The 41,871-nt window shown below is 61.6% G+C and carries 38 protein-coding genes and 1 pseudogene (1 of these 39 running past the window's edge); 19 read left to right on the top strand and 20 right to left on the bottom strand.

All coding sequences use genetic code 11. The annotated features are described in order from the left end of the window. The 5 genes from tli1a to selD all read right to left on the bottom strand — a co-directional run. On the bottom strand, positions 1-400 hold a 400-nt coding region (gene tli1a, locus ORL50_RS20175), incomplete at its 3' end, for a Tli1a family immunity protein (protein WP_266017551.1). A gap of 71 nt (positions 401-471) precedes the next feature. Further along, a complete protein-coding gene (tla1, locus tag ORL50_RS20170) occupies positions 472-1,242 on the bottom strand; it encodes a toxin Tle1 chaperone Tla1 (protein WP_266017547.1) in 771 nt (256 codons plus the stop codon). Further along, positions 1,239-3,635 carry a type VI secretion system Vgr family protein gene (locus tag ORL50_RS20165; protein ID WP_266017546.1) on the bottom strand — a complete coding sequence of 799 codons (2,397 nt, stop codon included), beginning with the start codon at positions 3,633-3,635 and terminating at the stop codon, positions 1,239-1,241. The genes tla1 and ORL50_RS20165 overlap by 4 nt, the downstream gene beginning before the upstream one ends. A gap of 308 nt (positions 3,636-3,943) precedes the next feature. Further along, the gene (gene mnmH / locus ORL50_RS20160) at positions 3,944-5,050 is read right to left on the bottom strand and encodes a tRNA 2-selenouridine(34) synthase MnmH (protein ID WP_266017545.1); all 1,107 of its coding nucleotides are present in this window, start codon (positions 5,048-5,050) and stop codon (positions 3,944-3,946) included. After that, positions 5,050-6,084, bottom strand: a complete 1,035-nt coding sequence (gene selD / locus ORL50_RS20155; RefSeq protein WP_266017543.1) for a selenide, water dikinase SelD — start codon at positions 6,082-6,084, stop codon at positions 5,050-5,052. Before selD ends, mnmH begins: the two co-directional genes overlap by 1 nt. Positions 6,085-6,404: 320 nt before the next feature. Between selD and ORL50_RS20150 the strand changes: the two genes are divergently transcribed. Both ORL50_RS20150 and ORL50_RS20145 read left to right on the top strand, forming a co-directional pair. After that, a complete protein-coding gene (locus ORL50_RS20150) occupies positions 6,405-7,361 on the top strand; it encodes a nucleoside-specific channel-forming protein Tsx (RefSeq protein ID WP_266017542.1) in 957 nt (318 codons plus the stop codon). 74 nt (positions 7,362-7,435) lie between these two features. Then, complete coding sequence (locus tag ORL50_RS20145) at positions 7,436-7,663, top strand: DUF6555 family protein (protein ID WP_045060943.1); 228 nt, start codon at positions 7,436-7,438, stop codon at positions 7,661-7,663. Positions 7,664-7,730: 67 nt separating this feature from the next. Here the strand turns inward: ORL50_RS20145 and ORL50_RS20140 are convergent, their stop codons facing one another. The 3 genes from ORL50_RS20140 to ORL50_RS20130 all read right to left on the bottom strand — a co-directional run bounded on the left by ORL50_RS20140 (position 7,731) and on the right by ORL50_RS20130 (position 8,941). Further along, positions 7,731-7,898, bottom strand: a complete 168-nt coding sequence (locus ORL50_RS20140) for a metallothionein (RefSeq protein ID WP_266017541.1) — start codon at positions 7,896-7,898, stop codon at positions 7,731-7,733. A 96-nt stretch (positions 7,899-7,994) separates the two neighbouring features. Then, a complete protein-coding gene (locus ORL50_RS20135; protein WP_266017540.1) occupies positions 7,995-8,447 on the bottom strand; it encodes a DMT family transporter in 453 nt (150 codons plus the stop codon). A gap of 2 nt (positions 8,448-8,449) precedes the next feature. Continuing rightward, positions 8,450-8,941, bottom strand: coding sequence for a DMT family transporter (locus ORL50_RS20130; protein WP_266017539.1), 492 nt, complete (start codon positions 8,939-8,941; stop codon positions 8,450-8,452). 176 nt (positions 8,942-9,117) lie between these two features. Between ORL50_RS20130 and ORL50_RS20125 the strand changes: the two genes are divergently transcribed. Beyond that, the gene (locus ORL50_RS20125; protein ID WP_266017538.1) at positions 9,118-10,053 is read left to right on the top strand and encodes a LysR family transcriptional regulator; all 936 of its coding nucleotides are present in this window, start codon (positions 9,118-9,120) and stop codon (positions 10,051-10,053) included. A 242-nt stretch (positions 10,054-10,295) separates the two neighbouring features. Here the strand turns inward: ORL50_RS20125 and ORL50_RS20120 are convergent, their stop codons facing one another. Together ORL50_RS20120 and ORL50_RS20115 are read right to left on the bottom strand one after the other, a co-directional pair. Continuing rightward, positions 10,296-11,978, bottom strand: coding sequence for a methyl-accepting chemotaxis protein CtpM (locus ORL50_RS20120; protein WP_266017534.1), 1,683 nt, complete (start codon positions 11,976-11,978; stop codon positions 10,296-10,298). A 177-nt stretch (positions 11,979-12,155) separates the two neighbouring features. Further along, the gene (locus ORL50_RS20115; protein WP_266017550.1) at positions 12,156-13,472 is read right to left on the bottom strand and encodes a Na+/H+ antiporter family protein; all 1,317 of its coding nucleotides are present in this window, start codon (positions 13,470-13,472) and stop codon (positions 12,156-12,158) included. Between the two features lie 70 nt (positions 13,473-13,542). On the opposite strand from ORL50_RS20115, the pseudogene ORL50_RS29160 reads away from it, so the two are divergent. Beyond that, a pseudogene (locus ORL50_RS29160) lies at positions 13,543-15,042 on the top strand (methyl-accepting chemotaxis protein); the annotation flags it as partial. A gap of 102 nt (positions 15,043-15,144) precedes the next feature. Beyond that, positions 15,145-15,900 (top strand): methyl-accepting chemotaxis protein, encoded by a 756-nt coding sequence (locus ORL50_RS29155; protein ID WP_416236038.1) that lies wholly within the window; start codon positions 15,145-15,147, stop codon positions 15,898-15,900. A 111-nt stretch (positions 15,901-16,011) separates the two neighbouring features. Here ORL50_RS29155 and ORL50_RS20105 read toward each other — a convergent pair whose 3' ends face one another. From ORL50_RS20105 to ORL50_RS20090, 4 genes are read right to left on the bottom strand one after another with little or no spacing between them, the layout of a single operon-like run. Beyond that, positions 16,012-17,325: a sensor histidine kinase gene (locus ORL50_RS20105; protein WP_266017532.1), complete on the bottom strand. Its 1,314-nt coding sequence runs from the start codon at positions 17,323-17,325 to the stop codon at positions 16,012-16,014. Further along, complete coding sequence (locus ORL50_RS20100) at positions 17,322-17,990, bottom strand: response regulator transcription factor (protein ID WP_266017531.1); 669 nt, start codon at positions 17,988-17,990, stop codon at positions 17,322-17,324. The genes ORL50_RS20105 and ORL50_RS20100 overlap by 4 nt, the downstream gene beginning before the upstream one ends. A 3-nt stretch (positions 17,991-17,993) precedes the next feature. Then, complete coding sequence (locus ORL50_RS20095) at positions 17,994-18,317, bottom strand: PepSY domain-containing protein (RefSeq protein WP_266017530.1); 324 nt, start codon at positions 18,315-18,317, stop codon at positions 17,994-17,996. Further along, on the bottom strand, positions 18,317-18,625 hold the full coding sequence (locus tag ORL50_RS20090) for a PepSY domain-containing protein (protein WP_266017529.1): 309 nt from the start codon (positions 18,623-18,625) through the stop codon (positions 18,317-18,319). Before ORL50_RS20090 ends, ORL50_RS20095 begins: the two co-directional genes overlap by 1 nt. Before the next feature lie 227 nt (positions 18,626-18,852). Here ORL50_RS20090 and ORL50_RS20085 point away from each other — a divergent pair, with 227 nt between their 5' ends. The 6 genes from ORL50_RS20085 (at position 18,853) to ORL50_RS20060 (ending at position 25,348) form a co-directional block, all read left to right on the top strand. Then, the gene (locus ORL50_RS20085; RefSeq protein ID WP_266017527.1) at positions 18,853-19,932 is read left to right on the top strand and encodes a patatin-like phospholipase family protein; all 1,080 of its coding nucleotides are present in this window, start codon (positions 18,853-18,855) and stop codon (positions 19,930-19,932) included. Positions 19,933-20,006: 74 nt separating this feature from the next. Continuing rightward, a complete protein-coding gene (gene queD / locus ORL50_RS20080) occupies positions 20,007-20,363 on the top strand; it encodes a 6-carboxytetrahydropterin synthase QueD (protein ID WP_003179697.1) in 357 nt (118 codons plus the stop codon). 210 nt (positions 20,364-20,573) lie between these two features. Then, positions 20,574-21,386 (top strand): alpha/beta fold hydrolase, encoded by an 813-nt coding sequence (locus ORL50_RS20075; RefSeq protein ID WP_266017523.1) that lies wholly within the window; start codon positions 20,574-20,576, stop codon positions 21,384-21,386. Between the two features lie 72 nt (positions 21,387-21,458). Next, positions 21,459-22,730 (top strand): cytosine permease, encoded by a 1,272-nt coding sequence (codB, locus tag ORL50_RS20070; RefSeq protein ID WP_266017521.1) that lies wholly within the window; start codon positions 21,459-21,461, stop codon positions 22,728-22,730. Positions 22,731-22,743: 13 nt separating this feature from the next. Next, positions 22,744-23,988: a cytosine deaminase gene (codA, locus tag ORL50_RS20065; RefSeq protein ID WP_266017519.1), complete on the top strand. Its 1,245-nt coding sequence runs from the start codon at positions 22,744-22,746 to the stop codon at positions 23,986-23,988. Between the two features lie 208 nt (positions 23,989-24,196). After that, positions 24,197-25,348 (top strand): MFS transporter, encoded by a 1,152-nt coding sequence (locus ORL50_RS20060; RefSeq protein WP_266017517.1) that lies wholly within the window; start codon positions 24,197-24,199, stop codon positions 25,346-25,348. 543 nt (positions 25,349-25,891) lie between these two features. On the opposite strand, the gene ORL50_RS20055 is transcribed toward ORL50_RS20060, so the two are convergent. The 3 genes from ORL50_RS20055 to ORL50_RS20045 form a co-directional block, all read right to left on the bottom strand. Continuing rightward, entirely contained in the window at positions 25,892-28,318 is a 2,427-nt protein-coding gene (locus tag ORL50_RS20055) for a TonB-dependent siderophore receptor (protein ID WP_266017516.1), read from the bottom strand. 97 nt (positions 28,319-28,415) lie between these two features. After that, positions 28,416-29,399, bottom strand: a complete 984-nt coding sequence (locus ORL50_RS20050) for a FecR family protein (RefSeq protein WP_266017515.1) — start codon at positions 29,397-29,399, stop codon at positions 28,416-28,418. 40 nt (positions 29,400-29,439) lie between these two features. Further along, positions 29,440-29,940, bottom strand: coding sequence for a sigma-70 family RNA polymerase sigma factor (locus ORL50_RS20045; protein WP_266017513.1), 501 nt, complete (start codon positions 29,938-29,940; stop codon positions 29,440-29,442). 290 nt (positions 29,941-30,230) lie between these two features. Here ORL50_RS20045 and ORL50_RS20040 point away from each other — a divergent pair, with 290 nt between their 5' ends. Further along, a complete protein-coding gene (locus ORL50_RS20040; protein ID WP_266017512.1) occupies positions 30,231-31,151 on the top strand; it encodes an Abi family protein in 921 nt (306 codons plus the stop codon). A 298-nt stretch (positions 31,152-31,449) separates the two neighbouring features. Next, a complete protein-coding gene (gene tynA, locus ORL50_RS20035) occupies positions 31,450-33,735 on the top strand; it encodes a primary-amine oxidase (RefSeq protein WP_266017510.1) in 2,286 nt (761 codons plus the stop codon). A 108-nt stretch (positions 33,736-33,843) separates the two neighbouring features. On the opposite strand, the gene feaR is transcribed toward tynA, so the two are convergent. From feaR to paaY, 3 genes are all read right to left on the bottom strand, one after another. Further along, entirely contained in the window at positions 33,844-34,758 is a 915-nt protein-coding gene (gene feaR / locus ORL50_RS20030) for a transcriptional regulator FeaR (RefSeq protein ID WP_266017508.1), read from the bottom strand. An 84-nt stretch (positions 34,759-34,842) separates the two neighbouring features. Beyond that, positions 34,843-35,766, bottom strand: coding sequence for a phenylacetic acid degradation operon negative regulatory protein PaaX (gene paaX / locus ORL50_RS20025; RefSeq protein WP_266017506.1), 924 nt, complete (start codon positions 35,764-35,766; stop codon positions 34,843-34,845). Positions 35,767-35,887: 121 nt separating this feature from the next. Then, the gene (gene paaY / locus ORL50_RS20020; protein WP_266017504.1) at positions 35,888-36,484 is read right to left on the bottom strand and encodes a phenylacetic acid degradation protein PaaY; all 597 of its coding nucleotides are present in this window, start codon (positions 36,482-36,484) and stop codon (positions 35,888-35,890) included. Between the two features lie 370 nt (positions 36,485-36,854). Between paaY and paaF the strand changes: the two genes are divergently transcribed. From paaF to paaK, 6 genes are all read left to right on the top strand, one after another. Further along, entirely contained in the window at positions 36,855-37,628 is a 774-nt protein-coding gene (gene paaF / locus ORL50_RS20015; RefSeq protein WP_266017503.1) for a 2,3-dehydroadipyl-CoA hydratase PaaF, read from the top strand. 45 nt (positions 37,629-37,673) lie between these two features. Then, the gene (gene paaG / locus ORL50_RS20010) at positions 37,674-38,465 is read left to right on the top strand and encodes a 2-(1,2-epoxy-1,2-dihydrophenyl)acetyl-CoA isomerase PaaG (RefSeq protein WP_266017501.1); all 792 of its coding nucleotides are present in this window, start codon (positions 37,674-37,676) and stop codon (positions 38,463-38,465) included. A 3-nt stretch (positions 38,466-38,468) separates the two neighbouring features. Next, positions 38,469-39,986, top strand: coding sequence for a 3-hydroxyacyl-CoA dehydrogenase PaaH (gene paaH, locus ORL50_RS20005; RefSeq protein WP_266017499.1), 1,518 nt, complete (start codon positions 38,469-38,471; stop codon positions 39,984-39,986). Then, positions 39,979-40,428, top strand: coding sequence for a hydroxyphenylacetyl-CoA thioesterase PaaI (gene paaI, locus ORL50_RS20000; protein WP_266017497.1), 450 nt, complete (start codon positions 39,979-39,981; stop codon positions 40,426-40,428). The genes paaH and paaI overlap by 8 nt, the downstream gene beginning before the upstream one ends. After that, complete coding sequence (pcaF, locus tag ORL50_RS19995; RefSeq protein ID WP_266017495.1) at positions 40,421-41,632, top strand: 3-oxoadipyl-CoA thiolase; 1,212 nt, start codon at positions 40,421-40,423, stop codon at positions 41,630-41,632. The genes paaI and pcaF overlap by 8 nt, the downstream gene beginning before the upstream one ends. Before the next feature lie 99 nt (positions 41,633-41,731). After that, positions 41,732-41,871: the beginning of a phenylacetate--CoA ligase PaaK gene (gene paaK, locus ORL50_RS19990; RefSeq protein WP_266017493.1), read on the top strand. It continues 1,186 nt past the right edge of the window; only the first 140 of its 1,326 coding nucleotides appear in the window; it begins with the start codon at positions 41,732-41,734; its stop codon lies beyond the right edge, outside the window.

Here is a 41,871-nt window from a genome sequence, read left to right as displayed (position 1 = left end):
GGTCGCAGGGCAGGAAGTGCACGGTGATGCCGCAGATTTTTTGGCCGGTGTAGTCGGGAACGGGTACGACAAGGCTGTGTTGACGTTTCTGCTTCTCGACTTTGCTGACCCAGGCCAAATACCTGGAGCGGTCGGCGAACCCGGGAAACTCGTCAGCGAGCGCACTCATGCCGCTGGCCCCAGTCTCCCAATCAACGCGCACGGTCATCCCAGGTTTCCACCGAGAAGGCGCGATATAACAGCAGCCTCCCCCGCCACCCTGGTAGGGACCGATGATGTCCAGGCCAGAGCGGCCATCAACCTTGAAATGGTTGATGGCCCAATGCGTGTGGTTGATGCCTTCGATGGTGCCTGCCTGCGCGCCCTGCCCGAACACGGCCGCCACCAGGGCGCAGACCATGACAGCGATAATCTTCGGCGTTGAGCAACCGGGCACGCCCGAAAACTGTCGTCTTTTTGTATTCAGCATGTTCATGCGCCCCGTAGCCGCTTCCAAGTGAAGGCCTCACGCTCAGGCCTGGACAGCAAACCCGTACGGGTGGCCTCGATCATGGCGGTGTAGTGCGCTATGAAACCCTGCTCGGCACTCCATCCGGATGGCAGAGCTTCGCTGAGGTTACTCATGGCCAAGGTGGCGTCGCTGGCGCAGCCCAAGGTGTCCAGCTGGCTGTCGCTCAGTTCGATAGGGACGAAGCTCTCGGGGCTGTCAGGCGCACCCGCTGCCCCAAGCAGGCGTTGAGGCAGGCCATCCAGATCAAGCCAGCTCCAGAAAACAGCCGGTCGCAACAACAGCTGCTGTTGATGGGGCTCTAGAACATGGCTGAGCAACAGTGGGAACAACCGCGGATCGTAATAGCGCAGCAATCCCAGGCACCCGCCATTACCCGCTTCCAGACACCGACCAAAATGCTCGGCCAGGATTTCGAACGGCCAGTGGGAGGCCAATACCAACAATTGCGAGTTCCCTCCCAGCGTTTGTATCAGGCCTGCAAGCCACTGCCGTTGCAGGGGCTGCGCCAGGTCTATGCGTACCAGCAATGGCGCCAGCTCCTGCGCACCAGCCTCCGGTAACCCGGCGAATAAGGAATACCAGGGCATTGCAGGTTCGACACTGAGAACACTGGGCAGCAACGGAGCTTTGCTGCCGGCCTGGTCGATAATGATGTCCAGACGGGTCACAGACGCCTGCAGGCATGAGCCTTCCAGCAAATCCATCCAAGCTTTGAAGTGCACAGAAATCATGCGCGTGCCTCCCTAAGTAAAAATCCGACAGCCTCGGCCTGAGCCTTTTTCAGGCACTCCTTGCATACCGATCCGGGTAATTCTGGAAGCGGAAAATCCTGTTCTGCCGGTGGACTTTGCTTGTACTGACCCTTGACGCAGATCACATTCGGGCTATGAATCTGGATCTCACCCCCAGCTGTAATCCGGATGTAGCCGCCCCCGCAGCCCAGCGTGATGCCATTCTTGGCCGTCAACTGCAGGTGGCCCTGCACCGACTGCATGGTGATGTCCTGCTGGGCAATCAGGTTCATCAGGTCGCCATGGGATTCGATTTCCAACGGCCCTTTACCGGACACCAGGCGCATCCCCTCCTGTTGCGCCAGCAATGAAATGCTCTGATTGGCATGGGCGGACAGTCGATGGGCGGCGGCCAGGTTGATCTCATCGTTGCTTTGCAGGTACAGCGCATTTCCGCTTCTCAGCAGCAGACTGGCGGGCGTCAGCACACCGATGCCTTTGGGGGCGCTGAGCAGGATGGCCGGGGCCTTGAGGTCGTCGGCGTCACGCTGGAATTGCTGCAAACCCTGAATGCTCGGCGGGCGGCTGTGGTGTGCTTCGGCAGTCACCCGGCATTCAGCCAGTTGCTGTTTGGCGCCTTCGATCCCCAGAGTGATCGGCTGCATGGCAAGCACATTGCCCATGGCCTTGGTTTGCTCATCGGCACTGATGAACACACCCTTCCCACCTCGAACGGTTCCCCAACCATCCGTGCGCAGCTCAAACCCTTCACCGCGCTTCTGCTTCTTGGCATCCACCAGATGCCCAAGATTCAGCTGGCTTTTGCCACTGTGCTCAGTACTGAGCTTGACGTGCTCCTGCCCCCGGTCGTCCTCCATCCGCAGCTTGTTGTTCGCCGGCGTGCGCAGCACGTTGCGCCGGTAATTGCGGTGCTCCAGCGTCACGTGGTCGGGGTTCTGGTCGTCGTGCAGCGCATGGGCGATGTAGGGCCGGTCCGGGTCGCCCTGCTCAAATGCGACGGCGACTTCCGTGCCTGGGATCAACGGGAAATGCAGGCCATAGGTGTCGCCGGCATACGGCCGGGCGAGGCGCAGCCACATGCTCTCCGCGCCGGCTTTCCAGGTGTCGCGGTCGAACATGAAGCTGACCCGGTAGCGGCCTGTGAAGTCGATTTCGGAGTACGGGTAGTTGGCGGTCGGGCTGGTCAGGCGCGCCGGGATGGTGCCGGCCATTTTGGGTTTGGGCGGTACCGGTGGGCGAAAGCACACGTCGGCGGACCAGGGGATGGCCTGGAAGCGCGCCTCGAAGTTGCTGCCGCGCCCGGCGCGGGTGCTCAGGTGGGTGATTACGGCGCCGGGGGCGAAGGCCGTGAGGGGTTTGCCGTCTACGTTTAATACGCCGCCCGGCAGCAGGCCGGCACTGCTGCTGACGCCGCTCAGACGGACGCGGTCGTTGAGGTAACGTTCGTGGCGCAGGCGCGCGAAGTAGACGCCGGTTTCAGGGGGCAGGTTCTTGTAAAACTCAAAGCGGTCGCCGAGGACTGTGTAGGGTTCGGCGTAGTGATAGGCCTCGCCGTAGGTGGTCGGCACGCCGCGTGTCTGATCGATTTCGCCGTTCAGATAGGCACGGATATTCCGAGGATTATAGGCGCGGACATTGACGTGTTTTTCCACCACCTGATGGGCCGTTTGCAAGTCCCACACGCTGTCCTGGAAATGGCTGTTGAAGCCACCGGATGGGTGGTTGGGCAGATCGATGATTGGCTGGCAGTGGAACTGACTGTCGTAGAACTCCACCACGCCCACCGAGTACTTTTCGCTGCTGATGCAGCGATAAAAGATCCCGACTTCGGCCAGCAACCGGTCGATAAAGGCCAAATCGCTTTCCCCAAACTGCATGACCTGCTCGCGCCTGGGGTACTCACGCAAGCGATCGAAGTTGTACTCGTTGTTCAAGAATCGATGGCGATCGCGCAAGATGCTTTTGACGATCTCCGGAACCGATTGATGCTGGTAGATGCGAAACTGCTGGCCGCGGCCGAGCAGCGCCAGGCGTGGCTGCAGGGTGGCTTCGTAGCGCGCTTCGTCGAGGGACGCGGACAGGCGTTTGAAGTGCGTGATGTAGCCATGCACGGTGCGCAGCGGGTTGAAGTCGGGAACGGCGAAGCCGCGGGGGATTTTTGGTTTACCGGCCGGGTAGAGGCTGAAACTGGCCGGGCGTTTGAGCATGGCCTCGGCCGTGATGTCGAGGTCGCTGGCGGTGAATTCGATGCAGTAGGTGAAGGGCTGGCTGAGTTGTTCTTCGCCGTGGAAGCAGAGGACGTCGAGGGGGCTGTCGACGCCGTGGACCTTGAGGGTGTAGAGGTTGTGGTTGTAGGTGAATTGCTCGGACATGCTCAGGCCTTCCTGGTCTGGGGGGGACGGTCAGGAAGGGTGTTGCTTCCACCCTGGTCCTAGGGTTTGGAAGCTTTGATGAAGGCGGTTTGAATGTGAATAGGACGTTTCTGATGGGTGCGTAGGACGTTTCGGTATTTGCTCAAAACTGAAAGTTCCGACCCGTTATGCAGCCATTTCTTAAATGCTCGAAACTGAAATTTCCTACCCGCTACGAAGCTATTTCTTACCTCTTTTTCTTGGGATAAACCGCACGTTTTCCTGCGCCGTTGTTAAATGGCGCAGATTGTCAGTTTGCCAAGTCGGTCCTACGGAATCGGCTGAACAGCCCGCTCCAGCAGATACTCGCGAACCGCATCCCGCTCCCCGGCAAACTCGATTCGCCCGCCCTTCTTCTCCCGCTGAAACGCATACATCGGGTCGTAATACTCGCTCAACAGTCCCTCGATCCAACGCCGATGCAGTTCCACCGAGCCGCTGCGCGCCTGTTCTTCCAGGGCATCCTCCATCAACAGCAGCATGCGCCTGTGCCGCTCACCACCCAGGCGCTTGTGGACATTGTTAAGGCTTTCCAGCAAGCGCTCGGAGAACAGCGCGAACCCGACATCGCCATGGACCGTGATGAATTCGGCACACAGGTCCACCACGTAATCGCGCAGGATCCGCTCAACCCGCCCTTCGAGGCTGTCTTCCAGCCAGACCATCGGATACTGCTGCATTCCCAGGTACAACGGCAGCGGCAAGGCGCAGCTGCCAACGGTGCGACTCTCGTCTTCGAGTACAAACCGCTCGATGCCACGAGCGCGCTTTTTCAGGATGTCCACCGCCAGGCGGTTCTCAAAATCGATGTTGGAGGGCTGGTCCGTGGCGCGCTTGCCGAAACTGGAACCGCGGTGGTTGGCATGGCCTTCCAGATCCAGGCCATTGCTCAACTGCGTCAGCACCTCGGTCTTGCCGGTGCCCGTCATGCCGCCCAGCAAAACGAAATCACACTGGGCCACTGCCTGGTCCAGCGTATCCAGCAGGAACGAACGCATGGCTTTGTAGCCACCCCCGACTCGTGGATAGTCGATGCCCGCCTCGTCCTTGAGCCATTGCTGGACAAGCTGCGAGCGCAAGCCGCCCCGAAAGCAGTACAGAATCCCTTGGGGATGGGTCCGCGCAAAATCGGCCCAGGCCTGGATGCGTTCGGCCTTGATCGCCCCGGACACCAGTTGGTGCCCGAGGGTAATCGCCGCCTGCTGCCCATGCTGCTTGTAGCAGGTGCCGATGCGCTGGCGTTCGTGATCATTCATTAGCGGCAGATTGACCGCACCGGGGAACGAGCCCTTGGCGAACTCGACCGGCGCGCGGGCGTCCAGCATGGGCCGGTCGTTGAGGAACATGTCGCGGTAGTCGGTGCAGTCGATCGTCATCAGATCACCTCGACCGCGTGGGTCTGTCGCTCGACCAGCGCACCGATGGGTGACAGCATCAGCCCCAGTTCGGCGGCGACGCTGAGGAAGTGCGAGTTGCCTTCTGGAGTCACCGCGATCAGCAGACCGCCGCTGGTCTGCGGGTCGCACAGCACACGCTTGTGCAGTTCCTGCAGACGTCCCAGCTTGCTGGCATAGCTGTCGAAATTGCGCAGGGTGCCGCCAGGTACGCAACCTTGTTCGAGGTAGTATTCGACCCCGGCCAGGCGCGGTACGCGGTCGTATTCAATGCGCGCGGTGAGGTGGCTGCCGTCGGCCATTTCCACCAGGTGCCCGAGCAGGCCGAACCCGGTGACGTCGGTCATCGCGGTCACGCCTTCAAGCTTGCCGAAACGGCTGCCAGGCTTGTTCAGGGTGCACATCCAGTCCCGGGCCAGACCGATATCGGCGTGGCGCAACTTGCCCTTTTTCTCGGCGGTGGTGAGGATGCCGATGCCCAGGGGTTTAGTCAGATACAACAGGCATCCGGCTGTCGCGGTGTCGTTGCGCTTCATGTGGCGCTTTTCCACCAGCCCGGTCACGGCCAGGCCGAAAATCGGTTCAGGCGCGTCGATGGAGTGCCCGCCCGCCAAGGGAATGCCCGCTTCATCACATATCGAGCGACCGCCACGAATCACTTCCCGGGCAACCTCCGGAGCCAGCACATTGACCGGCCAGCCGAGGATCGCGATCGCCATCAGCGGATCGCCGCCCATGGCGTAGATGTCGCTGATGGCGTTGGTAGCGGCGATGCGGCCGAAGTCGAAGGGATCATCGACGATCGGCATGAAGAAGTCGGTGGTCGAGACCACGCCACGTTCTTCGTCGATGGCGTAGACCGCTGCATCATCGCGCGAGGCGTTACCGACCCAGAGCTTCGGGTCCAGATTCTGCGCCCCGCTGCCAGCCAGGATCACCTCCAGGACCTGAGGGGAAATCTTGCAGCCGCATCCTGCGCCGTGGCTGTATTGGGTCAGACGAATCGGCTCGCTCATGGGTGGCACCTTGTAGAGTCAGGTCAACAATCCTACAGCAAACACCAGGATCCACGCCGCCCGCTTGCCGGCGATCGCTACACCGCCATCGCCGGCAGCCAGCTGCGGAAAATTCAAAAAAAAACCGCCCTTGCGCGCGGCTAAGGTGCTTCGACCCTGCGGGTTAATTGCATTAATGCTTTTGTGCGCGCAGTGCGGTCTTCACCGATTCTGGTATGGCTTGTGCAAACGTTTGCGAGCTGCTGATAGCAGCGTGTTCGGCCCATAACAACGACAGCCCGGAACACCGGGCACTTGATGGATTTCGAAAGGGACTTTCAATGAACGCGACACTCAGCCGTGCAACAGGCGCGCGCAAACTCTCTGTTTCCTTACTGCTCGCCGGCGTTACAGGACTACTCAGCGGCAACCTCGCCGCGCAACCCGTCACCACAGAAGAGTCTGCCCAGGGCGAGGCGCTCAGCCCTGAAGCCAGCCCGCCAAAAAAAGGCGCTTACCTGTCGGACTGGTTCAACCAGGACCTGACGCTGATCGGCAGCAAGGACATCAGCTTCGGCCCGCAGCCCGCCGACGACATCTACCTGGAATACGAATACTTCGGCCGCAAGGGGCCGTTCGAGTTGTACGGCTACATCGACATCCCGAAGATTTTCAACATCGGCAACAGCCACGACAAAGGCGTCTGGGACCATGGCTCGCCGGTGTTCATGGAACACGAGCCGCGAATTTCCATCGACTACCTGGCGGGCCGCAGCCTGGCCATCGGGCCATTCAAGGAATGGTACGTGGCGTTCGACTGGATCTATGACCACGGCAGCAACAGCGCCAACCGCGCCAATACGCTGTACAGCGGGCTGGGCACGGATATCGACACGCATTCGCGGGTCAATCTGTCGGCGAACTTCTACGGGCGGTATCAGTGGGAAAACTATGGCGCCAGCAATGAGTATTCGTGGGACGGTTATCGTGCGCAGCTCAAATACATTGTGCCAATCAACAGTTTCAGCAATGGTGCATCGCTGACCTATATCGGTTTCACCAACTTCGATTTCGGCTCGGACTTGCACAAGGACAACCCGGCCCGCACGGCCAATGCGACGGTGGCAACCAATGTGTTGCTCTACTCGTTCACTCATCTGCGGTTTACGTTGGTCGGGCGCTACTTCCATAACGGTGGGAATTGGGAGGATGGCAGCGTGTTGAATTTTGGCGATGGGGATTTCAGGGCGCGCTCTGATGGGTGGGGATACTACGCGGGGGTTGGGTATCAGTTCTAGCCGTCTGACAATCCGACTGAATTTTCCGCCCCGCCCATGATCCTTCTATTACCACAGGGAGAATCACGGGCTTTATGAACAACGCAAAATTATTCGTCATTGAATACACCCTTCATGGCGCCCCCAAGTCTTTCATTATCCGTCTGGACAAGATGGACAACGCAGAGGCCTGGCATTGGGCAAGCTGTGACGCCGGCGTGGGTCGGATCCCGCGCTTTGGCAGGGAGAAGGTGCAGAAAACCAGCAAACCGATGGCGGAGAAGTTCGGCGTCGAGAATGTGACCTGGCGACCGGCCGGCTGACGCGCGACGAGCGTTTAAGCAAACCACAGTGGAGCCTGAAAAGGCTCCACTTTGTTTGCGTGGCCACTTAACTGTGAGCGCACTTGCAGCCTTTGGATGAGCATTCTTCGCCATGCTCATGATGCTTGGCGCAGGCTTCGCAGCAGTAATGTTTGCCGTGTCGGGCGATCGGGTGCTCACCCAGCTCGCACTTGCATTTGGGGCAGTCGCAGATATCGGTCTTGGTTACTGTCATGATCTGACTCCATTGGTATGGTCGTCAGGATGCGCGGATGCGCACCCGCCTTCATATTGTAGGAGCTGCACACAATCCTGTAGCAACACAGTCCGATCAGGCGTCGCGGGTATTACTGCGATACATGAACACCAGCGCCAGTGCCAGGCACACCATCGCCAGGATGCGGCTGCCGGACAGCTCGATTGCCGGATTACCCAGCCAGCCGAAATTGTCGATCAGCATGCCCATCCCCAATTGCCCGACGATCACCGCGACAGTCGCGACAGCCGCCCCTACTCGTGGCACGGCACCGACCATTACCATCATGTAGACCACACCGAACAACGCGCCGCCAAGCTGCCATTTCGGCACGTCCAGCAGACTCACCGCGTGGGCCGGTTCGAAGAACAGAATCAGCAAACCCGTGACCACCGCGCCGACCACGAAGGTCAGCAGACTGCTGCGCAATACGCCGACCGTTTCACCCAGACGGCCGTTGATCGCCGCCTGCACACTCAACACTGCACCGGCCGCCACGACCACTGCCAACAAAATAAACAGACTCATCATCAACCCCTGGCAATCAGAACAAGTGCGGCAACAATCAGCACCAACGCCAGCCAACGTTCACCGTTGACCTTCTTGCGCGCCGCGCCGAACCAGCCGAAATGGTCGATCAGCACGCTCTTGCCGACCTGCCCGGAGAGGATCGCGATCATTGTCATGGCAACGCCGATATGCGGCGTGGCCAACGTCAGCACGATCACGTACACGGGCCCCAGAAAACCGCCGATCAACTGCCAGCGCGGCAAGGTGTTGAACGCCGGCCCCTGTTGCCGACCGCTCATGAGCAGCAGCAGAAACAGAATCGCCGAGCCAACCCCGAAGATGCTCAGGGTCGCCCACAGATGCCCGACCTGAACCCCTAGCGGCCCTAGCAACCCGGCCTCCACGGAAAGCCCCATGCCGGCCAGAATCACCAGCGGCAACAGCAGCAGCCGCAGCCCTGGTTTGGTGGCAGGCGTCGCAACGACGTCTGCCTGTTCGATTGAAGATTGCATAGAAATAACCCGTGATCAGTTAACACAAACCCATGTAGGAACAAGCCTGCTCGCGAATGCGCTGGCTTGGGCGCGTCCACAGGGTGAAGAGGCGTGCATTATCGGCTGGCTTCCCTTTGCGATAAATGGGAGCATCCGGACAACACTTTTGCGCATTACGCACAGCAGGATTGAACATGCAGGGTCTCAACGAATTCGGCTTCAAGGCACTCAGGCTGTTCGTCGCGGTGCTCGACCACGGCAGCTTCTCCGAGGTCGCCCGCCGCGAAGGCCTGGCGCCCTCTTCCATCTCCCGGCAGATCCAGCTGATGGAGCAGGCCTTGAACCAACAGCTGCTATACCGGCACACCCGCGCCGTCACCCCCACCGAAGCCGGGCGCATGCTGGGCCATCACGCACGGTTGGTGCTGGTGCAGCTCGAGGAAGCCGAGCAGGCGCTGCAGGAGCAGCAAAGCGAGCCGAGTGGATTGGTGCGAATCAACGCTCCGGTGGTCTTCGGGCAACGGCACCTCACGCCCTGGCTGGGCAAGTTGTGCGCGCGCTACCCGAAGCTGCAACTGGACATCCAACAGACTGACAGCTACGTCGACCCGCTGCAGGAAGGTGCCGACCTGCTGTTTCGCATCGGCCCCCTGCACGATTCGAGCATGCAGGCGCGGATTCTCGCGCCGCATCGGTTCCAGGTGGCCGCCAGCCCGGCGTATCTGCAGCGTTGCGGTACGCCCCGCCATCCCGACGATCTGGTCGAGCATCAGTGCCTGGCTTATAAAGGTGTAGCGGGTCAGCAGCGCTGGTTTTTCCGCAAAGGGCAGCAGGAGTGGGTGCCGTACTCGGTCAAGGGGCCGATCACTGGTAACCATGCCGACACCCTCACCCAGGCTGCGGAACAGGGCCTGGGGCTGGTGATGTTTCCGTCATGGCTGATTGGCGAAGCGGTGCGCAACGGCACGCTGGTGCCGGTGCTGCAGGAGTATCAGGTCTCCAACAGCCTCGAACCGCAACAGATCGCCGTCCTCTGGCCCGGCAGCCGCCGGTTGTCGGTGAAGGTGCGGACGGTGATCGATTTTTATGTCGAGTGCTTTGGTGCGGTGCCGTATTGGGACAGACCGTAGCTGGCTAGCGTCTCATCGAACCATAACCCAAAACTCAAAACTACGTAGCAGCTGTCGAGCTTGCGAGGCTGCGTTCGGCTGCGCAGCAGTCGTGAAATCAGGTTCTGCGGTGCATCAGGAAAACCTCGCGCGCCGGTTCTACGACTGCTGCGCAGCCGAACGCAGCCTCGCAGGCTCGACAGCTGCTACAGGGACGGGGTGCGCAGGTCCGCAGGTTAGACAGCTGGCGCGGATAGCGCCGGTCAGATCCGAAATTGCCCGACCAACTTGCCCAATCGCTGCCCCAGGTCCGCCAGGCTGCGAGTGGTTTGCGCGCCGAGCTGGGTCTCGTCGGCGACGCTGTCCACGGCGGCCGCGATCTGATGCACGCTGCGATTGATCTCTTCAGCTACCGCAGTCTGCTCTTCGGCGGCGCTGGCGATCTGCGCGTTCATCGAATTGATCGTGCCGATAAGTTGCGCCATGGCGTCCAGCGAAGCGCCCGCTTCGTTGGCCTGGGCGCTGGTGCCGTCGCCGGCCTCGCTGGAGCGGCGCATGGCCTCCACGGCTGACTGCGTGCCCGCCTGCAAGCGGTCGATCATGCTCTGGATTTCCTGAGTGCTGATCTGCGTACGACTGGCCAACGCCCGAACTTCGTCCGCCACCACCGCAAAACCTCGGCCCGCCTCGCCGGCACGCGCCGCTTCGATGGCAGCGTTGAGGGCCAGCAGGTTGGTCTGGTCGGCGATAGAACGAATCACCCCGAGCACACTGACAATCGATGACACGTCCTTCTGCAAGCTGTCCAGAGACACGCCGCTGCTGCGAATATCGTCCACCAGGGCATGAATCTTCACAATGCTGCCCGCCACTACCCGCTTGGCCGCCTGGCCTTCTTCATCGGTTTGCTGGGCCGCAACTGCTGCGTTCTGCGCGCTTTTGGCAACCTCCTGGGCCGCCGCCGACATTTCATTGATGGCCGTGGCCACCTGATCGGTCTCGTGGCGTTGGCGTTCCATCGCCTGGTCCGATCGCTGCGCCTGATCGGATACCTGGGTCACCAGGCCGGTCAACTGCGCCGTCATTTCCGTGATCTGCCGCACCAGCCCATGGATCTTGTCGACAAACCGATTAAATGACCCCGCCAGTTCACCCAGTTCATCCTGGCTGGTGATGGTCAGGCGCCGGGTCAGGTCACCTTCGCCTGCGGCGATGTCATCGAGGTTGTTTTTCATCAGGTGCAATGGGCGCAAGATCGTGTTGGACAGCACCACGCCGGCAGCGCCAATCACCAGCAACACCACTGCGGCGATCCCGACGATGCTCCACACCACCCCTTCCATGCGCTCATGCACCTTGGCCTCGACCAGCGCCACCTGCGCCTCGATGCCATCGAGGTTCACCGAAGTACCGACCGCCATGTCCCACTTCGCCAGGTAGTCGGTGTAGCCAAGTTTGGGTACGAGCACCTGGGTGTTGCCCGGCAACGGCGAGCTGTATTGCAGGTAATGGCTGCCGTCTTTGGCGACTTTCACCAGGTCGCGGTTAACGTACACGCCGTTCGGGTCGCGGTTGTCCTTGAAGCTCTGGCCCACGCCGTCCGGACTGTTGGCCTTGAACAGGCGCACAGTGTTGGAGTCGTAGCCGAAGAAGTAGCCATCCTTGCCGTAGCTGATGCTCGACAGCAATTTGATCGCTTGAGCCCGCGCACCATCGTCGCCGGGAGTGGCCGCATCATAGAGCGGTTTGATCGTGGTCATGGCCACGGCCACGTAGCTTTGCAGGGTGGCCTTGGCATCAGTGAGCAGGCGTTGCCGGGTTTCCTCGACTTCCTTGCGCGCCTGTTCCTGCAGGATGAACAGCGTGGTGAGGCTGATGACCAGCGCAAAGAGCAGCACCGGGAGGACGGCAAGGGACAGGACTTTAGCCTTAAGGCTCATGCGCATGACGTTCACTCTTTTGATTTTATTGGCGTGCCTGAAGCTTTAACGGCACGCCGCAGCAAAAGTTGAATGTCACCCACCTTGTATGGGCCTGGCTTGCCAGCGATGACGCCCGCAAGATCGCCATCGCCGGCAAGCCGGGCTCCTACGAATTTGCGCCAAACCCAGTCCCGTGGGCAGTTACAACACCATCGCCGCCACCCAGCCAAACGCCAGCAACGGCAGGTTGTAGTGCAGGAAAGTCGGCACCACCGTGTCCCAGATATGGTGATGCTGGCCATCGATGTTCAGGCCGGAGGTAGGGCCGAGGGTCGAATCCGAGGCCGGGGAGCCTGCATCACCCAGTGCACCTGCGGTGCCGACAATGCTCACGATCGCCAGCGGGCTGAAACCCAATTGCACACACAGCGGCACAAAAATCACCGCGAGGATTGGCACCGTCGAGAACGACGAGCCAATGCCCATGGTCACCAGCAAGCCCACCAGCAACATCAACAAGGCACCGATGGCCTTGCTATGGCCGATCCACGCAGCGGAGGCTTCCACCAGCGACTGCACGTCTCCCGTGGCCTTGATCACTTCGCCAAAACCGGAGGCGGCGATCATGATGAAGCCGATCATGGCCATCATCTTCATGCCTTCGGTGAACAGATCGTCGGTGTCGCGCCACTTCACAATCCCCGACACCGAGAAAATCAGAAAGCCTGCCAGGGCGCCGATGATCATCGAGTCCAGCAGCAACTGAATGACAAACGCGGCGGCGATGGCCAGGCCTGCGACCATCAGGCTCAGCGGGTTGTACTGCACTGCGACCTGCTCGACCTGCTCGATTCTGGACAGGTCGTAGACGCGCTTCCTGCGGTAGCTGACAAACGCCATCGCGAGGCCAAACACCATGCCCAGCGCCGGGATGCCCATGGCGTGGGTGACGTTGATGCCGCTGATATCCACGCCGCTGCGGGCAACGTTGGCCAGCAGGATCTCGTTGAGGAAGATGTTGCCAAAGCCCACCGGCAGGAACATGTAGGGGGTGATCAGGCCGAAGGTCATGACGCAGGCAATCAGCCGCCGATCCAGTTGCAGCTTGGTCAGCACGTATAAAAGCGGCGGCACCAGCAACGGGATGAAGGCGATATGTATCGGCAAGATGTTCTGGGAAGCGATGGCCACGACCCACAGCAGGCCGATCAGCAGCCATTTGACCTGGCCGCCACCGCTGGCGTGCTGGCGATCAACCATTGCCAGCGCCTTGTCCGCCAGGGCATGGGCCATCCCCGACTTGGCGATCGCCACGGCGAACGCCCCCAGCAAGGCATAGGACAGTGCCACGGTAGCCCCGCCGCCGAGTCCACTATTGAAGGCTTTGAGCGTGGCGTCGATGCCCAGGCCGCCGGTCAGGCCACCCACCAGCGCGCCCACGATCAGCGCGATCACTACGTGCACGCGGGACAGGCTGAGTATCAGCATGACGCCGACCGCAGCAATTACTGCATTAATCATCGTTACCTCAAGGCAAGCGGAATGAGCTCAGCCGGCAGTCTGCGAAGAGCCGCCAGCGGATTGAAGAATGGGTTTTATTAGAGGGCGCGCACTGTGCCGCAGCGCTGCCGCCTTGTCAAAGCCAGAGATTAACGCCGCAACTTGTGGGAGCAAGCCTTGCTCCCACAAGTCGCACCCACACATCCGCGCAATATCTCTCGATCAGCGACTTCAAGAATCCCGATTAACGGCCGCTACAGTGCCAAGCCGCAGATATTTATCGAATAAGGACGTCTCCATGTCGCTCAGACAACTTTCCATTCAATGGAAAATCACCCTGCTGGCCGGGCTCTGCCTGGCAGGTATCGTGACCCTGCTGGTGGGTCTTTCGCTGTATCGCATGGAAAGTAGTTCCGCGCTGGTGAAGGCCTCGAGCATGGAGATGCTCAACGAAGCCGCCCAGGCACGGATCGAATCCCAGGGTGAAAACCAGGCGCTGGTCATTCGCCAGCAGTTCATGGACGCCTACCAATACGGCCATGGCTTCTCGCGCCAGGTGCTGTTCCTGCGCGAACAGGCGGAAAAACGCTTTCTGGACGCCTTCGACCTGCGCGAAGACCTCACCCGCCAGGTCAAGTCGGCGCTGCAGGCCAACCCGGAACTGCTCGGCCTGTCGCTGGTGTTCGAGGCCAATGCGCTGGACGGCAAGGACGAGCTGTTCGCCGGCCAGGCCGAGTTGGGCAGCAACGACAAGGGGCGCTTCGCGCTGTACTGGTCGCAACCGACTCCGGGCAAGGTAACGTCCATGGCGCTGCCGGAAAGTGACATGGCCGATACCAGCGCCGGGCCCAGCGGCGAGCCGGCCAATGCCTGGTTCACCTGCCCGCGCACCTCGCTCAAGCCGTGCGTGATCGAACCGTACTTCTACAAGATCGACGGCCAGGACGTGCTGATGACCAGCATCGTCTTTCCGCTGATGGTCAACGGCAAGGTCATCGCCTCGCTGTCGGTGGACATCAACCTGAACAGCTTGCAATCGATCAGCCAGGTCGCGAGCAAGAAGCTCTACGACGGCCAGACTCACGTCAGCATCATCAGCCCCGCCGGCCTGCTGGCCGGTTACAGTCCGGACTCGAGCAAACTCAGCAAGCGCCTGGACAGCGTCGACCCGAGCAGCGGTGCCGAACTGATTCGCTTGCTGGCAACCAGCAACAAGATCGCCAGCCTGCACAACGGCCAGCAGCTCAAAGTGCTCGCGCCGTTCGAACCGATTCCCGGTGGCAAATCCTGGGGTGTGCTGCTGCAAGTGCCGGAAAAAGTCCTGGTGGGCCCTGCCGAGGCACTGGAAAATCAACTTGATGCAAGCAACACCACCGGCACCCTGGTCGAGTTGGGCCTGGGCGTGCTGGCCGCGTTGATCGGCCTGCTGCTTGTGTGGCTGATGGCGCGCAGCGTGACCAGGCCGATCCTCGGCGTGGCACAGATGCTCGAAGACATCGCCAGCGGTGAAGGCGACCTGACGCGGCGCCTGGCCTACGACAAGCAGGATGAACTGGGGCAGTTGGCCGGCTGGTTCAACCGTTTCCTCGACAAGCTGCAGCCGATCATCGCCGAAGTGAAACGCTCGGTGCAGGATGCGCGCAGCACGGCAGACCAGTCCTCCGCGATCGCCACCCAGACCAGCGCCGGCATGGAGCAGCAATATCGCCAGGTGGACCAGGTGGCCACCGCGTCCCACGAAATGAGCGCTACCGCCCAGGACGTGGCCCGCAGCGCAGCGCAAGCCGCCCAGGCTGCGCGAGACGCTGACCACGCGACTCGCCGTGGCCTGACCGTGATCGACCAGACCACCACCAGCATCGACAACCTTGCCGCCGACATGAGCGCGGCGATGGTGCAGGTTGAAGGCCTGGCGGCCAACAGCGAGAAGATCGGCTCGGTACTGGAAGTGATTCGTGCCATCGCCGAACAGACCAACCTGCTGGCCCTCAACGCCGCCATCGAAGCCGCTCGCGCCGGTGAAGCCGGACGCGGTTTTGCCGTGGTGGCCGACGAGGTGCGCAACCTGGCTCGACGTACCCAGGAGTCGGTCGAGGAAACCCGCCTGGTCATCGAACAGCTGCAAAACGGCACCCAGGAGGTGGTCGGCTCGATGAGCAACAGCCATCGCCAGGCCCAGGGCAGCGTCGAGCAGGTTGGCCAAGCCGTGACCGCCTTGCGCCAGATCGGCGACGCAGTGACGGTGATCAGCGACATGAACCTGCAGATTGCCAGTGCGGCGGAAGAACAGAGCGCGGTGGCAGAGGAAATCAACAACAACGTGGCGACAATACGCGACGTCACGGAGTCGCTGTCCGGGCAGGCTAATGAGTCGGCGCGGGTCAGCCAGTCGCTTAACAGCCTGGCGAACCAGCAGCAGAGTTTGATGGATCAGTTTCGCGTCTAGCCCGAAGCCAAACTAACCTGTAGGAGCCTGCTTGCTGGCGATGGCGTCTTTGAAATCGCCATCGCCGGCAAGCCGGGCTCCTACCGTCATACGTCGCCAGCCAGATCGGTGTCAGCGCCGGGGCAACTCGATTACCACCCGCAACCCGCCCCACTCACTCGCCTCCAGCCGCAACACCCCACCCCACGTGTCGACAATATCGCGCACAATCCCCAGCCCCAGGCCATGGCCAGCGGTCTGCTCATCCAGCCGGGTGCCGCGGCTGAAGACCTCGGCGCGTTGATCCTCGGGGATGCCCGGCCCATCATCCTCCACGCTCAACTCAAACCCTGGCGCAGTCTCGACCACGCTCAGGCGCACCTCGGCATCCGCCCATTTGCAGGCGTTGTCCAGCAAGTTGCCGAGCAGTTCCAGCAGGTCTTCCCGATCCCAGGGCAGTTGCAAACCCTGGGGCGCACGGTAACTCAGGTGCAGATGTTCACCGTGGATCATGTTCAGCGTCGCCAGCAACCCCGGCAATTCGCCGTCGCAGTCGAACAACGCGCCGGGCAGCGCGTCGCCAGACAGGCGTGCGCGATTGAGTTCACGGTTGAGCCGTTGCCGGACTTGTTCCAGCTGCTCCTTGAGGACCCTGCGCAGTTCGGGGTGGGCATCGAGTTTGTCGCTGGACGCCAGGCTCAACAACACTGCCAGCGGGGTTTTCAAGGCGTGACCAAGGTTGCCCAGGGCGTTGCGTGAGCGTTTGAGACTGTCCTCGGTGTGCGCGAGCAAATGGTTGATCTGCGCCACCAGCGGCTCCAGCTCCACCGGCACCTGGTCATCCAGCTGCGAGCGCTGCCCCTGCTGCAACTGGGCAATTTGCTCGCGGGCTTTCTCCAGCGGACGCAACGCCCTGCGCACGGTGACCCGCTGCAGCACCAGGATCAACAGCAGCCCCGCCAGCCCCAGCCCCAGGCCGACCTGCTGCATGCGCAGGAAACTGTCGCGCACCGGGGTGTAGTCCTGCGCCACGCTGATGGAAATCGACTGCCCGAGTCGCCGGTAGTCCGATCGCAACACCAGCAACTGCTGGCCCTCGGGGCCCAATTGCAGATTACTGTGCAAGCCCGGCTCGGTGAGTTGCGGGAATTCCTGGTCCCACAGGGATCGCGAGCGCCAGTGCTTGTCGGCGAAATCAATGCGAAAGTAATGCCCGGAAAACGGCCGCTGGTAGGCCGGCGACAGGTGCCGCTCCTCCAGCTGCAGCCCTTGCGGGCCGCGCACCAGTGCCACCAGCAGGTTTTCGCTGTCGTTGCGCAGGCCCGCCTCGAGGTAGCGCTGCAGGCCCATTTCGAACAGCCACAGGCTGGTCTGCGCCAACACCAGGCCGACAATCACCATCACGCTGATCAGGCCCAGGCTCAAGCGGCGCTGGATCGACCTCACTTGGCTTGCCCGCCGAACAGGTAACCCTGGCCGCGGCGGGTTTCGATCACACTGCGGCCCAGCTTGCGGCGCAGGTGATTGACGTGCACTTCGAGCACGTTGGAATCACGCTCGGTTTCGCCATCGTAAAGGTGCTCGGCGAGGTGACTCTTCGACAGGATCTGTTCGGGGTGCAGCATGAAATAGCGCAGCAGGCGAAATTCCGCAGCGGTGAGCTGGATGTCGGCGCCATCGCGCGTCACGCACTGCCGGCCTTCGTCCAGGTGCAGGCCCGCCGCCTTGAGCGTCGGCTGGTTGGCCTGGCCGTGGGAGCGCCGCAGCAGCGCCTGGATGCGCAGATGCAGTTCCTCGGGGTGAAACGGTTTGGTCAGGTAATCGTCGGCGCCGGCCTTGAGGCCTTCAATGCGTTCGGACCAGGAGCCACGCGCCGTCAGGATCAGCACGGGAGTGGCCAAACCACCGGCGCGCCACTGCGCCAGCACCTCAAGTCCCGGCAGCCCGGGCAGGCCCAGATCGAGGATGATCAGGTCATACGGCTCGCTGCTGCCCTGATACACCGCATCGCGCCCGTCGGCCAGCCAGTCCACGGCATAACCCTGGCGATTCAGGCCGGCCATCAATTCGTCGGCCAGGGGCACGTGGTCTTCCACGAGAAGCAAACGCATCGGTCAATCTTCCTTGTCTTTCAATAACTGGCCAGTGGTGGCGTCGAGGTCCAGTTCGCGAACCACACCTTCAGTGGTCAGCAGTTCGACTTCATAAATGTAGACGTCGTGTTTCTCTTCAAGCTCGGCTTCCAGCAGTTTGGCGCCGGGGTAGCGGTCCAGGGCCTGCTGCAACAACTGCTCCAGCGGCAGGATCACCCCTTGCTGGCGCAGGCGCAGCGCTTCGTCCTGATCCAGGTCGCGGGCCGTCACCACCGAGCAGAAAACCAGCAGCGCCAGCCCCACTCGGAGGCTGGCGCGTGTGCCGGAGAAAAAATGCACCTTCATTACGTATCCTGATGATCCTTGAGAACCTGCCCGCTGACAGCGTCCAATTCCAGGTCCCACTCGACACCCTGTGGGTCACGCATCTCAACCTGGTAGATGTACTTGCCGTACTCTTCTTCCAGCTCGGTTTCGGTGATGGTGGAGCCCGGGTGTTTGGTCAGTGCGGTGGCATTGAGCTTCTCGAAAGACACAATGGTACCAGCGTCGCGCAACCGCAGGGCTTCATCAGGGCCCAGGTCTCGGGCCTGGGCAATGCTGGCGGTGATGGCGATGAGGGAAGCGGTGAACAGGGCAGTCAAGGTTTTCATGGGTGTCTCCGAATTCTTGTGTGTTGCGTACGGAAGGCACCTTAGCGATTCGAACTTAATTGAAACTGAATTGCCATCATTGGACACAAACCCGTAGGAGCTCGGCTTGCCGGCGATGGCGTGCTTGAAATCGCCATCGCCGGCAAGCCGGGCTCCTACAGGTTTGGTGTGATCCACAAGGATTCTGCTGTTTATAATGCCCCCGCTTGCCAGACATCGAGACCGGTATGACCGCCATCCACATCAAGTTCCCCGCCCTGACCCTCAAAGCCGGCCCACGCGCCTTTGCGCGAATCCGTGAACACGGGCTCAGCGCCGCCGATGTCGGCACGCTGCCCGGTGCCGCCGGTGGGCCCAAGGCGTTGGGGATTCAGGGGCTGGACCTGGCGCTGTTCGGCGAATGGCTGCCGGCCGCGCCGCGGGAGCGCTCGCTGATTGGCGCCTCGGTGGGTTCCTGGCGGTTCGCCAGCGCCTGCCTGCCGGACGCCGCCGAGGGCATCCGGCGTCTCGGCCAGCTGTACACCGAACAGAACTTCAACAAGGGCGTGACCATGGCGCAGATCAGCCAGAGCTCGCGGCGCATGCTCGAAGAGCTGCTCGACGGTCGCGACTTGGCGATTCTGGGCAACGCGCTGTATCGGTTGAACATCATGGTGGTCAAAAGCCACGGCCGGCTTGCCCAGGACCATCGCGGCCACCTGGGCCTGGGCCTGTCGTCGGTGATCGCCGACAACCTGCGCGGCCGTGCGCGGCTGTCGCGGCATTTCGAACGGCTGATCATCCACGATCCACGCCTGGCGCCGCCGGTGCACGCCCTCACCGACTTCCCGTCGCGCTTCGTCGAGCTCAACAGCGCCAACCTGCGCCAGGCGCTGCTCGCGTCCGGCTCGATTCCCATGGTCATGGAAGGCGTACGGGACCTGCCGGGCGCGGGCGCAGGAACCTTTCGCGATGGTGGCTTGCTCGACTATCACCTCGACCTGCCCTACAGCGGCAACGACATCGTGCTCTATCCGCACTTCACCGACCGGATCATTCCCGGCTGGTTCGACAAGACCCTGCCCTGGCGCCGGGCCTGCACCACACGACTGCAAGACGTCTTGCTGCTGGCGCCGTCGAAGGACTACCTGGCGCGCCTGCCCTTCGGCAAACTGCCGGACCGCAACGACTTCAAGCGCTTCATGGGCGATGCGCCCAGCCGGCAGAAGTACTGGCGCGCAGCGATGGATGAAAGCCGTCGCCTGGGTGACGAGTTTCTCGAACTGGCCGCCAACGGTCGCCTCGGCGAGCGCTTGCTGACCCTTTAGTCAGGACAAGCTGTTAAACTCGCCGCCTGCCCCTATCGCTGCGGCGATCGCCACCTGACAGAGCTCAAGACACTGTGGAAATCTTCAAAGAATTTACCTTCGAATCCGCCCACCGCCTGCCCCACGTACCGGACGGCCACAAGTGCGGTCGCCTGCACGGCCACTCCTTCAAGGTGGCGATTCACCTGAGTGGCGATCTTGATCCGCACACCGGCTGGATTCGCGACTTCTCCGAGATCAAGGCGATCTTCAAGCCGCTTTACGAGCGATTGGATCACAACTACCTGAACGACATCCCTGGCCTGGAAAACCCCACCAGTGAAGTGCTGGCCAAGTGGATCTGGAACGAGTTGAAGCCATTGCTGCCGGAACTCAGCGCGATCCGTATTCATGAAACCTGCACCAGTGGCTGCATCTACCACGGCGAGTAACCCAGACACACTACGCTCCCTTGTAGGAGCGAGCCTGCTCGCGATACCGGTCTGTCAGCCACATCAACTCCTGGCGTGCCGACGCCATCGCGAGCAGGCTCGCTCCTACAGGGGTAGGCATGCGTTTCGTCAGTGAAACACCCGAACAGCCCCCTGGGCTGTTTTTTATGCCTATGCTTTTTTCCTCTTCCCCTGCAAGAGGACACGGGCATGGCTGACTGGCCCCTTCCCCAAACCTACCGCTTCAACGGTCATTCCGTACGCTTCGCCGTGCGCGGCGACGGCCCGCCGCTGGTGTTCGTCCACGGCACGCCCTTCTCATCCCATGTCTGGCATCGCATCGCAGCGCATTTCATTACCGCCCACCGGGTGCACTACTTCGACCTGCTGGGCTACGGGCAGTCGGAGAAAATCGACGGCGATGTGTCGCTGGGCATGCAGAACGAGCTGCTGGCCCGGCTGCTGGAGCATTGGGGACTGGACTGCCCCGATGTGGTGGCCCACGACTTCGGCGGCGCCACCGCCTTGCGCGCGCATTTGCTCAATGGCAAGGATTACCGCAGCCTGACCCTGATCGATCCGGTGGCGCTGACGCCCTGGGGATCACCTTTCGTGCAGCATGTGCGCCAACATGAGGCGGCGTTCAGCGGCCTGCCCGATTACATCCAGCGCGCCATTGTGCCGGCCTATATTCGTGGGGCGATCAAGCGTGACATCACCGATGCAGAACTCGCCCCCTACGTGGAGCCCTGGCTGGGCGATCCGGGGCAAGCGGCGTTCTATCGACAGATCGCGCAGATGGATGAGCGTTACACCCGCGAAGTCGAGAACCTCTATCCCAACATTCGGTGCCCGGTGCAGATCCTCTGGGGCGAGGACGATCAGTGGATACCCATCGAGCGCGGGCGAGCGCTGCACCGGATGATCCCAGGCGCGCAATTTCACCCGATCGCCAATGCCGGGCACCTGATGCAGGAGGATGCCCCGGAGGCAATCGTCGCGGCGTTATTACGGTTCCTGTAAATACCCAGACACAAAATTGGCACGACCGCTGCAACCTTCCCCGCGTCCCCCCTCCAGCAAAGGAACGCCCCCATGACGCAAAACGCCCCCGGCAACGACTACCCCCTCAGCGAGGTCCCGATGCATGCGCGCAAAGGCCTCGCCTCCACCGCCATGGTGTTACTGGGATTCACCTTTTTCACCGCCACGATGTTCGCCGGCGGCAAACTCGGCGTTGCTTTCAGCTTTGGCGAGATGATGGCGGTGATCCTGGTAGGTAACCTGTTGCTGGGGCTGTACGCCGCGGCATTGGGCTACATCGCCTTCAAAAGTGGCCTCAACTCGGTGCTGATGGGCCGGTTCTGCTTTGGTGAGGTTGGCAGCAAACTCAGCGACCTGATCCTCGGGTTCACCCAGATCGGCTGGTACGCCTGGGGCACGGCCACTGCCGCCGTGGTGCTGGGCAAATACTTCGGCCTGAGTGACGGCGCCGTGCTGGGCCTGATGGTGCTGTTCGGCCTGGCCTTCTGCGCCACCGCCTACGTGGGTTATCGCGGCCTGGAAATTCTCTCCTACATCGCCGTACCCGCGATGATGCTGCTGCTGATGCTGTCGATGTGGGTCGCCACGGTGCAAGTCGGCGGCCTCGACGGCCTGCTCGCCGTGGTCCCCACGGGCACACTGGACTGGTCGACCGCGATCACACTGGTGTTCGGCACCTTCGTCAGCGGCGCCACCCAGGCGACCAACTGGACGCGCTTCTCGCGCTCGGCGCGGGTGGCGGTGCTGTCCAGCCTGATCGGGTTCTTCATCGGCAATGGCCTGATGGTGTTGATCGGCGCCTACGGAGCAATCGTCTACCAGCAACCGGACGTGGTCGAAGTGCTGTTGCTGCAAGGTTTCGCCATGGCCGCGATGGCAATGCTGCTGCTCAACATCTGGAGCACCCAGGACAACACCATCTACAACTTCGCCGTCGCCGGCTGCAACCTGCTGCGCACCGGCCGGCGTAAAACCGTGACCCTGGCCGGTGCCGTGATCGGCACGGCCCTGGCGTTGCTGGGCATGTACGACATGCTGGTGCCCTACCTGATCCTGCTCGGCACGGTCATTCCGCCGATAGGCGGAGTGATCATGGCGGATTTTTTCTTCCGCTATCGCGGTCAATATCCACGTCTGGCCGAGGCGCGCCTGCCGGCGTTCAACTGGCCTGGTCTGGGCGCCTATGCGATCGGCACCGTGGCCGCTTTCAGTTCGCCATGGGTCGCGCCACTGGTAGGGATTGCCGCTGCCGCGCTAACGTATGTGCTATTGACCAGCGTATTTGGCGCCCGAGTCGCCAGCGCACCACTACAAGATCTCTAAAAGGATTCGCCTGATGCACATCATCAACGCCCGCCTGCGCAACCAAGAAGGCCTGCATGAGTTGCACCTGGAAAACGGCCTGATCAGCAACATCTCCCGGCAGACCGAAGCCCCGACCCTGGGGCCCGACGACCTGGACGCTGGCGGCAACCTGGTGATCCCGCCTTTTGTCGAACCGCACATCCACCTCGACGCTACCCTCACCGCCGGCGAGCCGCGCTGGAACATGAGCGGCACACTGTTCGAAGGCATCGAGTGCTGGAGCGAGCGCAAGGTCACCATCACCGAAGAAGACACCAAGACGCGCACCCGCAAAACCCTGCAGGCTCTCGCTGCGCATGGCATCCAGCATGTACGCACCCACGTCGATGTCACCGACCCGCAGCTCACCGCGCTGAAGGCGATGCTCGAAGTGCGCGAGGAAAGCCGCCACCTGGTGGACATGCAGATTGTCGCGTTCCCCCAGGAAGGCATCGAGTCTTATCGCAATGGTCGCGAACTGATGGAGGAAGCCATCCGCATGGGTGCCGACGTGGTGGGCGGCATTCCGCATTTCGAGTACACCCGGGATCAGGGCGTGAGTTCGGTGAAGTATCTGATGGACCTGGCTGAGCGCACTGGTTGCCTGGTGGATGTGCACTGCGACGAAACCGACGACCCGCACTCGCGCTTCCTCGAGGTGCTGGCCGAGGAAGCCCGCAGCCGCGACATGGGTTCGCGGGTCACGGCCAGTCACACCACAGCCATGGGCTCCTACGACAACGCTTACTGCGCCAAGCTGTTTCGCCTGCTGGGGCATTCCGGGATCAGCTTCGTTTCCTGCCCGACCGAAAGCATTCACCTGCAAGGCCGCTTCGACAATTTTCCGAAACGGCGCGGGGTCACCCGGGTCAACGAACTGCTCGAAGCGGGCATGAACGTGTGCTTCGGCCAGGACTCGATCGTCGACCCCTGGTATCCGCTGGGCAACGGTAACATCCTGCGAGTGCTGGAAGCCGGGCTGCACATCTGCCATATGCTCGGCTACCGCAACCTGCAAAGCGCCCTGGACCTGGTGACCGACAACAGCGCCAAGGCGATGGCCCTGGGTGACCGTTACGGCCTGGAACGCGGCCGGCCGGCGAACCTGCTGATCCTCTCGGCGGACAGCGACTACGAGGTGATCCGCAGCCAGGGCTTGCCGCTGTATTCGGTGCGTAATGGCAAAGTGTTGATGAAGCGCACGATGCCTGAAGTCGAGTTTTTTGGTCAGCGTTGAGTGATGTGATGCCCTCACCGGCCTCATCGCGAGCAGGCTCACTCCTACAGGTGTTCGCTGGATGTTTTCTGTAGGAGTGAGCCTGCTCGCGATGACGATCTGCCATGCACCGCATGACCCGCCTGTGCCACGATGTGCCCCTGCCTGACCGAACCTCACAGGACCGTCACTGTCCCTTGGGGACGCGACGTTTTAACCAAGGATTGCCATGAGTAGCCTCAACACCCCCACCACCTTCGTTCCCGGACGCCTGGAACAGATGTCCACGCGGGTGGCTTTTTTCATCGCCGGTTTCGGCATCGCCGCCTGGGCTCCATTGGTGCCTTACGCCAAGGCTCGGGCCGGGCTGGACGAGGGCACGCTGGGCCTGCTGTTGTTGTGCCTGGGAGTGGGCTCGATCCTGGCGATGCCGATGGCCGGGATCCTGGCCACGCGGTTTGGCTGTCGGCGAGTGGCGGTCGGCGGCACGCTGCTGATTTGTGCAGCGCTGCCATTGCTGGCAACGGTGTCATCGATTCCGGCGCTGATCGGCGCCCTGTTCATGTTCGGCGCAGGCCTGGGCACGGTAGATTCAACGGTCAACCTGCAAGCGGTGATCGTCGAGCGCGCCAGTGGCAAGACCATGATGTCAGGGTTCCACGGGCTGTTCAGCCTGGGCGGGATCGTCGGCGCGGCGGGTGTCAGTGCGCTGCTTGGCTTCGGTCTTTCACCGCTGATGGCGATGTTGGTCGTGGTGGTGATGCTGCTGGTCGCGCTGTGCAAGGCTGCGCCCCACATGTTGCCTTATGGCAGTGAAAGTTCTGGCCCGGCGTTCGCCATTCCCCATGGCATCGTGCTGTTCATTGGCGGGATGTGCTTTATCGTGTTTCTTGCAGAGGGCGCGGCGCTGGACTGGAGTGCGGTGTTCCTGGCGCAGGAGCGTGGCATCGATACCGCCTATGCCGGCTTGGGTTATGCGGCGTTTGCCTTGACCATGACGGTGGGCCGGCTGACTGGCGACCGGATTGTCCGGCGTCTCGGCGCTACCCGGGTGATTGTGTTTGGCGGGCTGACGGCGGCAGCCGGGTTGTTCCTGGCGACTTTTGCACCTGCTTGGGAGTGGGCCCTGGTGGGGTATGCGTTATTGGGCGCGGGTTGTTCGAATATTGTGCCGGTGCTGTATACCGCGGTCGGCAAGCAGACGGTGATGCCGGAGAGTGTCGCGGTGCCGGCCATTACGACCTTAGGGTATGCAGGGATTCTCGCGGGCCCGGCGGTGATCGGGTTTATCGCCCATGGTAGCAGTTTGAGTTTTGCGTTTGGGTTGATGGCGGTATTGCTGGTGGCGGTGGCGATTGGCGGCAAGGTGTTGCGGGTGTAAGACCTGCAGGGAGCTGTGTAGGAGCTGTGTAGGAGCTGTCGAGTGCAACGAGGCTGCGATCTTTTGATCTTGCCTTGTGTACATATCCTTTGCTGCGGTCACGGCTGGTTATGGTTCCGCCCTTACGGCGGGTTACTTTGAAATGGCTGCGCGCCCCGGCGCAAAGTAACCAAACGCTTCCTGCCCCACCACTTGGCACCTCGCTTAGGCTCGGTGTGCCCGAACGCAGGCATTGCGCAGCGGGTCGCCGCGATGGGCCGTCCCTGGCCCAGCGCGGCTAAACCGGCATCCTTGCCGGTTTACCCGCTGCGCAATACCTGCGTTCGGCCAGCGTGGTTAACGGGGCGTCCGCGATCAAAAACCCCGCCGTGGCGGCCTTCGGGCCGACCAAGGCTTCAAGCCGACGCGCTGCGCTTGGTTGTGTGCCCATTCAGAATTGAAATGCCCCCTAGGTAATGTGGCTGGTAATACCTGTGGGAGCAAAGCTTGCTCGCGATGGAGGTCAACGATGACTCGCACTCCTTGAATGAACGCGACCCCGCCTCAAAACCCAACACTAGCCTGCACAAAAAACGTCCGCGGCGCCCCCACATACATCCCCGAATTATTATCGCTGGACCGAGTGAAGTACTGCTTGTCGAACACGTTCTTCACCCCCGCCCCCAGCTTCAGGTTCGACAGCGTCGCGCCAAAATCATAGCCGCCACGCACGTTCCAGGTGACGTACCCAGGAATGTCGCCGTACTGACCATCCGCCGTCCCTTCGGTGATGTAATTGCCGCTGAAGCTGCCATCGGCGTTCACTGCAGTGCCCGGTGAGCGTTGTTTCGACTGGGCGAATGCGTCCACGTTCCAGGTCCAGCGATCGATGTCGTAGCGCAGCCCGGCAGTCGCCACCTGGCGTGAGTAGAACGGCAAGTCGCGGCCCTTGAAGCCTGGGATCTCCCCTTCATACACCGCGCGGGTGTAGGTGAATCCGGCGTTGGCGGTCAGGCCGTCGAGGCGTGGGTCGAGCGCGGCCAGGTCGTAATGTACCGAGGCTTCAACGCCCTGGTGAGTGGTCGCACCGAGGTTGGTCCAGCCCGCATCGTTGCTGATGTATTGCAGTTCTTTATCGAAGTCGATGTAGAACAGCGTCACTTCGCCGCCCCACACTTCATCGTTGTAACGAGTACCAAGTTCGTAGGTCTTGGCCTTTTCCGGGTTCAGGCCGTTGGCCGTTTCATCCCCGGTGCCGCCCTGGCCGAGCTGGAAATACTGCAGGCTGCCAAAGGACGTCTCGTAGTTGGCGAACAGCTTCCAGGCGTCGGAAAGGTGGTACATCACACTCAACGCCGGCAGCGGTTCGTTGCTTTCGATGCTGCGATTTTTCTCGGTCACCGGGCGGCCTGCCGTATCGAGTACCGGGCGATCGTGCCAGTCAGTACTGATGTGTTCGAAGCGGATGCCCGGCGTCACGGTCCACTTGCCGACGTCGATCTTGTTGTCGACGTACACCGAGTTGGCCTCGGTGCCACCCGTGCGGTCCTGGTACACGTGGCCGTCAGCGCCCGGGCTCACCACCGGCTCGTTGCTGCCATTAAGTCCAAGGCGGCTGGCCGATTCGTGCATGCCTTCCTTGAGGTAGCGATAACCGACGCTGACTTCCTGGGTGGTCTGGCCAAGGTCGAACACATGGGAGACCCGCGGCTCGATGCCGAAGGTGTAGTAGGTGCGCGGGAATGAGCCGAGGGTTCGCTGATCGCGCGCGGCGATTTTGCTGCCACGAAAGCTGTCGTAGTAGTAGGTCAGCACTTCGGCCTGGGTGCGGTCGTCGATCTGCCGGGCCCACTTGAACGAGACATCCTTGCGGCGTCCGCTGAAGCTGTCGTTGTTGCGGTCGGACTGGAATGGATCGGCGTCGTACTGTGCCTGGCTCAAGCCGCCGGGCATGTCGGCACTGGCGTCGTAATAGTGGAAATTGAGGCTGAAATCATCGACGTCAGTGGGCGCCCAGTGGGTCTTGAGAATCACGTCGTCGATGTCGTTACCGTTGTTGCGCTCACGATAACCGTTGCCGTTCACCCCCGAATACAACAGCGCCACGCCGATGCCGTTGTCCGCCGTGCCGCCGACGAACGCCGTATCAATGTGCTTCCAGCCGCCGTGTTGAGAGGTTTCCAGGGTCGTGCCAATCTCGGCCGACGCCTGTTCGGGGATCGCCCGGGTGACAAAGTTGATCACACCCCCAACGTTCTGCGGCCCGTAACGCACGGAGCCGGCACCGCGCACCACGTCGATGCTGTCGAGGTTGCCAGAGGAAATCGGCGCCATCGACAGTTGCGGCTGGCCATAGGGGGCGAAGGCTGCGGGCACTCCGTCGATCAAAACGGTGGAGCGTGGCGACAGGCGCGAAGTCAGGCCGCGCACTCCGACGTTCAACGAAATATCGCTGCCGCCCGTACCGTTGGCGTCTTGCACCTGCACGCCCGGCACCCGCTTCAACACGTCGCCGACGGTCATGGCACCTTGCTCGACCATCGCCTCGCGGCGAATCACCGTGCGCGCCCCAGCGTGGTTCTGCACCACGGCGGCATCGGCATCGCCAAGCCAGTTGCCGACCACCTTGATATCGGTCACGCCGAGTTCCAACGGCCCGCCGGCTGCGGAGCTCGGGGCTGGAGTCAGGGTCACCGAGCCTTCGTCGATCTGATAGTCCAGGCCGCTGCCCTGCAGTAACTGGCGCAGGGCCTGTTCCGGCGAGAGATTGCCGTCTACCGCAGGCGCCTGTTTGCCGGCGACCAGTTCCGGACTGAAAAAAACCTGCAGGGACGTCTGCTGGCCCAGTTGGCTCAAGGCTTGACCCAGCGGTTGCGCCTTGATGTGGATGGCGTCGGCCGCGAATGCCTGGGGCAGCCCGCAGCTGACCGCCAAGGCCAGAGCCAGCTGGCGCCAGGAGGATTTTTTGTTATGGGCGAGGGTTGTTTTCACGTCGAACGTAGTCCTGTGGATCGCAAGAGTGTGCGCTTGTTAATGCAAACCAGTTGCAGTTGGACTAGAAGACGAAGAACTCGAAAAAAACCTGAATCTATTTTGAAATTATTTCCTGACTGCCGTCATTCAGGGTGCGCACGGCCACCGGCAGGATGCTCGGCAAGGCCTTCACCAAGGCGTCGGTGTTGTCCGACTTGAACACGCTGGTCAGGCGCAGGCTGCCCACTTTGTCGTTGGCCACCCGCAGTGGTTTTTCCCGATAACGGGAGACCTCGGCGGCCACTTCGCTGAGGCTCGCGTTGTTGAACACCAGCTTGCCGCTGCGCCAGGCGGTCAGTTGCGCCGCATCCACCGGGTAGGCGGTGGCAACCTTGCCCGCAGCGTCGACACGAGTGCCCATGCCGGCGCCGAGGCTGACAAAGTGGTTGTCGGCAGCATCCCGCCCCTGGACCTTGACCGTGCCCTGCTCTACCACCACGCGGGTCCCTTCAGCGTCGCGGCGCACATCAAAGCGGGTGCCGGTGACCGTGACGGTTCCGCTGCCCGAGTCGACCACAAACGGACGATCGGCGTCGTGCTCGACACTGAACAGCGCCTCGCCCTCGGTCAGCTCGACGGTGCGGCGTTGCTTGGCAAAACGCACTTGAAGGTGGCTGCGGCTGTTGAGATCGATCACCGAACCGTCCGGCAGAGTCACCTGTCGCCGCTCGCCCAGCGCCGTGGTGAATTCGCCCGTGTAGGTTGCCGACTGATCCATGGCGCTGAACAGGCCCAGCCCAAGTGCCACGGCCAACACACTGGCGGCCACGGCATAACGCAGTATCGGGCGACGGGTATTGCGCGCAGGCGGTACATCGCACAGGGCTTGCAAGCGCGCAGCCGGCAGCAGGTCTGCCGCCGACCACATCCCCTCAAGCACCTGGAACTCATAGTGGTGCTGTGGGTGTTCGGCCAACCAGGCTTCAAACTGCTGACGCTCCAGAGCATCCACTACCGGTTCGCGCAAACGTACGAACCAGCGTGCCGCCTCATCGCGAACCACTGTGCGTCCGCACGCGCAATCACGAGTATCCATCATGGAAGTTCCTGCTTGCCTGGAGATTGAAATGCGCTCTGCCTCATGATTGCAATCCGTCCAGCCGATCGCGCAGATGCCGCAGCGTGCGGATCATATACTTTTCCACCATGTTCTTGGACAGCCCCAGGCGTTCGGCGATTTCGGCCTGGGTCAGGCCTTCGATCTTCTGCCACACGAACACCTTGCGGCAATTGACCGGCAACTCGGCCAGGGCGCGTTCGATGGAATCGGCCAACTGGATCGCCTGCATGAAATGCTCCGGGTCGCCGGAAGACGACACACTGTGATCGACCGCCTCCAGTTCCATGGCGCCCCGCCGATCCTCGCGCCGATAGCCGTCCACCGCAATATTGCGCGCCGTCTGATGCAGGTAGGCCCGCGGCTGCTCAACCGCCGCCGAATCGGCCTCAAGCACCCGCACGAATGTGTCGTGGGCCAGGTCCTCGGCCTGCTGACGATTTCTCAGGCGACGGGTCCAGGTGCCAACCAACTCTTCGTAATGCTCGAAAAAGCCGTGTCTGCGGGGCAGCTTGGGGGTCATTGCGGTGTGCTGTAAAGACGGGGCGTGAATAGTAATGCTTCCTATTAAGGCGAAGCAATGGATTCCAGACCGGTGCTCGTCTGGAAATGCGAAAGAGAAAAATGGCAAATAACTGATCCAGCACGCAGCGAGTGGACGTGGGGCGTTGATCAAATTTGATCAGTCTGCAGCCCCATGTTAAGATTTTTCCAAGAATAGCCCCCACGCCTCGGGCAGGTCTCTGACCTGTACTGCGCACCAGGGGGTTAGTTATTTCTAGCCTCGATAAATGCCCAGCAGGATGCCATGGCATGCCGCAAGCCCCCCTCAATTTTCACAAGCCTGCCAAATCGCCTAATGCCTTGCTACGTCACTTGCAACTCAAGGGCTTAGGTACACAGAAACAGAAAATCCAAGCCCTGCAAGCTCTTGAATTCATCGGCTATCACCGGCTACTTGTCTATATGCGACCGTTGCAGGATCCGCAGAAACGCTTCTTTGCCACCGTCCAGTTCGAAGACATCCTGCAGCTGTATGACTTTGATCGGCGTCTGCGCCTAATGTTTCTAGATGCAATCGACCGCATTGAGGTCGCGTTCCGTTCGGCCATCATCAACACGCTGGCTGTTGACAAAGCATGTGGCCCACATTTTTACCTGGATGCCATTCACTTTAAAAATGGCCAGGCCCACCGTGACCTCCTAAAACAAGTGCTAAACCTTCGAGAAAAAGGAAATGCTTCGGTCAAGCACTATTACGGTACATACAACACACCGGCTCTGCCACCAGCGTGGACGGTACTCGAAGCAATGACAATTGGGCAGTTGTCCTGCTTGTTCAGCGATCTGCATCTTGATCATCGTAAAACCGTCGCAGCAAAATTTGGCTATGATGAATCCGTGTTGGTCACCTGGTTGAAAACGCTGACCCTCCTGCGCAATGTCTGTGCTCATCATGGCCGGCTGTGGAATGCTTCAATTACCGCTGATGCGCCGAAATACGCCAATGTAATCAAGGCTGAGTTTCCCTCCCCTAATGATTGCGGCCGCATATTCGCCCGGGCTGTAGTGGTCCAGGCCCTGCTCGCGAAGATCGATCCTACTTCCGATTGGAAATTGCGCTTCAAGCACCTATTGGCGACTCTGCCAACAGCGGTGCTGGCCAAAGCTAGGTTAACTACGGCGGAACTCGGTCTGATCCCAGGCTGGGAAGCCCGCCCTTTCTGGTCCTGAAACGTAATTCGGATCGATGTGTCGAGCTTTCTGCCCTGGTTCTACGTCCGGTAAAGCAAACTCGTAACGGAGTGACACCAGCGTGGCCAGGTTGCCATCGACATTAGCTTTGGCTATCCCCGGGCCTTGGAACGGACCTCATAAAAAACTACACAAACACCCTGACCATCGATCAGGAGACGGAAAAATGATCTAGGCAACCAGCCAAAGGATTCTGGCAGGAAAACACAAGAAGCCTTTCGCTGGCTGTAGCAAAGTGCAGGTATGCCGGTCACCTGCTGTCCCCAAGGAATTCGCCATGTTCACCTCCACTGCGTCACCGAAAAAAACCGCCCTGGCCCGACTCGCGCTGGCCGTCGCCATCAGCACTGCGTGCCTGCCCGGCTGGATTTCCCAGGCCAGCGCCCACGGCGGGCATGCCGACATGGTGCCGCTGCAGGCGGGGCTTGAGGAATTTGGCGCCACGGTGAAGTGGGACGACTATGCCAACCTGTTCGTGATCGCCCGCGACGGCATCTACCTCAAGGTCAAGCCGGACAGCAAGGTGGCGATGCTCAACGGCAAGCGCATCGAACTGACGGTGCCGGTGGTGTTCAAGGGCAACACGGCTTACATGTCCACAGACTTCATCAACCAGGTATTCCAGTCCGGCCTGGACAAGACATTCGTGGTCGAGACTCGCCCCAACCCGCTCAACCCCCTGAGCGCTGATGAAATCACCCGGGCGGTAGAGACCGTCAAACAGTCCGATCACTACAAGCCCGGCTTTCGTTTCACCGAAGTGTCCATCCACGAGCCGCCGAAAGATCAGGCCTGGAACTTTGCCCTCAGCGGTCAGGCGGTCGCGCAACCGCGCCAGGCCAACGTCGTGGTACTGGATGGCAAACACGTTATCGAAGCGCTGATCGATCTCGACAGTCGCGCCATCCAGTCCTGGCAACCGGTGGAAGGCGCCCATGGCATGGTCCTGCTGGATGACTTTGCCACCGTGCAGGCGGCCATCGAGGCCAGCCCCGAGTACGCCGAGGCCCTGGCCAAGCGTGGCATCGACGATGTGAAAAAGGTCGTGGCGACTCCCTTGACCGTGGGTTACTTCGACGGCAAGGACGGCCTGGCGCAGGACAAGCGCCTGCTGAAGATCGTCAGTTACCTGAATGTCGGCGACGGCAACTACTGGAGCCATCCCATCGAAGGCCTGGTCGCGGTCGTCGATCTGGAACAGAAAAAGCTGATCAGGATCGAAGACGGCGGCGTGATCCCGGTGCCCATGAAACCCACCCCTTATGACGGGCGAGGACGCTCGGGGGTAGCCGTCAAGCCGCTGGACATCAGCGAGCCCGAGGGCAAGAACTACACCATCACCGGCAACAGCATTCACTGGCAGAACTGGGACTTTCACCTGCGCCTCGACTCACGGGTGGGTCCTATCCTGTCGACGGTTACCTACGACGACAAGGGCACAAAACGCAAAGTCATGTATGAAGGTTCCCTGGGCGGCATGATCGTGCCCTACGGCGATCCCGACGGTGGCTGGTACTTCAAGGCCTACCTGGACTCCGGCGATTACGGCATGGGCACCCTGACCTCGCCGATCGCCCGGGGCAAGGACGCGCCGGCGAATGCCGTGCTGCTGGACGCCACCCTCGCCGACTACACCGGCAAACCCACCACTGTGCCGCGGGCCATGGCAATCTTCGAGCGCTACGCCGGCCCGGAATACAAACACCAGGAGATGGGCCAACCCAACCTCAGCACCGAGCGCCGCGAATTGGTGGTGCGCTGGATCAGTACCGTTGGCAACTACGACTACATTTTCGACTGGGTTTTCCAGCAGAACGGCACGATCGGCATCGATGCCGGCGCCACCGGGATCGAGGCGGTCAAGGGGGTGAAATCCAGCACCATGCGCGACGCCACGGCCAAGGAAGATACCCGCTACGGCACGCTGCTGGACCACAACATAGTGGGTACTACCCACCAGCACATCTACAACTTCCGCCTGGACCTGGATGTAGATGGCGAGAACAATTCACTGGTTGAGGTGAACCCGGTGGTGGCGTCAAACGACCGGGGTGGGCCGCGCACCAGCACCATGCAGACTGAACAGCAAGTGGTCGCCACCGAGCAGCAGGCAGCACAGAAATTCGACCCCTCCACCGTTCGCCTGCTGAGCAACTTCAGCAAGGAAAACAAGGTCGGCAATCCAGTTTCGTACCAGCTGATTCCGTATGCAGGCGGCACTCACCCGGTGGCCAAGGGGGCCAATTTCGCCAAGGACGAATGGCTGTATCACCGCCTGAGTTTCATGGACAAGCAGCTTTGGGTCACACGTTACAACCCAAACGAAAAATACCCCGAAGGCAAGTACCCGAACCGCTCGGACAGGGACTCGGGGTTGGGGCAGTTCACCCAGGACAACCAGGCCATCGACAACACCGACAACGTGGTCTGGCTGACCACCGGCACCACCCACATCGCCCGTGCGGAAGAGTGGCCGATCATGCCGACCGAGTGGGTGCACGTGTTGCTCAAGCCGTGGAATTTCTTTGATGAAACGCCGACGTTGAATCTCAACGTTAAATGAATGCGGATGAATGCCGGACACACAACCTGTAGGAGCCCGGCTTGCCGGCGATGGCAATCTCCGGGACGCCATCGCCGGCAATCCGGGCTCCTACAAAAAAGCTCCCATTCAGGCGTACTGCTTGCGGTACTCACCCGGTGAAATGCCGAAGCGTGATTTGAACGCCGTCGAAAAATAGCTGGAATCGGAAAACCCCCAGGAGTACCCCAGCACCGATAATTTCTGCTCAGACCGCGACTGGCGCAACGATTCTGCGCACAAATCCAGACGTCGGTTCTTGATGTACCGCGCCACCACCAGGCCTTTCCTGGCGAACATCCGGTACAACCCGCGAGTCGACATGCCGACTTCCCGCGCCAGCCATTCAGGGCACAGCTCCTCGGAACGGATGTGCTCGTCGATAAAGCCCAGGGTTCGGCGAAAGGTGCGCTCGTGGATATCCGCGCACTCATCGGTGTGGCTGATCGCCGGGCGCAGCAGGCTGACAATCGCTTCCAGGGTCGCTTCGCTTTCCGCGCGGCTCAGGCACTTCTGGCGGGTGGCGTCGAGTATCAGTTGGCGGGACAACATGGCGATCGGCGAGCTTGCGGCGATCCGGTGGCCGCAGCGCACCTGATTAAAGCGCAAGGTCTGCTCGACCAGTTGCGCCGGCAAGATCAGCGACAACTGCCGGGAGTTCTCGCTGTAGGTGAAGTCGCTGGGGCGCGAGGCGTCGATCAGCGTGATGTCACCGGCCGACAACAGCACCTTGTTGTCGTCCTGGGCCATGCCGGCGGTGCCGTCGAGCTGGAACACTGCAAAGTATTTGCCACCCTCGCCCGCCGCGACTTCCAGTGGAGTGCGATACAACCGCGCCTGGCACACATCGACAAAACTGGTCTTCAGGGCGCCGTCCTGGTGTTCCGTGATCTGGCCGGCAAAGTCGCTGCCCAGCGGTTGCGCATTAAAGGCACCGCAGATCTGGTTGATCTGCTGAATCCACTGGTCGAACCCGTCACGGCGCTGTGCAATCGAAGAAATCATGTGGGGCCTCACGCAGGCTTGTTTTTATTATCCACGCCAATCCACGGCTCCTCCCTGACCGTCACGCTCCCGGGCTTTGGTGGGTTATTTCAACCCGCCAAAGCGCCGATAGAAACTTTCGCCAACGTCGGGCAACGGTCCATCGGCAGTTTCCAGCGCAGTGTTTAGCCACTCCTCGGCCTTGGCGTAAATCAGGCGGTAAATGTTGCGGCACAGCTGGCGTGCGGCGCGGCCTTCCCAATCACCGGGGAGCAATTCGTCCGGCAGCTGAGGGTCGCGCAACAGCAGTTTGCGGTACTCGTGAATAAGCAGGACGCGTGCCAGGAAGCAGTCTGCAGGCTGCAGGTTTTCCTGCTCGCGCAGCGCCTGCCAGAGCGGCCGGAACAGCTGGATGAACTCGCTGTAGTGGGTCGCCAGCTCTTCGATGTTCCAGCTCTCGCGCACCTGCAGGCGCAGGGCCTTGGAGGCCAGTACGTCCTGGGCCGTGGTCTCGAAGACGATGGTTTCTTCCTGGGCGCCCAGATCTATCAAAGTGGCGTTCAGATCACTCCGGTCGCTGCGCGGGCAGGCCAGCACTGCCGGCGAGATCGCACCATAACCTTGCCACTCGAGCTCTTCGCGCACCTGTTTGCGCTTGTCCTGGGTCAGCTGGGTGAGCATCACCAGGCTCCAGGAACCGTCCCACGCCGGCACGGTTGAGCTGTAGACCCGCTTGAAGGCCTTGTCGAAACGCCGGCGACCGGTGCCGGTCAGGCTGTAGTAACTGCGCCGCCCGACCTTCTCGGCGGTCAACCAGCCTTCCTTGGTCAGGCGGAAGATCGAGGTGCGAATCAGCCGTTCGTTGATCCCGATGGGCTCGAGCAACTGGATCAGACTACCCAGCCAGACCGTTCCGCCATGGGGCTCGATGGCGTCGCCATACAACGTGATGATCAGGGAGCTGGCGCGAATTGGCGTCTGTTCCTGGAAGCGGGTAATCAGATGGTTCAGGGGGATCAGGGACGACATGGGCGTACCGGGTAGAAAAAAGAAAAGGAATATACCGACTTAAACGCAATCCCTGTAGCAGCTGCCGAAGGCTGCGTTCGCCGGACTGTAGCAGGGGCCGCGGCAGGTGCTAGCAAGGCGGTCATTGTTGAGCGCTCTTGGGGCGCAGGCCGCTGTCGCTGATGCGCCGGCGCTCGGGCTCCGGTTGCGCCAACGGCTCACACACCTGCATCTGCTCCAGGCAGCGCTTGGCCAGTTGCTGATATTCGCGGGTACCGGCCTGCTTCCATGCCACCTCTTCATCGCTGAGCAGGCGCTTTACACCGGCTGGCGCGCCCATCACCAGCGACTGCTCCGCGCACTCGAATCCAGCTTTGACAAATGCCGCCGCCGAGACAAAGGAGCGCGGGCCAATCCGGGCGTTGTCCATCACCACCGCGTTCATTCCCACCAATGCATCGGCGCCGATCCGACAACCGTGCAACACCGCGCCGTGGCCGATATGACCATTGCGCTCGACCACCGTGTCGCTTTCAGGAAAACCGTGCATCACGCAGGTGTCCTGCACATTGGCGCCCTCTTCCAGCACGATCCGACCGAAGTCGCCGCGCAGGCTGGCCAAGGGTCCGACGTAGCAATGCGGCCCGATGATTACATCGCCGATCAACACCGCCGAAGGGTGTACGTAAGCAGTGGGATCTACCACCGGGGTCAGGCCATCGAGGCTGTAGCAGGTCATGGGACGTTCCTTGAAGCACGTGACAAGGCGTGATCGCAAAGCGATGCGGTTATGGAGGTATTTTGTATCACATCATTTTTGCAAGCACAAAGGCAAAAAGCGTATCACTTGGAAAGTAGCGACCAATCGGCGCTACACAGGGTCTCTTGATCGGCTTATAAGCCAGCAATTACGGTAATTTTTAGAGAGCCTTGGAAAAAGATCCGGCGCAGTTGAACAAGCAAATCACCACCATTAAGACACGTTATTTCAATTTTGCAGTTGCATTTACGTATCACGTTACAGGTATACTCCGGCAAAACCGGCCTACCGTGCCGATCCAATAACGAGCCGGCATCACCGCCGAGCGTGCACCGTGAGGGCATCTGCCATGCCTCTAACCCTTGCTGTCGAGTTCATCGAGCCGGGCGTCCGCCTGATTACCCTGCAACGCCCGCAAGCGCTGAACGCCCTGACCACCGAATTGCTCGGTGAACTGGCCGACGAATTGCTCGCCGCACAGGCTGATGCCGACACCCGCGTAGTGGTCCTGACCGGCAGCCGCAAAGCCTTCGCCGCCGGCGCCGACATCAAGGAAATGGCCGAGCGCAATCTGGTGGGCATTCTTGACGATCCGCGCCAGGCCTCATGGCAGACCATTACCCGCTTCAACAAACCACTGATCGCTGCCGTCAACGGCTTTGCCCTTGGCGGCGGCTGTGAACTGGCGATGCACGCCGACATCATCATTGCCGGTGAAGACGCGCGGTTCGGCCAGCCGGAAATCAACCTGGGGATCATGCCCGGCGCCGGCGGCACTCAACGTCTGCTGCGCGCCGTGGGCAAATCCATGGCGATGCAGATGGTCCTGACGGGCGAGGCAATCGATGCCCGCCAGGCGCAGCGGGCCGGGCTGGTGAGTGAAGTGACACAGCCGGAGTTCACCGTCGAACGCGCCCTGCACATTGCCCGCACCATCGCCGCCAAGGCCCCGCTGGCGGTGCGCCTGGCCAAGGAAGCGCTGCTCAAGGCGATGGACACGGACCTGGCCAGCGGCCTGCGATTCGAGCGCCACGCCTTCACTGTGCTGGCCGGCACCCGCGACCGTGACGAAGGCATCCAGGCCTTCCAGGACAAGCGTAAGCCGACCTTCATCGGCGAGTAAGCCGGTCAATCCCCGAATTCGAACCTCGCAGAGAGCGCCACGACCATGAACTTCGAACACATCCTGTTTTCCATCGAGGCGGGTGTTGCCCTGCTCAGCCTCAATCGGCCAGACCAGCTCAACAGCTTCAACGCACAGATGCATGGCGAAGTGAAAGAAGCGCTGAAGCAGGTTCGGCAGAATCCGCACGTGCGCGTACTGCTGCTGACCGGCGAAGGTCGAGGCTTCTGCGCCGGGCAGGACCTCAGCGACCGCAACGTCGCGCCGGGCAGCGTGGCGCCGGACCTGGGCGAGTCGATCGAGAAGTTCTACAACCCGCTGATCCGCCAGCTGCGCGACCTGCCGGTGCCGGTGATTTGCGCAGTCAATGGCGTGGCGGCTGGCGCCGGGGCCAATATTCCGCTGGCCTGCGATCTGGTGCTTGCCGCACGCTCGGCGAGCTTCATCCAGGCCTTCTGCAAGATCGGCCTGATCCCCGATTCCGGCGGCACCTGGACCCTGCCCCGCCTGGTCGGCATGGCTCGTGCCAAAGCCCTGGCCCTGCTCGGCAATCGCCTGAGCGCCGAGCAGGCCGAGCAATGGGGCCTGATCTACCGCGTGGTGGACGACGCCGAGTTGCGCAACGAAGCCCTCACCCTCGCACGCCACTTGGCCACGCAGCCGACCTACGGCCTGGCGTTGATCAAGCGCAGCCTGAACGCGAGCATGAGCAACTCCTTCGACGAGCAACTGGAGCTGGAAAAGGACCTGCAGCGCCTGGCCGGGCGCAGCGAGGATTACCGTGAAGGCGTCGGCGCATTCATGGAAAAACGCAGCCCAAGTTTCAAGGGGCGCTGAGTCATGACAGCACTCAACATCAACGCACGCATCGCCGTCATTGGTGCCGGAGCCATGGGCGCCGGGATTGCCCAGGTCGCGGCACAGGCCGGCCATCCGGTGCTGTTGCTGGACAACCGCCCTGGCGCTGCGGCGCAAGCCATCGACGGCATTGACCGGCAATTGGGCAAACGGGTCGAAAAAGGCAAGCTGTCGGACCAGGCGCGGATGGCAACGGTCGCGCGCCTGCGGGCTGTGGACAACATCGAGGCGCTGAGCGATTGCGCGCTGATCATCGAAGCCATCGTCGAAAACCTCGAAGTCAAACGCGCGTTGTTCCGTCAGCTGGAAAGCCTGTGCAGTGCCGACTGCATTCTGGCGAGCAACACTTCGTCCCTGTCGATCACCAGCATTGCCGCGCAACTCGACCACCCGCAACGCCTGCTGGGCTTGCACTTCTTCAATCCGGCGCCGGTGATGGCGCTGGTGGAAATCGTCTCGGGCCTGGCCAGCGCTCCGGCATTGGCCGAGTGCCTATACGACACCGCCAAGGCCTGGGGCAAAAAACCGGTACACACTCGCTCGACGCCTGGCTTCATCGTCAACCGTGTCGCTCGTCCGTTCTACGCCGAAAACCTGCGCCTGCTGCAGGAAGGCGCCGCCGACAGCCCGACCCTGGATGCGCTGATGCGAGACGCCGGCGGCTTTGCCATGGGCGCGTTCGAGTTGACCGACCTGATCGGTCACGACGTCAACTACGCCGTGACCTGCTCGGTGTTCGATGCCTATTACGGCGACACGCGATTCCTGCCGTCCCTGATCCAGAAAGAACTGGTGGATGCAGGTCGCCTTGGACGCAAGAGCGGCCAGGGGTTCTACGACTACTGCGAGAGTGTCACCCGCGCGCAACCCACTGAAATCAGCAGCCACACCATCGTTGATACCTGTGTCGTGGAAGGCGATCTGGGCGCGGCCAACGCGCTGCAGGCGCGGTTGCGCGAGCACGATATTGAAGTGATTCAGCGCGATGGCCAGGGCCTGCTGCGGGTCGGCGACGCGGTGCTCGCCTTGAGCGACGGCCGCATGGCCTGCCAGCGCGCCAGGGAAGATGGCCTGGACAACCTGATCCTCCTCGACCTGGCGTTGGATTATCGCCAGGCGAGTCGGATCGCCATCAGCTGCTGCGCCGACATCCACCCTGCCGCACTGGAGCACGGCGTCGCCCTGCTGCAACGAGCCGGCTTCAGCGTCAGCCAACTCAGCGACAGCCCAGCCCTGGCCGTATTGCGCACCGTCGCGATGCTCGCCAACGAAGCCGCCGACGCGGTGCTGCAAGGTGTGGCTTCGGCCGCCGACGTCGACCTGGCGATGCGCGCCGGGGTCAATTACCCCTTGGGCCCATTGGCCTGGGCGGACTCCATTGGCCTGGCGCACATCCTCAGCGTCCTGGAAAACCTGCAAGCCGGCTACGGCGAAGAACGCTATCGCCCGTCGCTGCTGTTGCGCCGTCGGGTCGCCGAAGGGAGAACCTTTCATGACTAATCACGAAGCCATGCACCTGGCCAGTACCTGCGCGCAAACCATGCTCCAGCGCGACGCCGCCAGCCAGGCCATGGGCATGCGCCTGCTGTCTGCGGCGCCCGGTTGCGCTCGGGTCGGCATGAGCGTGCGCGCCGACATGATCCAGGGCCACGGCACCTGCCACGGCGGCTACCTGTTCGCCCTCGCCGACTCGGCGTTTGCCTTTGCCTGTAACAGTTACAACGACGCCACGGTGGCCATCGGTTGCAGCATCGACTACATCGCACCGGCTCATTTGGGCGACACGCTCACGGCCGATTGCATCGAGCAAAGTCGATCCGGCCGCACCGGCAATTACGACGTACGCATTGAAAACCAACAGGGCCAGCTGATCGCGCTGTTCCATGGCAAATCCTACAAAGTGCGCGGCACTGTGCTGGCGCAGGAGAACCCGAATGAATGATGCCTTGATCATCGACGCGGTGCGGACCCCGATCGGCCGCTATGCCGGTGCCCTCAGCAGCGTGCGCGCCGACGACCTCGGCGCGGTGCCGCTGCGCGAACTGCTGCGGCGTCATCCGCAGGTCGACTGGGCAGCGGTGGACGACGTGATCTACGGCTGCGCCAACCAGGCCGGCGAAGACAACCGTAACGTCGCGCGCATGTCGGCGCTGTTGGCCGGGCTGCCGGTAAGCGTTCCGGGCACGACGCTCAACCGCCTGTGCGGTTCCGGGCTGGATGCGATCGGCACGGCTGCCCGGGCGATTCGCAGTGGTGAGGCCGGGCTGATGCTGGTCGGTGGCGTCGAGTCGATGTCCCGTGCGCCCCTGGTGATGGGCAAGGCCGAGCAGGCGTTCTCCCGCGATGCAAACATCTATGACACCACCATCGGCTGGCGCTTCGTCAATCCGCAGATGAAAAAAACCTTCGGCATCGACTCCATGCCGGAGACCGCGGAAAACGTCGCCGAACAGTTCAACATCTCCCGCGCCGACCAGGACGCCTTCGCCCTGCGCAGCCAGCAACGGGCTGCGGCGGCCCAGGCCAGTGGACGCCTGGCCCGGGAAATCGTCGCGGTGCAAATACCCCAGCGCAAAGGTCCGGCGAAAGTCGTCGAGCACGATGAACACCCGCGCGGCGATACCACGCTTGAGCAGCTGCAAAAGCTCGGTACGCCCTTTCGCGAAGGCGGCAGCATCACCGCCGGTAACGCCTCCGGGGTCAACGACGGCGCCTGCGCCCTGCTGCTGGCGAGCCCCGAAGTCGCCAAGCGCCACGGTTTACACGCCCGCGGCCGTGTGGTCGCCATGGCCACGGCCGGCGTCGAGCCACGCATCATGGGCATCGGCCCGGTGCCGGCGACTCGCAAGGTGCTGGAACTGGCCAACCTGAGCCTGGCCGAGATGGACGTCATCGAACTCAATGAAGCCTTTGCCGCGCAAGGCCTGGCGGTGCTGCGCGAGCTCGGCCTGAGCGACACCGACCCGCGGGTCAACCCCAACGGTGGAGCGATTGCCCTGGGTCATCCACTGGGCATGAGCGGCGCACGACTGGTCACCACCGCCCTGCACGAGCTTGAGGAGCGCAAGGGTCGTTATGCCTTGTGCACCATGTGCATCGGCGTCGGCCAGGGCATCGCGTTGATCATCGAGCGCCTGTCCGACTAAAGAACCGCGATTCCCGGGGAGCCGAGAGGTATCCTTGGGGCATGCACTCAAAGCCCTGGCGTGACAGGGTTGAAACACAAAAACAATTCGAGTGAAATCATGAACATGCCAATTGCCAACGCCGTGCTTGACCCACAGCTGGACCCGCTGGAAACCGCCAGCATCGACGAACTCCGTCAGCACCAGCTGGAGCGTCTGCGCTGGAGCCTGAACCACGCCTACAACAATGTGCCCCTGTA

It is taken from the genome of Pseudomonas sp. RIT-562, from assembly GCF_026241895.1.
Lineage (GTDB): Bacteria > Pseudomonadota > Gammaproteobacteria > Pseudomonadales > Pseudomonadaceae > Aquipseudomonas > Aquipseudomonas mandelii_F.
The sequence above is the reverse complement of the archived record's forward strand: the minus strand, read 5'-3'. Positions and strand labels throughout refer to the sequence as shown.

Bases quoted from the DNA above. Each gene is read 5' to 3' on its own strand.
- selD (WP_266017543.1), bottom strand. From the start codon at position 6,084: ATGAGCGAGCCGATTCGTCTGACCCAATACAGCCACGGCGCAGGATGC.
- ORL50_RS20150 (WP_266017542.1), top strand. From the start codon at position 6,405: ATGAACGCGACACTCAGCCGTGCAACAGGCGCGCGCAAACTCTCTGTT.
- feaR (WP_266017508.1), bottom strand. From the start codon at position 34,758: ATGATTTCTTCGATTGCACAGCGCCGTGACGGGTTCGACCAGTGGATT.
- ORL50_RS20100 (WP_266017531.1), bottom strand. From the start codon at position 17,990: ATGCGTTTGCTTCTCGTGGAAGACCACGTGCCCCTGGCCGACGAATTG.
- ORL50_RS20090 (WP_266017529.1), bottom strand. From the start codon at position 18,625: ATGAAAACCTTGACTGCCCTGTTCACCGCTTCCCTCATCGCCATCACC.
- ORL50_RS20050 (WP_266017515.1), bottom strand. From the start codon at position 29,399: ATGATGGATACTCGTGATTGCGCGTGCGGACGCACAGTGGTTCGCGAT.
- ORL50_RS20075 (WP_266017523.1), top strand. From the start codon at position 20,574: ATGGCTGACTGGCCCCTTCCCCAAACCTACCGCTTCAACGGTCATTCC.
- paaI (WP_266017497.1), top strand. From the start codon at position 39,979: ATGACTAATCACGAAGCCATGCACCTGGCCAGTACCTGCGCGCAAACC.
- paaG (WP_266017501.1), top strand. From the start codon at position 37,674: ATGAACTTCGAACACATCCTGTTTTCCATCGAGGCGGGTGTTGCCCTG.
- ORL50_RS20045 (WP_266017513.1), bottom strand. From the start codon at position 29,940: ATGACCCCCAAGCTGCCCCGCAGACACGGCTTTTTCGAGCATTACGAA.
- ORL50_RS20165 (WP_266017546.1), bottom strand. From the start codon at position 3,635: ATGTCCGAGCAATTCACCTACAACCACAACCTCTACACCCTCAAGGTC.
- ORL50_RS20040 (WP_266017512.1), top strand. From the start codon at position 30,231: ATGCCGCAAGCCCCCCTCAATTTTCACAAGCCTGCCAAATCGCCTAAT.
- codB (WP_266017521.1), top strand. From the start codon at position 21,459: ATGACGCAAAACGCCCCCGGCAACGACTACCCCCTCAGCGAGGTCCCG.
- ORL50_RS20135 (WP_266017540.1), bottom strand. From the start codon at position 8,447: ATGAGTCTGTTTATTTTGTTGGCAGTGGTCGTGGCGGCCGGTGCAGTG.
- tynA (WP_266017510.1), top strand. From the start codon at position 31,450: ATGTTCACCTCCACTGCGTCACCGAAAAAAACCGCCCTGGCCCGACTC.
- ORL50_RS20095 (WP_266017530.1), bottom strand. From the start codon at position 18,317: ATGAAGGTGCATTTTTTCTCCGGCACACGCGCCAGCCTCCGAGTGGGG.
- paaY (WP_266017504.1), bottom strand. From the start codon at position 36,484: ATGACCTGCTACAGCCTCGATGGCCTGACCCCGGTGGTAGATCCCACT.
- ORL50_RS20085 (WP_266017527.1), top strand. From the start codon at position 18,853: ATGACCGCCATCCACATCAAGTTCCCCGCCCTGACCCTCAAAGCCGGC.
- mnmH (WP_266017545.1), bottom strand. From the start codon at position 5,050: ATGACGATCGACTGCACCGACTACCGCGACATGTTCCTCAACGACCGG.
- tla1 (WP_266017547.1), bottom strand. From the start codon at position 1,242: ATGATTTCTGTGCACTTCAAAGCTTGGATGGATTTGCTGGAAGGCTCA.
- pcaF (WP_266017495.1), top strand. From the start codon at position 40,421: ATGAATGATGCCTTGATCATCGACGCGGTGCGGACCCCGATCGGCCGC.
- ORL50_RS20130 (WP_266017539.1), bottom strand. From the start codon at position 8,941: ATGCAATCTTCAATCGAACAGGCAGACGTCGTTGCGACGCCTGCCACC.
- ORL50_RS20060 (WP_266017517.1), top strand. From the start codon at position 24,197: ATGAGTAGCCTCAACACCCCCACCACCTTCGTTCCCGGACGCCTGGAA.
- ORL50_RS20140 (WP_266017541.1), bottom strand. From the start codon at position 7,898: ATGACAGTAACCAAGACCGATATCTGCGACTGCCCCAAATGCAAGTGC.
- ORL50_RS20145 (WP_045060943.1), top strand. From the start codon at position 7,436: ATGAACAACGCAAAATTATTCGTCATTGAATACACCCTTCATGGCGCC.
- paaF (WP_266017503.1), top strand. From the start codon at position 36,855: ATGCCTCTAACCCTTGCTGTCGAGTTCATCGAGCCGGGCGTCCGCCTG.
- paaH (WP_266017499.1), top strand. From the start codon at position 38,469: ATGACAGCACTCAACATCAACGCACGCATCGCCGTCATTGGTGCCGGA.
- paaX (WP_266017506.1), bottom strand. From the start codon at position 35,766: ATGTCGTCCCTGATCCCCCTGAACCATCTGATTACCCGCTTCCAGGAA.
- ORL50_RS29155 (WP_416236038.1), top strand. From the start codon at position 15,145: ATGGAGCAGCAATATCGCCAGGTGGACCAGGTGGCCACCGCGTCCCAC.
- ORL50_RS20120 (WP_266017534.1), bottom strand. From the start codon at position 11,978: ATGCGCATGAGCCTTAAGGCTAAAGTCCTGTCCCTTGCCGTCCTCCCG.
- ORL50_RS20125 (WP_266017538.1), top strand. From the start codon at position 9,118: ATGCAGGGTCTCAACGAATTCGGCTTCAAGGCACTCAGGCTGTTCGTC.
- codA (WP_266017519.1), top strand. From the start codon at position 22,744: ATGCACATCATCAACGCCCGCCTGCGCAACCAAGAAGGCCTGCATGAG.